We start from the raw sequence: 56147 nt of genomic DNA, 5'->3' as shown, positions 1-56147 counted from the left end.
CGTCTGGCGTGCCCGCTGGGAGTCCCCGGCCGGCGAGGTGCCCGCGCGTACGCGAGGCGAGTCCGACGCCGCCTACCTGGTGCGTCTCACGGCCTGGCGCCGGCGGCACGGCCTCCCCGACCGTTGCTTCGTGCGCGCCCCGTCGCGGCGCCGCGCCCCTGGCAACACCGAGAAGCCCTTCTACATCGACTTCCGCTCCTGGCCGCTGGTCCAGGTCTTCGAGTCGCTGCTGCGACGCGCGACCGGGACCGTCGCCTTCGAGGAGGCGCTTCCCGACCCCGCCACGACGGCCGGGAGCGAGGGGACGCGCCAGGTGGCGGAAGTCCTGCTGGAGATCTCCGATCCGAGGATGCGCCATGAGTGAGCGCCAGTGGCTCAGCGCCCACATCTACTACCACGACAATTTGGACGAGGTGATCGTCCGGATCGTCGCCCCCCTGGCTCGCGCGGGAGCCGAGCTGTTCTTCCTGCGCTACTGGGACGGCGGGCCGCACGTGAGGGTACGCGTGGCGACCGAGCCGCACACCACCGCCGGAGTGCGGCGCGAGCTGGAACGCCGGTGCGCCGATCTGTTCAGGGACCGGCCGGCCAGGTTCACGCCAGACCCCGCCGACTACGCCCGCGAGGCCGCCGAGATGGCCAGGCTGGAGCAGGTCACCGCCTACGCGGCGGAGCCGGCGGCCAACAACACGTTGGCGTTCGTCGGCTACGAGCCGGAGTACGTCAGGTACGGCCGCGCCTACATGGCCGCCGTGGAACGCCACTTCACCGAGTCGAGCCGGATCGTGTTGCCGCTGGTGGCCGGCGGGCTCAGCGGTACCCGGCGGATGACCGTCGCGCTGTCCATGATCCTCAGCACCTGGTGGCGTTGCCGGCCGGATCCGGCCCGGCTGGCCCGGGCGAAGAAGGTGGTCGGCGCCCTGGACGTGGACCCGGCCTTCGCCGAGGTCCACGAGCAGCGGCGCGAGGCGATCGCCGAGCTGACGCGGAGAGCAGCGGACGGGCGGTGGGACGAGGGGCCGCTCACCGCGTGGACCACCTCGGTCGACGCGCTGGCGGCGCACGTGGACGAACCACGAGCGCTCTTCCCCATCCTCAACTCGTGCGCCCACCTGGCCTGCAACCGCCTCGGAGTGGACGTGAGCACCGAAGCGCTCCTGCGTTACCTGGCCGCGCGAGCCGTCACCGATCTTGCCAGGGAGAAGGGGTGAGCATGCGCTGGCAGAGCTTCCACGTGTTCTACGGCGGCGACCAGGACCGCCTGGTCGCCGAAGGTGTCCGGCCGTTGTTCGCCGCACTCGCCGGGGAGCTCGGTCCAGGACACCGCGCCTATTTCGTCAGGCACTGGCGTCGCGGGCCCCACCTGCGGCTGAACCTGCTCACCCGGCCCGGCGGCACGGACCTGGCACGGCAGGCGGTGGACGAGCACATGAAAGCCTTCCTGGCCGCCGCGCCCTCCACGGCGCCCCGGCGGCCGGAGGCGGAGATGGCCCTGCACCGGAGGCTCGCGGAGCTGGAGGGCGAACCCGGCCCGCTGGCGCCGTGGGCACCGGACAACAGCGTCGAGGAGGCGCCGTACGCCGGGCCGCGGACCTACGGGGGCGCGTCGGTGGCGGCCGGCCTGCTGGCCGAGCACCTCGCGGCGACCACCCCGCTGGCCTTCGACATCGCCGGTCATGTCATGGCCGGTGGCCGCAGGCTGGCCGTGGCGTTCGACCTGATGATCACGACGGCCGGCCTGCTCGGCGGCGGGCTGAGCGCGGGGCTTGTGTCGTTCCGCTCGCACGCCGAGGCCTTCCTGGCGACCTGGCCCGAGGGGGACGGCCGGCGAGACCTGTGGGACGGGCACTTCGCCGCGCACGAAGCCGACCTGGTGGAGCGGACCCGGCGCCTCGCGACGCCCGGCGCCGCCCCCTTCACGCGGGCGTGGAGCCGGGCGCTGACCGCCTATGCCCGCCGTGCCCGGGCGGAGCTGCGCGCGGGACGGCTCCGGGTGGACGGCGACGACAGCGGGTGGGAAGGCCCGGAGCCCGGCAGCCCGTTCCACCGCGCCCTCGCGGCGGAACGAGGGTGGCCCGAGCTGCGCGACTCGGCGACGTTCGCGATGAACAGGCTGCTTCTCAACGCCACCTACAGCGAGCTCACGCGGCTGGGCGTGACCCCCGCGGAACGTTTCCTGCTCTGCCACCTGGCGGCCGGTGCGGGGGAGAGGGTCTGCGGCGTGACCGCCCTGGACGCCCTGCGCCAGTCGACCGGCGGCGAGCGGCGGGAGGACGCATGACCCACGATGCGAGCCCGATCGGCGCGGACGTGAGCGATCGGACCGAGGAGAGGGTACGGCTGCGGCACGGCGTGACCGGTACGGTCACCGACGACGGGTATGTCCTGGTGCGCTGGCCGCACGCCCAGGACCTCGGCGCGATCACCCCACGGCAGCGGGCGCTGCTGCTGCGGCTCGCCGACGAGGACGTCCCGGCCGGCCAGGACGACGACGAGCTGCTCGCCACGCTGCGCGAGGGCGGGTGGCTGCGCGTCACGGTGGAGCTCGACGGCCGCCCGCTGTACACGCTGACGCCCATGCCGCCGGTCCAGGCGGAGCCGCCGGTGCCGCCGGAGGCGGTGTTGTCGCGGTTCGCCGTGATCCGGCGGAGCAGGGAGGGCATGGAAGCGGAGTCGCCACGCGCCCGCTGCACCTCGTTGCTGCACGACATGTCGTGCCTGCCGGACGCGTTCGACCCCGAGCCCCGGTCCCGGGCGGGACGGCTGCTCAGGGCCGGGCTGTGGCGCGCCGGGCTGCTGGCCCTGCCGGGCACCGAAGGCGACACCTTGCCGCTCAGCCAGTGGTCGGCGCACGAGCTGTGGTTCCACGGCCGCAGCCGCCGTACGACGGGGCTCGGACGCACGCACGGGCGCACCGACTGGGCGGCGGGGCACTTCCCGGTCCCCCCTCCGGTCCGCGAGTCGAGCCCCGGGCCGGGGGTCGCCCTGCACCGGCCCGACACGACGGCGCTGAGGGCCGGAGACCCGCCGCTCGCCGCCGTGATCGGCCGCCGCCGCTCGATCAGGCAACACGACGACCAGCGGCCGCTCACCGCCGCCGAGCTCGGCGAGTTCCTGTTCAGGTGCGGGCGCAACCAGCCGACGACGGACGAGGAGCACGTGCGGCGGCCCTATCCGTCCGGCGGGATGGCGTACCCCCTGGAGATCTATCCGGTGATCAGGCTGGTGGCCGGGGTCGAGCCCGGCCTGTACCGCTACGACCCGCAGGCTCACCGGCTCGAACAGGCCGGCGCCATGACGAACCCCGTACGCCGGCTGCTGCGCGACGCCTCGGTGTCACTGCACGGGCGGGTCGCCGCCGACCCGCAGGTCGTGCTGGTGGTGGCGGCACGGTTCGGGCGGGTCATGTGGACCTACAGGGAGATGTCCTACTCGCTGATCCTCAAGGACGTCGGCGTGCTCTTCCAGACGATGTACCTGGTGGCCACCGCGATGGGGCTGGCGCCCTGCGCGCTCGGGGTGGGCGACGCGGGAGCCTTCGAGGCGGCCACCGGGCTCGATCCGATGGTCGAGGGCAGCGTGGGCGAGTTCGCGCTCGGCAGCCGCCTGCCGGAGCGGAGGGCCGTGTCGTGAAACTCTGGCTGCGGGACGACGTCTACTACGCCGTCACGGACGAAGGAGCCTGCTTCCTCACCTCCAGAGGGGAGGTGCGGTTCGAAGGGGCCGCGGTCGGGCGGTGGATCGAGCGGCTCGTGCCGCGCCTCGACGGGCGGAGCACCCTGACCGACCTCACCGCCACGCTCGATCCGGACCGCACGTCGTACGTCGAGCGCCTGGTGGGTGCGCTGCGGCAGAGCGGCATCGTCACGGAACCGCCGGACGACCCCGCGCCGACCGCGCTGAGCCGGGAGTACGCCCGCGAGATCGGCTTCCTGGCCGCGCACGGCGTCCACGACCGCCGGGCCTTCCTCGGCTACCGGGCTACGGCGACCCTGGTGACGGGGGCCGGCCGCCTGCTGGAGGAGCTGGCCGCGGCCGCACTGGCCTCCGGCCTGGAAAGCGTCACGGTCGCCGAGGAGCCGCCAGGGGAGGGCGAGGCGCCCCGCCGGGACATCGCGGTCCGCGACGCGGGCCAGAGGCTGCGGTGCTGGACCGGGGACCCTCTCGCCGAGCTGCCCCCGGAGACCGGACTGGTGCTTCAGGTGACGTCCGACGCCGCACGGGCGGCCCGCCTGTCGGAGGCCTGCCGCGAGGCGCGCGTACCGCTGGCGCAGCTCGTGCTGAGCCGCCGGGACGAGGCGTGGCTGGTCCCGCCGGACGCCGACTGGGCCGGTGCCTGGCCGCGGCTGCGCGCGGTCGGGGGCGAACGCCCGGACTCCCGCGCCGAGCCGCCCGCGCATGCGGGGCGCCTGCTGACGCTCAGACTCGCGCAGGCGGCGTTCCGCACGCTGACCGGCGCCGTTCCCCTCGCCTCGCGCGGCCTGCTGACCAGGGTCGCCACCGATTCCATGGAGAGCACGGAACACCGCTGCGCGCCCCATCCCCTCGCGCGTCCCGCGACCGCTCCGGACGCCGCGCGCCGCACGCCCGCGCCGCCGTCGGGGGAAAGGCTCAGCCGGGCGCGGGTGCTGGAGGCGGGCGCGGAGGCCGGAGACCGGCTGCTCGGCTGCTTCACGCCGGTCGAGACGGACTGGGCGCAGCTCCCGCTGCGCGTCCGCAGGGCCCTGGTCCCCGACCCGGCGGGCAGGGACGGCCCGCTGGTCGTGGACGGCTCCGGATTCCACGACGACCACGCGCGTGCCCGGATGACGCTGCGGGCGCTGGCCGCCTACGGCTCCCTGGTGTGCGACCCGCGGCGTCTCACCGCCGACGGCCTGATCCACGGGTACGAGCCGGACGAGCCGGAACGGGTCCGGCCGGTTCCGGCGGGCCAGGTGTTCCCCGGCCATCCGCTCGCGAAAGCCGGTGGCTTCCCCGACGTCCCCGACGTGACCGGCGGCTGGCCGCGTCCTGGCGTGGCGGCGGGCCAGGACTGGGCCGAGGCCGTGGGCGCGGCACTGGCCGCCCAGGCGGCCAGGCTCACGCTCGCCGCCCTGCCGCACACCGCCGCCCGCCATCCGCGCGTCGACCTCGACAGGGCGGCACTGGACGCGGAAGGCGAACGCACCCGCGCGTTCCTGCGGGTGCTCGGGGAGGACGTCGAGATCTACGACGTCACGGGGCCTCTCGGCGTGCCGGTGTACGTGCTGCGCCGCGCCGGGACCGCGCTGGCCGCCGCCGCACTCGATCCCGCCGCCGCGTTGGGCGACGGGCTGCGCAAGGTGCTCCAGGCCATCCAGTCCGAGGCGGACGGCCGGCCCGCGTACGCGCCGCCCGGCGTACCCGACCTGCCCGCATCCCGCCGCGCCTCGCCGGGCGACCCGGCCTCGCCCGTCCGTCCCGCGCTCGGCCCCGCGCAGGCCGCGGCCCGGTTGCGCGCGGCCGGGCGCGTCCCGGTCGCCGTGCCACTCGACCACGACAGGAAAGTCGCCGAACTCATGCCCTATCTCGTGCACGTGGTGTTGTGCGATGCCTGACGAAGTGCTGCTCACCGGCGACGGCCTGCTGAGCACGAGCATCGCGACCGCGCTGAAGGAACAGGGGATCGCCACGAGCCCCGCCACCCCGGGGGCCGCGGGTGAGCCGTACCTGCTGGTGGCCGCCGACGACGGATGGAACACCGCGCGCACCGCGGCGGCGCGCGCGACCGGCGCCCGCCTGGGCCTCCCCTGGCTCCGGGTGCGCGCCGAACTCGGCCGCATCGTGATCGGGCCGCTGGAGAGCGCCGGCCGGCCCGGATGCGTGAGTTGCGCGGAAGCCCGGCGACGGCGGGCGAACCCCCACCGGCGCGTCCAGCGCGAGGTGCTCCGCCGCAACCGCGCGCGGCTGAGCACCCGGCCGTCGCCCTCGCTCACCGCGCTCGGCGCCGAGGCGGCGGCGACCCTCGTGGCCGAGGACGCCATGCGGATCGGGACGGGCGGGCGACCGGCAACGGAGGGCGCTCTCCTGCTGCTCGACCTGGAGACGCTCGCCGTCAGCCGGCACCCCGTGCTCCCCGACCCGCTGTGCCGCGTGTGCGGCGGGGCGGACGAACCGGACCCGGTGTCCTTGTCGGCCAGGCCCGCGCACGGGCTCCACACCTTTCGTGCCCGCCCGATGGACGAGCGGCTGGAAGCCCTGGAGAAGCTCTACGTCGACCCCGTCACCGGACTCGTGCGTTCGCTGGACACCTTCGCGGGCGAGGGGCTGGTGCTCACCGAAGCCCCCGTCGGCCTGCGGGGCGGCGAGACGGAGAACGGTTACGGCCGGGCGGGCACGGTACGGCACAGCCGCCTCGTCGCCCTGCTCGAGGCGCTTGAGCGGTACGGAGGCGCGTCCCCCTCCCATCCGCGCACGGTCCACGCCGCCTACGCCGACGTCTCGGACAGGGCGCTCGACCCGCGCGCCCTCGGGCTCTACCCCCCGGAGCGGTACGCGCTCGACGGCTTCGGGTTCCGGCCGTTCACCGAGGACGAGCCCATCACCTGGGTGTGGGGGCATTCCCTGGCGCGCGGGCGGCCCATCCTGGTGCCGCGCTCGCACGCCTACTTCGCCGCGGCGCACACCGGAGGGAGGCACGAGCACGGCCTGGTCTACGAGGTGTCGAACGGCTGCGCGCTCGGCTCCTGCCTGGAGGAGGCGGTGTTGTTCGGGCTCATGGAGGTGGCCGAGCGCGACGCGTTCCTGCTCACCTGGTACGCCAGGCTTCCCGCGCCACGGCTCGTCACCCGCGGGGACGATGCCGAATCGGACCTGATCCGGGCGTCCATCGAGGCCGAGACGGGTTTCGAGGTGCACCTGTTCGACATCACCGTCGAGCAGCGCATCCCGTGCGTGTGGGCGATGGCCGTGAACCCGGACCCGGCCGGCCCGGCGCTGGCGTGCGCGGCCGGTTCCCACCCGGATCCGGTGCGTGCCGTGCGCAACGCGCTGACCGAGCTGGGACCCGGGACGCGGTCGCTGCTGGCCCGCTACCCCGGGCAGGAGGCGCGTGCGCGCACCATGGCCGCGGACCCGCGCCAGGTCCGCGAGATGGAGGATCACGCACTCGTGTACGGCGACCCCGGCACCGCCGGCCGCCTGTCGTTCCTGACGGACTCGCCAGGCAGGCGGACGCTGGCCGAGATGCCGCAGATCACCGAGTACGGCGGAACGGACCTGCGGGACGACGCCATGAACGCCGCACGCCGCTACCTCGACCGCGGCATGGACGTGATCGTGGTCGACCAGACCGCGGCCGAGCACCGGGCGGCCGGCCTCGTCTCCGTGAAGGTCATCGTGCCCGGCACGCTGCCGATGACCTTCGGCCACGACCATCGGCGCGTCGACGGCCTGCCCCGGCTGTACGAGGTGCCGCGCCTGCTCGGCCACCTCGACCGGCCGCTGCGCGCCGACGAGGTCAACCCGCATCCCCATCCGTTCCCATGACCGCGCCTGTGACGGGGCCCGAGCTCACGACCTGGGGGGCCGCCCGCCGGATCGGCGGCTGGTTCCGGCCGTACCGGCGCCATGTCATCGGGTCGTTGTCCCTGGTGCTGGTGTCCGTGCCGGTGAGCGTGGCGTCGCCGCTCCTCATCCAGGTCGTCATCGACGAGGCGCTGCCCAGCCGCGACGCAGCGGCGCTCGCCCTGCTGTGCGGCCTGCTCGTCGCCCTCGGCCTGCTCGGCAGCGTCCTCGCGGTCGGCGAGATCGCCTGGTCGAACTGGGTGGGGCAACGAGTGAGCGCACAGCTGCGCATGGACCTGTACGACCGTGTCACCTCGCGGCCACTCGGGTTCTACTCCGAACGGTCGGCCGCGGAGACGCAGGCCAGGCTGATCAGTGACGTCGACGGGGTCGACAAGCTGGTGACGGGTACGGCGCAGCAGGCGCTGGGCGCGATCACCTCACTCGCCGCCGCCGCCCTCGCGATGGCGATCCTGAGCTGGCCGCTCGCGCTGGTGTCCTTGGCCCTGGCGTGGCTGCTGAGCCTGCTCAACCGCCGCTTCACGCTGCGCCGCCGTGGGCTGGCCCGGCAACGGCAACGGCTGCTGACCACGCTGATGCGGTACGCGGCGGAGGACCTGTCGGCCGGCGGCGTCCTGCTGGGCCGCACGCTCGGCCGTACGGCGGCACAGCGGCAGCGCTTCGCGCAGGTGTGCCAGGACGTGCGTGACGTGACGATCCGCCAGCGCGTCACGGGGGCGCTCGCCTACATGGCCATCGGCGCGTCCTTCGCCTGCGTGCCACCGATGATCTTCTGGCTGGCCGGGACGGTGCTCGACGGGCTGTCCGTCGGCACGGTGGTGGTCATGGCGCTGTTGCAGATGCGGCTGTCGTCGCCGATCGAGACGCTGTTGCTGCTCAGCGGGTCCGTGCAGGCCGCGGTGGCCAAGTTCGAGCGCATCGCCGAATATCTGGACATCCCGGAGGCGCAGCCGATCGACCGCCCCGGACCGCCTCGTCGTGAGGCCGTGACCGGCGTGTCGGCGGTCCTCATCGGAGTCGGCCACGACTACGGCGGTGGCCGCCGACCGGTCCTCGATGACGTCAACCTCGTGGTGGCCGCCGGGACGGTCACCGTCCTGACCGGCCGCACCGGCTCCGGCAAGAGCACGCTCGGGCTCGTCCTCGCGGGCCTGCTGACCCCCGCACGAGGCGAGGTCCTCGTCGACGGCGCCGCCAGGCTGCGCGACGTCGCCACGCTCGTCCCCCAGCACACGACGATGTTCAGCGGGTCGATCCGGGAGAACCTGGCCTTCGCCCGGGACGGCGTGACCGAGGAGGAGATGCGCGCCGTCCTCGCGGCCGTCAGCCTCGACAGCCTGGTCGACGCGATGCCGGACGGTCTCGACACCCCCGTGGGGGAGGACGGCCACCAGCTGTCCGGCGGCGAACGCCAGCGCCTGGCGGTCGCCCGCGCCCTGCTGGTCCCGTGCGGCCTGCTGATCGTGGACGAGGTGACGAGCGCGCTCGATGGAGTGACCGCCGAGCACGTCTTCTCCGTCCTCCGCCGCCACTGCCGCGACAGGGCGCTGGTGGTCATCACCCACCGGTCCCCGTCGGCGGAGCCGGGCGACCGGCTGCTGGTCGTCGAGGACGGGCGGCTGCGTCCCGCGTTGTCGTACGAGTGGGCGCCCTGATCCGCGCCTGCCGACGACGTCGTGGTTCACCGGCTGACGGCCCTGGTGTACAGCCGCGTCGCCAGCGGCACGAACACGACCAGGAGCAGGACCGACCACAGCAGCGACACCGGCACCGCGTGCTGCAGCGGCCAGGCACCGGGCGCGGGGATGGCCGGGCTGGTGTTCCCGAACAGCTCGCGTGCGGCCTGGACGAGCGTGGAGACCGGGTTCCACTCGGCGATCGGCTTCAGCGGTCCGGGCAGCCGCGTGCTGTCGACGAAGGCGTTGGACAGGAAGACCAGCGGGAGCGACACGATGGTGGCGACGTTGTTGAAGACCTCGGGCGTGCGCAGGGCCAGCGCGACCGTGGCCGTCACCCAGGAGAAGGCGTACGCGAACAGTAGCAACATCAGGAACCCGAGGGCGGCCTCCAACGGCGAGCTGTTGATGCGCCACCCGGCGAGCAGCCCGACCAGCGTCATGGTGACGATGCTGGTCAGGTTCATGATGACGTCGCTGACGGTCTGGCCGGTGAGCACCGCCGAGGGCGACATCGGCAGTGTCCTGAACCGGTCGAAGATGCCCTTCTGCAGGTCCTGCGTCAGCGTGTAGCCGGTGATCTGCGCGCTCGTGGTGATCGTCATGACGAAGATCCCGGGGAGCATGTATTCCGCGTACGACATGCCGGGCAGGCTGATCATGCTGCCGAAGACGTAGGTGAACAGCAGCACGAACACGATCGGGAGGATGACCACGCCGCCCAGCAGGTCGGGAGCTCTGCGGATCTTCAGGGCGTTGCGCTTGGCGATCGTCATGCCGTCAGCGGCTGCCAGCCGCAAAGCGTTCATCGGAGGCTCTCCTCGGTCGTCTCGCCGGACTGGTGTCCCGTGAGGCTCAGGAACACGTCGTCCAGGGTCGGCCGGCGCAGGCCGGCATCGCGTACGGTGATCCGCTCGGCTGCCAGGCGGCCGAGCGCCCGGGTCAGTGCGGCCGCGCCGCCGGCCACCGGGATCGTCACCCGCAGGGCGGCGGCGTCGATCTGCATGTCCCCGAGGGCCAGCGGCGCCAGCGTTCTGGCGGCGGTCTCCAGGTTCGCCGCGTTCGTCACCGACAGCTGGATCCGGTCGCCGCCGACCTGGTCCTTCAGCTCGTCGGCGGTGCCGAGCGCGATCACGCGCCCGTGGTCGACCACGGCGATGCGGTCGGCGAGCCGGTCGGCCTCCTCCAGGTACTGGGTGGTGAGCAGCACCGTCGTGCCCGCGGCGACGAGCTCGGCGATGACGTCCCACAGGCCGATCCTGGCCCGGGGGTCGAGGCCGGTGGTGGGCTCGTCGAGGAACAGCACGGGCGGGTCGGCGACCAGCGCGCCGGCCAGGTCGAGGCGGCGTCGCATGCCGCCGGAGTAGCCCTGCACCGGGCGATCGGCGGCGTCGGCCAGGTCGAAGCGCTCCAGCAGCTCGCGGGCGCGCTGCCGGCTGCGCCTGGTGCCCAGATGGTAGAGGCGGCCGACCATCTCCAGGTTCTCGGCGCCGGTGAGGTGGTCGTCGACGGCGGCGTACTGGCCGGAGGCGCCGATGCGGGCGCGCAGCCGGCGCGCGTCGCGGACGACGTCGAGTCCGGCCACCGTGGCGTGCCCCGCGTCCGGCTTGAGCAGCGTGGTGAGGATGCGCACCGTGGTGGTCTTGCCGGCGCCGTTCGGGCCGAGCAGCCCGAACACCGTTCCCTCGGGAACGGCCAGGTCCATCCCGTCGAGGGCGGCCACGTCACCGTACTTCTTGACCAGTCCCTCGGCCACGATCGCGTCAGGCATGAGAATCTCCTCGGTCAGTCAGGAACGGTGGATGACGATGTCGCCGTGGGTGGTGTGGGCCCGCACCTCGACGACCTGGTCCGTCTCGGCGGGGGCGTCGCCGGGGTCGAGGGAGACGTCCACGGCGCCGTACGTGGAGCTCACGTCCAGCCAGGCGGCGGTGCCGTCGCGGATGCCGAGATCCAGGCCGCCGCCGGTGGTCTCCATGGTGATCGAGCCGGACACCACCTCGCCGATCTCCACGCCGGCGTACGCGGTCTTGACGGTGACGCCGGCCAGGGCGCGGTCCACGGTCATGTCGCCGTGGGCGCTGTTCAGCCGCAGGTCGCCGGTCACCTCGCGGAGGCGGACGTCGCCGTGGGAGGTCTTGACCGCGGCGGTGCCGTCGATCTCGCCGATGTGGATGCCACCGTGGGTCGTGGTGACCTCGGCGTGCCCGGTCGCGCGGGTGACCGAGATGTCGCCATAGGTGCTCTTCAGCCGTAGCCGGCCGGCCTGCTCGATCCGGATGTCTCCATGCGAGGTGCTGATCGTCACCTCGCCGAGCGATCCCCGGCACAGGACGGCCGACGCCGTCCTGGCATCCAGGCGGGAGCCGGCCGGCAGGTCGATCGTCACGTCGACCGAGCCAGGGCCGTGCAGCAGCGAACGTGCCCAGCTCGCGGGCGACTCGACGAGCCTGTCGAGCGACAGGCCCCAGCCGGAGGCCGGGCCGGCATGCTCCCTGCCGGTCCGCACGAGGAGCCTGCCGCCGGCGTAGTCGGCCTCGGTGTGCTCGGCGGCCAGCACGTCGGCGTCGTTGAGCCGGTCGCTCGGGCGGACGTCGACGACCGTGTCGGTGCGGTCGCTCGCGTTGATCCGGATGGTGGCGGCCGGCAGGTCGATGACGGCAGAGATGGGTTCGGGGGTGTCGAAGGTCGGCACGGCGGTCCCCTTGTCGTGGGTCGGCATGGTCATCAGCGCACCCAGCCGCTGTAGCGGTTGCCGCTCCGCTGCGCCGGGCGCCGGCCGGAGCGGCGATCGGCGTCACCGGGATCGAGTGCGGCGGAGACGGCCCGGACGAGCCAGGCGTTGACCGACAGCCCGTCCCGGGTGGCGGCCTCCTCGATGCGCGGCTTGAGGTGCTCGGGGACCCGGAGCGAGATCCGGGACGTGCCGCCGTCGTCGGCGTCGGGGGGCGGCAACGGGGCGGGCGGTCTGCCGGCCTGCCCGGTCCCGCCTTCCTCCGCGAACGAACGGGCGTCCGGCGGTGGCGTCACGACGAAAGCGGGGTCGCGCCCGCGCAGGCGCACTTCGACAGAGCCTGGTGCGAGGTCCTGGGTGATCTCGTCCGCGGCGGCTGACAGAGCCTCCAGCAGCGCGAGCCGGGCGGCCGACTCGAGCGTCGCGGCGAGACGTTCCGCCAGCGCACGCGCTTCCTCGCCGCCCGCCCCCGCGGCGATCGCGAGCTCGCGGCGGAGGTGATCGACATACGGCGCAAGGTCCATGACGTCATAGTGGCATCATTATGACGTCATGGCAACGCATGAGAGGGCTGTTCATGGCGTCATGAAGACGCGAGGCAGGCGTGTACGAGCGGGCGCGACCGGCGCCGAAGTCAGGTGAGCAGGGTCAGGTGAGCAGGGTCAGGTGAGCAGGGGGACAGGGCGGTCGACGACCATCTCGTAGACCAGGTCGGTGGTGATGGAGCCGACACGGGCGAGTTCGGAGGTGATCTGCTCGAGGTCGCCCATGCCGGTGGCGACGATCTCCATCACATAGCAGGACTCTCCCGTGACGCGCAGGCAGCGCACGATCTGCGGCCGGTCGGCCAGGACGGCCTTGACCTTGTCGTAGAGGGAACCGTGGACCTTCATCCGGACGATCGCGCGCAGGGTGTAGCCCAGGGCTTCGGGCTCGACACGGGCCCGGTAGCCCGCGATGACTCCCTGCTCCTCCAACGCGCGCAGCCGGATCCGCGTGGCGGAGACGCTGAGCTGGATGATCTCGGCGAGCCTGGCCAGGGTCGCGCGTCCGTCGGTCTGGATGGCGGCGATCAGGGCGCGGTCCACGTCATCCAGTGGCCTGACGTCTGGCGTGTTCGTCATAGGTGCAGGATTCCGCATATTCTGCGTCGATATCCCCAATGGTCGAACGATTGCGCGTGTGAACCGCGATTCGGGCTCCCTAGCGTTGTCCTCATGACGACTACGACACCGTTCTTCTTCATCGACGTCTTCGCCGAGCGACCGCTGGCCGGTAACCCGCTGGCGCTGGTTCCTGACGCGGACCACCTGACGGTGAACCAGATGCGCGACATCGCCCGCGAGTTCAACCAGTCCGAGACCACCTTCCTGCTGCGGCCCACCCGGCCGGGCGCCGCATGGCGGCTGCGGTCGTTCACCCCGATCGGCGCCGAGGTCGACGGCGCCGGCCACAACGCGCTCGGCGCCTGGCTGTGGCTCGCCGACCAGGGGCTGACCGGAGACGAGCCGTCGCGGACGCTGATGCAGGAAATAGGCGGGGACGTGCTGCCGGTGGAGGTGGTCCGCGGGCCCGGGCGCGACGTCCGCATCGTGATGGAGCAGTCGGCGCCCGTGTTCGGGCCCGTGGTGGAGGACGCAGGGCGCCTCCTCGCCGCGCTCGGACTGGAGCCTGCGGACCTGTCCGCCGATGGGCAGGCGCAGGTCGTCTCCACGGGAGTGGCTCACCTGCTCGTCCCGCTGGCCGACCGTCCCGCTGTCGACCGCACCGCCGCCGACAGCAGGCCCCTGGCCGCGATCCTGGCCGAGGCGGGCGCCGAAGGCTGCTACGTCTACACCACCGCAGCCGGGGAGCCCGAAGCGGACGCCTACAGCCGGTTCTTCAATCCCACCGTGGGCATCGTCGAGGACCCGGCCACCGGCACGGCCGCGGGTCCGCTCGCCGCCCTGCTCACTCGTCATCAACGGGCCGATGGCGGGCTGGTCGTCATCGAGCAGGGCCACCGGCTCGGGCGGCCCAGCCGGATCCAGCTCGAGGTCGACGGCGACCGGGTGCGGATCTCCGGGTCCGGGATCGTCACCGGCCGTGGAGAACTCCGGCTCGCGTGAACGGGGGGACCACGATGTCCGTCGATGACCTCACACCCACAGATCTGACGCATCTGCGCCGCTGCGTCGAGCTCGCCACCGAGGCTCTGGAGTGGGGCGACGACCCGTTCGGATCGGTTCTCGCCGACGCCGACGGAGCCGTCCTGGCCGAGCAACGCAACCGCGAGGCCACCACCGATGACCCGACCGCCCACCCGGAGATCGCCCTGTCCCGATGGGCGGCGGCGAACCTCACGCCACGGCGACGATCGACTGCCACGGTGTACACGTCGGGCGAACACTGCCCGATGTGCTCGGCGGCGCACGCCTGGGTCGGGCTGGGCCGGATCGTCTACGTCCACTCCGCCGCACAACTCGCCGAGTGGCGGGCGGCGCTCGGGCGCCCCGCCTCACCCGTGCGGAGCCTGCCGATCGCTGAGATCGCACCCGGCATCCCGGTCACAGGACCGGTGCCCCCTCTCGACGAGGAGATGCGGGACCTGCACACCCGCGCGGCCGGACGCTCCGGCTGAGCCGACGGCGCCCGCCGGCATCGACCTGCTGCTCTCCCGGTCGGTCACCACGTCCTCTCCTGGGTGAGAGCGTGGCCGGGGGCGTGTGTCACGAGTCGTCGAGGCTGGACAGCCCGTTGACGGCGATCTGGATGCCGCGTCGTCCGGCGGTCAGGACGTCCTGATTGGAGGCGCCTTGTTGCTGGGCGACCAGGCCGGCGGTGGCCAGCGCGCCCATGAAGCTCCCGACCGCCGCCCCGGCCGACACGGGATCCAGCCCGGGATAGACCTCGCACAGAGCCCTGGCCACCCGGGGCTGCACCTCCATCATGATCGTCAGCCCGCGTGCGCGCAGCGCGGGCTCGGTGAACATCAGCTGCGCCCGCAGCGGTGACAGCGCGAAGTCCAGCTCATCGTCCTCGCCCATGCTGCGCACCAGCGCGTCGAACATCCGGCCCAGCAGAGCTCCCAAGGGCTCGCCCGGTTGCCGCCCGGCGATCACGTCGAGCATGTCCTTTTCGCGATCCTCGACGTGCAGGAAGAGCACATCCTCCTTGCTCGCGAAGTACGCGAAGAAGGTGCGGGGTGCCACGTCGGCCGCCGCGGCGATCTCGGCGACGGTCGTCTGCTCGTAGCCCCGCTCGCTGAACAGCCGCACCGCGGCCTCCAGCAGCGCACGGCGGGTGCGGATCTTCTTGCGTTCGCGATGGCCTTCCACGGCGCCACCCTATCGCAGGCTCTGCGTTTATGCATATGTTGCAAATTCGCAGTCTGTGCGCTTTTCTGTGAGGTATGGAAACCCTCGACACGCTGCCCCTCGATCGGACGGACCCATTCGAGCCGCCCGCCGTACTGAAAGAGCTCCAGGGACCGCTGCACCCGATGACCTACGCCGACGGACGGCCCGGCTGGCTGGTCACCGGCTACACCGAGGCACGCGCGGTGCTCGACGACCCCCGCTTCAGCAACAGCACGCAGGGCGGGGGCGGCGCGCCGCCGATCAAGGAGCTGATGCCGCCCGAAGGGCTGACGGACTGGGTGATCCCGCCGGGCTTCTTCATCGCGATGGACGATCCCGGGCACTCCCGCTTCCGCAGGCTGCTGACCGGGCACTTCAGCATGCGCAAGATGCGGCGGTTGGAGCCCAGGATCCAGGAGATCATCGACGGCCGGCTCGAGGAGATGGCCCGCGGTGGAGCTCCCGCCGACCTGGTCCAGGCGTTCGCGCTGCCGATCCCGTCGCTGGTGATCTGCGAGCTGCTCGGCGTGCCGTACGGCGATCGCGCGCACTTCCAGGACACCACCGCGCGGGCGGTGAACCTCGACAACTCCGCCGAGCAGCGGGGCGCCTCGCACGCCGAGCTGATGGGCTACCTGTCCCAGCTGGTCGGGCGCAAGCGGGCGGAACCCGCCGAGGACCTGATCAGCGAGCTGGCCGCCGGCGGCGAACTCACCCACGACGAGCTCACCGGCGTGGCCACGCTGCTGCTGACCGCCGGGCATGAGACGACCGCGAACATGCTGAGCCTGGGCGCGTTCCTGCTGCTGTGCCGCCCGGAACAGGCGGAGCTGGTACGCACCGATCCCGGCGTCGCGGCGAGCGCTGTCGAGGAGCTGATGCGGTACCTCAGCATCACCCACATCGGCCCGATCCGGGTCGCCAGGGCCGACGTGCCGCTCGCCGGGCGGACGATCAAGGCAGGGGAGACCGTGACGATCTCCATCCCGGCCGTCAACCGGGACGAGACCCGGTTCCCCGACCCCGACCGCTTCGACGTCACCCGCCAGGCGGGAGCGCAGCTGGGCTTCAGCCACGGCATCCACCAGTGCCTGGGCCAGCAGCTGGCCCGGCTGGAGATGCGGCTGGCCTATCCGGCGCTGCTCCGCCGCTTCCCCGGGCTGCGGCTGGCCGTACCCGCTGCGGAGGTTCCGCTGCGGCCGCGGGCCACCATCTACGGCGTGGCCGCCCTCCCGGTCACCTGGTAGTGGCGCCTCCGGGCGCTGCACCGACGTCTTCACGATTCCCTCGTACGGAGCCGGCGCGCTGCTCATCCGCGAGGCCGCTGGAGCATCAGGCGATCAGGCGGACGCATGCGGCGCGAACTCGCCTCCATAGCGGCCGCAGTGGCCGTTGCAGGTGCCACGATCACCGCACGCCGACGGCGGCCGATCGCTGACCGCGCCGGTCGGAAACGCGGAGGAAACCCTGTCAGGACTACACATGGACCACGCGCTGAAGGCGATCAAGCCACCCATGCTTGCGCGTCTGGACAGGAGGAAATTTCCATCGTGAATCGTACGACAGCAGTCGGCCTGGCCGGTCTGGCATGCGCGATGCTGACGCTCGGCGTCACCGCACCCGCCGCCGCCACCGGCTCGGATCGCCCCCGGTTCGGTGACGTGCAGAAGGCGCTCACAGAACTGGCCGCCGGCTCCAAGGTCGTGGGCGCGATCGGCGCCGTCTACGTCGACGGCAGGCGGGTCGACCAGGGCACCGGCGGCACCCGCCTGCTGGACGACAAGGGCGGCAAGATCCCTCCCACCGCCCGCTACCGGATCGGCTCACAGACCAAGCTGATGACCGGCACCGTGATCCTCCAGCTGGTCAAGGAGAAGAAGTTCGCCCTGGACACCAAGCTGAGCGAGCTGCTGCCCGTCGTCGTCGAACAGGACCTGGTCAAGCTGGCCGACCAGATCACCTTGCAGCAGATGCTCCAGCACACCTCCGGCATCCCCAACCTGCCGGCCGCGGACGTCTTCGGCGACACCACCTACCGCACACCGCTGGAGATGGTGAAACAGACCAGCGACCTGGAACGGACAGGAGAGCCGGGCGCCCAGTTCAGCTACTCCAACACCAACTACTTCCTGCTCGGGCTGATCATCGAGAGGTACACCAAGCACACCGTGGCGGCGGAGTTCGAACGACGCCTGTTCGACGAGCTCGACATGGACAAGACCTACCTGCCTGTCAAACCGCCCGGCGGCATCAAGGGCCCGCACGGCCACGGCTACTACCCCGACAAGGACGGCAAGCTGCGCGACGTCGACCGCCAGAACATGAGCCACGGCTACGCTGCCGCCGGGGTCATCTCCACCTCCGACGACGTCAGCGCCTTCCACCGCGCCCTGGTCAAGAACCAGCTGCTGCCCAAGGAACTCACCCAGGTGCTGCTGGGCCGCCTGTTGCCCAAGGAGCAACCGGCCAAGACCGCGTCGAAGCCGGCCGCCAACGGCCGGATCTGCGACGGCAAGGGCGGCTACTTCGGCGTCACGGGCGGCGGCCCAGGAAACAAGTCCACCACCTACAACACCCCCGACGGCCGGGTGCAGTTCGCCCTGTCGGCCACCCTGGCCGCCTCCAACCTCGATCCCGAGCTGGATCCCCTCATGGAGAAGGCCGCCGAAGCGATCCTCTGCCCCTCGAACTAGCACCACGCGGTCCGGAAAGGACCCGGGTCCGCCGCATCTTGATCGCCGAGACCGGCGGTTCACCGCGCTGGCGGGCTTCGTCCCACGCCGGTCGCCGCCACGTCGCTCACCCCAGCCCAGCAGCGGCCGGGGCGGCGTTCGCGCCGTCCCGGCCACCCGGCCGGCTTCTGCCGGCGCTGTCCGCCGGGACAGCGCACCCCGATCTCCTCGCGGACGGCGTTTATCGTGGCCACCACCGCGACCGACTGCTCGTGGGTCATCAGCGGACTCTCGACCTCGCCCTCAGCGATCAGCCGCTCCGCTTCCGCGGCCTGGTACTGCATGCCTCTGCCGCTCACCGGCTGGTCGAACCGTTCCAGCTTCTGCCCCGTCACGTTCTTGACGGTCACCACCGCGGGGAAGTACCAGACCGAGTCGATCTCGATCCGGCCCTCGGTCCCGAGCACCACGGAGGTGTTGGGCCTCTGGTCTCCATGGAGGAGTACGACGTCGAGAGGGCATCGTTGCGGTGACGCAGGGCCGTCGCCACGCACACGTCGACGCCGGTGTCGCTCAGGGTGCCGCGCCCGGTGACCTCCACGGGATCCCCGAGGATGTCGTGGGCGAAGGACACCGGGTAGACGCCGACGTCCAGCAGGCAGCCGCCGGCCAGGTCGGGGTTGTTGAGCCGGTGCGCGGGGTCTGACGGGAGCCGCTGCGTGCGGTCCGCGTGCAGCGAACGGACGTCGCCCAGCATCGGCTCGACGCCGGGCAGGAGCCGCTCCCTGGCGTACCCGACCGGGCGCACGGCCTTCGACTGGTGACCCCACGATCCCGACGGCCTCCAGCGCCCTGCCGGAGATGACGGGACGGTCGAGCCACCAGGAGGGCTTCCCGCCGTGGGTGCGCACGAGGGCGCCGGCCGAGAGCGGGACGGGTTCGATGCGGTAGGCCAGGTCCGGATCCAGGATCGGCAGCCTGATCCGGCCCTGCTGCGCGGCCGCTGACGTGTCGAGCGGGGCGTATGCCGTGCTGGAGGAAGTGATTGCGAGGGCGAAAGAGCCTGGCACGTAGAGTATTCATCACGTCACTCAAAGCGTCCATAGGCTTTTCCGCTGTTGTCCGGGCGTCGCCGCCGCCCTCGGAAGGTCAGGCCGGTGCCGCCACGCCGGGCCGAATCAGCCGGTACGCGGCCAGGAGCGATGCCCACACCATGATGAGCGCGATGGCGAGGGCGAAGGCGACATTGGCCACCCGGGAGCCCTGCGTCGCGAAGATCGAGATCCAGGCCGCCAGGAAGAGCGCGCCGGTCACCATGCTGAAGGCGGCCCAGCCGCGGCGGTCGGTCGCCGCGAATTGTCGGCCGAACGCGAAACACGCGGCGATCAGCGCGAGAAAGGCGACCGCGGAGACGAGGAAGTGAACCATCCCTTGCGTGCTCATGCTCGTGGGCGCGCCGAGGGGCGTCCCCGGCGGGAAGCCGTCGGCAGGGTCGGCGGAGAAGAAGGCGGCGGCGACCATCCCGGCGCCGAAGACGCCGACCAGCCGCGGCCCCCAGGTGCCGGCCCGGCCTGCCGAACCGCGTGCCCGGTGCAGGCCGGCCGCTCCCGCCATGAACAGCAGGCCGCTGACCGCGAAGTTGGCGATCTGAATCCATCCCTGGTCACCGTTGCTCAGCATGCTGGCCGGGTACCGGCTTATGTCGAACCCGTCCCTGGTGAGCATCTGCAGCAGGACCACGACGATGTAGAGGGGGCCTGCGGCGATGCCGCACAGCAGCAGCGTCCGCGCCGCCCCGCCGGACGCCGTAGTGGTGAGGTTCTCGGTCATCGGGTCTACTCCTCATGAGTGTCGGCGAGTCGCCGTCCGGCGGACTCGGTACCTGGTGGCCGCCGCGCCGGCCGCGTTCGGTGATCTGGACGCGGCCGAAGCCCCAGGCCGTCGGTGCGGTGCGAGCGTCCTGCTCCGGCGGCGACCGGCTGGGCGGCGTTGATCTGGCCGACAACGTCGATCATTCGTTCGTTCCCTCCTCCTCGTCCTTCGGGCACGGTCGTCGCTCCGCGGACGGCCTCTCGTCAAGCGGGTGGTGGCGCTCGCGCTGGGCCCGCGCGAGTTCGGTGCCCAGCGCGTCAAGGCGCCGACTCCAGAACCGGTGACAACGCTCCAGCCGGATGCGGGCCTCCTGAGTGGTGCGGGGACGACGCCGTGCAGGCGCCGGAGGTGCCGGCCACGCCGCCGAGCACATCGACCGCGTGCACGGGCCGATAATCTCAGCTGCTACTTATATAAGTCAATGCTGATAGATACCGCGGACTGGGCGGCTGGCGTGTGGGGCTGATGTTGTCCGGGCGGGGATCGGTGATCCACCGGGTGGCCGGCGCGGTGGCCGGGCAGGTAACGTGTCCGCACCTTGATCTGGGCTTTCCTGAACCGCCACTGGCCCTAGCGAAGGACGCTGCGGGGCAGCAGCGTCGTATGGCAGACCTTCCCTTTCACGACCGGACCGACTTCGACGACGCGGAGCGCGGCTTCATCTCCCAGCTGACCCCCGCCGTGATCAGGGCGGCAGAAGGAAAGGTCGTCTGGGACAACGATGCGTACGCCTTCCTGGGCGGCGAGTGCCCGGCCGGCGCGAACCCGAGCCTGTGGCGGCAGGCCCAGCTGTGCGCCAAGCAGGGGCTCTTCGAGGTGACCGACGGCATCTACCAGGTGCGCGGACTGGACCTGTCCAACATGACGATCGTGGAGGGCGAGCGCGGCGTCATCGTCATCGACCCGCTCATCTCCACCGAGTGCGCCGCCGCCGCGCTCAGGCTGTACCGCGACCACCGGGGCGACCGCCCGGTCACCGGCCTGATCTACACCCACTCCCACGCCGACCACTTCGGGGGCGCCCGCGGCGTCACCAACGGGAACGGCATCCCCATCATGGCGCCGGCGCACTTCATGGAGCACGCCGTCGCGGAGAACGTCTACGTCGGCACCGCGATGAACCGCCGGGCCGTGTACATGTACGGGGAGTTCCTCCCGCGCTCGCCCGAAGGCCAGCTCGGCTGCGGCCTCGGCATGGGCGCCTCATCGGGCACCGTCTCCCTCATCCCGCCCACCGTCGACATCATCCGCACCGGACAGGAGGAGACGGTCGACGGCGTACGCATCGTCTTCCAGCTCACCCCCGGCACCGAGGCTCCGGCGGAGACGAACTTCCTGTTCCCCGAGCACCGTGCCCTGTGCATGGCCGAGAACGCCACCCACAACCTGCACAACGTCCTGACCCTGCGCGGCGCGCTGGTCCGCGACGCCCGCATCTGGTCCCGCTACCTGACCGAGGCCATCGCGCTGTTCGCCGACCACGCGGACGTGGCCTTCGCCTCCCACCACTGGCCCACCTGGGGGAGGGAGCGCATCGTCACCTTCCTGTCCCAGCAGCGCGACCTGTACGCCTACCTGCACGACCAGACCCTGCGCATGCTGAACCGCGGCATGACCGGCAACGAGATCGCCGAGACCATGCAGCTGCCGCCCGCTCTGGAGCAGTCATGGCACACGCGCGGCTACTACGGCTCGGTCAGCCACAACGTCAAGGCGATCTACCAGCGCTACCTGGGGTGGTTCGACGGCAACCCCGCCCACCTGTGGGAGCACCCGCCCGTCGACCAGGCCCGCCGCTACGTCGAATGCCTCGGCGGCGCCTCCGCCGTCGTCGGGCTGGCCGGCCGCTACATCCGCGACGGCGACCTGCGCTTCGCGGCGACGCTTCTCAACCACGCGGTGTTCGCCGAGGAGGGCAACGCGGAGGCGCGCCGGCTGCTGGCCGAGGTGTACACCCGGCTGGGCCAAGGCGCCGAGAACGCCACATGGCGCAACTTCTACCTCACCGGCGCCGGCGAGCTGACCGGCCGGCCGCCGAAGTCCGCGACCGACACCGCCTCGCCGGACATGCTCGGCGCGCTCACCGCGGAGCAGATCTTTGACTCGCTGTCCATCCGCGTCAACGGCCCCGATGCTTGGAATGAGCGCTTCGCCATCGACTGGCACCTCACCGATCTCGACGAGTGCCACCGCACATCGATGTCCAACGGCGTCCTGATCCACGAGACGTCGCCATCCGGCGGGGGCGCCGACCTCGCCATCCGGCTGACCAAGGAGCGCTTGATGGGCCTGCTCGCCGGAGACGGCGGCGCCGACGGCATTGACCACGACGGCATTGACCACGACGGGGACATGACCGTCCTGCACCGGCTGACCGCCGTCCTGGAGGAGCCCACGCGGGACTTCGCCATCGTCACGCCCTGACCTTGCGAGGGCGTTCAGGACCCCGCCGGCCCGCGCAGCTTCGCGGCCGACGCGCGAAATCCCGGCCCGCGCAGCTTCGCGGCCGACGCGCGAAATCAGGGGCCGGCTCAGCGGCGGCGGGTGGCGTGCGCCGCCTCGGCGATGGTCTCGGCGACGCCGTCGACGTCGTGCTGGTCGAGCGGCGCGCAGGCGACGCGGAGGAAGTCACCGGGCAGCCGCGTCGCCATGAACGCCGATCCGGGCGCGACCGCCACGCCGTTGAGCGCGAGCGACACCAGCGCCTGCTGCTCGTTGCGCACGCCGACCCAGAGGTTGGTGCCGTCCCTGCCGTGGGCGGTCACGCCGTGTGCGGTGAGCGCCCGCTGCAGCGCCGATCTCCGCGCGGCGTACTCGTTCCGTGCCGCGGCGATCTGCTCCTGGGATTTCTGACCGGTGAGCAGCCGCAGCAGGACGTTCTGCAGGAGCCTGCTGGTCCAGCCGGAGCCGAGCATCCGGCGACGCAGCAGCGACATGATGGGTCCCTCGGCGCCGCCGACGGCGGCCATCCGCAGGTCGGGGCCGTGCGACTTGGAGAAGCCGCGGATGTGCACGGTCCGCTCGGGAAGGTGGTGGCCCAGGCTCACCGGCTCGGCCACGGCGATCCCTGCCGAGTGGTCGTCCTCGATGATCAGTGCCGTGGAGTCGCGCAGCACCGCCGCCAGCTCCGCGGCGCGCGGCTCGTCCATGCTGTGACCGGTGGGGTTCTGCCCGCGCGGCTGGAGGATGACGGCGTCCGCGTCGGCCTCGCGCAGCGCGGCGCCGAGGTCGCCGGGCTCGATGCCGCGGTCGTCGACGGGCAGCGCGACGACCTCGGCTCCGAACAGCTCGAGGAGGTCGAGGATCGGGGGGAAGGTCGGGTTCTCGACCACGACCCTGGTGCCGGGCCGGACGAGCCCGGACAGCAGCCGGTCCACCGCGTCCATGGCCCCGTCGACCAGCGCGAGCACCGCGGGCGGGAACGGCCAGTCCGCCCGTAACACCTCCTCCAGGCCGGGCAGCAGCGGCGGGTCGAAGTAGCTGCTCGTGCGCTGATCCCTGCTCAGCTGCTCCAGCACGGACTCCACGCGTGGCAGGAGCGCGGGATCCGGCCAGCTCTCCGACAGGTCGAGCAGGCCGGCGAAGCCCTCGGCCCGCAGCCGGCTGTATCTGGTCGGGCCGGTCAAATTCGCCGGGGTGCGCACCACCGTGCCACGCCGGCCGTCGGTGCGGACGAGGCCCGCTCTGAGCAGCCGCTGCCACGCCTGCGAAACGGTCGCCGGGCTCACGCCGAGCGCCTCGGCGAGCTGCCTGACGGTCGGCAGCCGCTCGCCCGCCGGCAGCTCTCCGCTGGTGATCAGGCGGCCGACCGTCTTGGCGATGCCGGCCGCCGTGCGGTCGCTCACCGACGCAGAAATGTCCACAGCTGTTTGTACTATAACAAACTTTCTATTGTCTACCGGCATTACTGCACGTAATCTCATGCCACCCACCAGCGAAAGGGCGTATCAGTGACCGCGCGACAGGTGACCGACGACGACCGCCGCTACGTCTTCCACTCGTGGTCGGCACAGGACCACATCTCCCCCCTGCCAGTGGCGGGCGCGGAGGGGTCGACCTTCTGGGACTACGGGGGCAACCGCTACCTCGACTTCTCCTCCCAGTTGGTGAACTCCAACCTCGGACACGGCCATCCCCGGCTGATCTCCGCGATCGGCGACCAGGCGGCCAGGCTCGCCTACGCCGCGCCCTCGTTCGCCGTCGACGTGCGGAGCGAGGCGGCCCGGATGATCGTCGAGCGGGCACCCGAGGGCATGGCGAAGGTCTTCTTCACCAACGGCGGAGCCGAGGCCAACGAGAACGCGGTCAGGATGGCCAAGCTGTTCACCGGCCGGCACAAGGTGCTCAGCACCTACCGCTCCTACCACGGCGCGACCACCGGGGCGATCTCGCTGACCGGCGAACCACGGCGCTGGCCGAGCGAGCCGGGCCTGCCCGGCGCCGTGCACTTCTTCGGCCCCTACCCCTACCGCTCCGCGTTCTCCGCAACGAGCGCGGAGGAGGAGAGCGAGCGGGCGCTGCGTCACCTCGACGAGGTGGTGACGCTCGAAGGACCGCACACCGTGGCCGCGGTCGTCCTGGAGACCGTGGTCGGCACCAACGGCGTCCTGGTCCCGCCGCCCGGCTACCTGCGCGGCGTGCGCGAGCTGTGCACCCGGCACGGGATCCAGCTGATCTGCGACGAGGTCATGGTCGGATTCGGCCGCGTCGGGCACTGGTTCGCCTGCCAGGCATGGGACGTCAGGCCCGACCTGATCACCTTCGCCAAGGGCGTCAACTCCGGCTACGTCCCGCTCGGCGGTGTGATCATCTCGGCCGAGGTGGCCGGGTTCTTCGGCGACCGCGCCTACCCCGGCGGGCTCACCTACAGCGGTCACCCGCTGGCCTGCGCGGTGGCGGTCGAGCACATGAAGGTCCTGGAGGAGGAGCGGATCCTGCCCCGGGTGCGCGCACTCGGCGAGCGGCTGGAAACCCGGCTGGCCGAGATCGCGCAGCGGCACCCCAGCGTGGGTGAGGTGCGCGGGATGGGCCTGATGTGGGCGATCGAACTCGTCCGCGACAGGGAGACGCGCGAGCCGCTGGTGCCGTACAACGCCGCCGGGCAGGCCAACGAGCCGATGGCGCGGGTCGCCGCTGCCTGCCGCGAGGGCGGCGTGTGGCCGTTCACTCACTTCAACCGGTTGCACGTCGCGCCGCCGCTGATCATCGAGGACGACGAGCTGGACCGCGGGCTCGCCGTCTACGACGCGGCGCTCAAGATCGCCGACGAGTACGTCACCGGCTGAGGAGGAGCATGTGTCCGAGCGACCGATGCTGATCGACGGCGAGTGGGTCACGGCAGGCGACGGCCGGTGGATCGAGGTGGAGAGCCCCGGTGACCGCACCACGGTCGCCCGCGTGCCACGCGGCGACGCCGCCGACGTCGGGCGCGCGGTCGACGCGGCCGCCCGCGCCCTCCCCGCCTGGCGGGCGCGCCCGCCGCGCGAACGGGCCGATCTCTTCCGCCGCGTGGCCGACAGCCTCGAACCGGAGGTGGAGAAGCTCGCCCGGCTGGTCTCGCTGGAGAACGGCAACGCGCTGCGCACCCAGTCACGCGGCGAGGCCCGGTTCGTCGTCGACTGCTTCCGCTATTTCGGCGGTCTGGCCGGCGAGGCCAAGGGGGAGACGATCCCGCTCAGCGACGCCGTACTCGACTACACCAGGCGCGAGCCGCTCGGCGTGGTCGGCGCGATCGTCCCGTGGAACGCCCCGCTGATGCTCTCCGCCCTGAAGATCGCCCCCGCGCTGGTCACCGGCAACACGCTGGTGCTCAAGGTCGCCGAGGACGCCCCGCTCGCGGTGCTGGAAGTGGCCAGGATCTGCCAGGAGTTCCTGCCGGCCGGCGTGCTCAACGTCGTGACCGGCTACGGCGAGGAGGCGGGCGCGGCGCTGACCGCGCATCCCGGCGTCGCCAAGCTCAGCTTCACCGGCTCGACCTCCGTGGGCAGGCAGGTGATGCGCGCCGGAGCCGACCGCGTCGCCCCGGTCTCGCTCGAGCTCGGCGGCAAGAGCCCGCAACTGGTCTTCCCCGACGCCGACGAGGACTGGGTGGTCGACGGCGTGATCGCGGGCATGCGCTTCTTCCGCCAGGGCCAGTCCTGCACGGCGGGCTCCCGGCTGTTCGTCCACGAGACGGTCTTCGACTCGTTCGTCGGCAAGCTCACCACCCGGCTGGGCTCGCTCACGGTGGGCGACCCGCTCGACGAGTCCACCGACATCGGCGCGATCGTCAACGCCGGACAGTTCGACAAGGTCTGCGGCTACATCCGTGACGGCATGGATCAGCGGGGGGCGCGGATCGCCCTGGGCGGCCTGCCCCCGGAGCACGGCCCGCTGTCCAAGGGCTACTTCGTGGAGCCCACGGTCTTCACCGGCGTCGCCAACGACTGGCGGATCGCGCAGGAGGAGATCTTCGGACCGGTCGTGTGCGCGATCCCGTGGCGCGAGGAGTCCGAGGTGATCGCGATGGCCAACGACACGCCGTACGGGCTGGCCGCGTTCGTCTGGACGCACGACGTGAGCAGGGCGCTGCGCGCCGCGCACGCGCTGGAGGCCGGGTGGGTGCAGGTCAACCAGGGGGGCGGGCAGGTCCTCGGGCAGTCCTACGGGGGTTTCAAACAGAGCGGAATCGGTCGCGAGTTCTCCCTCGAGGGGATGCTCGACAGTTACACCCAGCGCAAACACATATCCGTGAGCTTGCAGAGGTGACCACATGTCCTCCACCTCCAACCCGCCTGCCGTGCCTCCGGTGCGGGTGGCGTTCGCCAGTTTCGTCGGCACCACCATCGAGTGGTACGACTACATCCTCTTCGGCACGGCCTCGGTGCTCGTGCTCAACGGGCAGTTCTTCCCCACGCTGAGCCCGGCGGCCGGCACGCTCGCCTCGCTGGCCACGTTCTCGATCGCGTTCGTCGCCCGGCCGCTCGGCAGCGTGCTGTTCGGCCACTTCGGCGACCGGATGAGCCGCAAGAAGATGCTCATCTGGTCGCTGCTGGGCATGGGGATCGCCACGGTCCTGGTCGGCCTGCTGCCGAACTACGACACGATCGGGATCGCCGCGCCGCTCATCCTGGTCATCCTGCGCATCGTGCAGGGTGTGGCCGTCGGCGGCGAGTGGGGAGGCGCCGCGCTGATGGCGCTCGAACACGCGCCGCGACGCAAGCGGGCCTTCTTCGCGAGCTGGCCGCAGGCCGGGGTGCCCGCCGGGCTGCTGCTCGCGAACGGCGCGTTCTTCCTCGTGCAGAGCATGCCGGAGGAGCAGTTCCAGTCCTGGGGCTGGCGGCTGCCGTTCCTCGCGTCCGCAGCGATGATCGCGGTCGGCTTCTACGTCAGGAGCAAGGTCAGCGAGTCGCCGGAGTTCACCGAGATGCGGGAGGCGGAGGCTCGGCGCAAGCGGCAGCGCCGGGTGCCGCTGCTCGAGGTGCTGCGCGAGCACAAGCGGGCGGTGCTGATCGGCACCCTGTCCGTCGGCGTCGGCAACACCGTCTTCTACCTGTCCACCGTCTTCATGCTCGCGCACGGGCCGCAGGACCTCGGCTTCGACCGTGGCCAGATCCTCCTGATGCTCATGCTGGCCGCGGCGCTGGACATCGTCTCGCTGCCGCTGGTCGCGATGCTGGGCGACCGGATCGGGCGCAAGCGGCTGATGCAACTCGGCGCGGTGATCGGGATCGTCATCGGGGTGCCGATGTTCGCGCTGTTCGCCACGGGCACCGCCTGGGGCATCCTGCTGGCCACGGTGCTCGCCCTGCCGATCGGCCACGCCTTCTCCAGCGCGGTGCTGACGAGCTTCATCCCCGGGCTGTTCCAGACCCGGGTGCGTTACACGGGCGCCGGACTGTCCTACCAGCTGAGCGGCATCGTCGCATCGGCGCCCGCGCCGTTCCTCGCGACCTGGCTCTTCGAGTCGACGGGAAACAGCCTCGCCGTCGGCGCATACCTGTCGGTGGTGGCGGTGATCACCCTGGTGGCGGTCTCCGCCGCGCCGGCGAAGCCACTCGACGGGGAGAACATCGAGAACCGTGAAGTCACAGACGAAGGGAGCCGTCACGATGAGCAGGGTCGTCCGGGCAGCGCTGTACCAGACGCGGTGGACAGGTGATCGGGAGAGCATGATCCGGGAGCACGAGGACGCCGCGCGCCGCGCCGCCGAGCGGGGTGCCAAGGTGATCTGCTTCCAGGAACTGTTCTACGGCCCGTTCTTCTGCCAGGTGACGGACCAACGGTTCTACGACTGGGCGGAGGCCGTGCCCGGCGGGCCGACGGTGGAGCGTTTCCGCGCGCTGGCGGCGGAGCTCGGCCTGGTCATGGTGCTCCCGGTGTACGAGGAGGAGCAGCCGGGGGTGCTCTACAACACCGCCGCGGTGATCGACGCCGACGGTTCCTTCGCCGGGAAATACCGCAAGAGCCACATCCCGAACCTGCCGGGCTTCTGGGAGAAGTTCTACTTCCGGCCGGGGAATCTCGGTTACCCGGTGTTCGACACCGCGGCCGGCCGCATCGGCGTCTACATCTGCTACGACCGGCACTTCCCCGAGGGCTGGCGGGCGCTCGGGCTGGGCGGCGCGGAGATCGTGTTCAACCCGTCGGCGACGCATCGCGGGCTGTCGCGATACCTCTGGCAGCTGGAGCAGCCGGCCGCGGCCGTGGCCAACGCCTACTTCGTGGGCGCGATCAACCGGGTCGGCGTCGAGGAGTACGGCGACAACGACTTCTACGGCACCTCCTACTTCGTCGGCCCGGAGGGCAAGGTCATCGGCGACACGGCGAGCGACACCGACCCCGACCTCGTCGTCCAGGACCTCGACCTGGACGAGATCAGGCGGATCAGGGATCGCTGGGCCTTCTACCGCGACCGCAGGCCCGAGTCCTACGGCGCCGTGGTGGCGCCGTGAAGCTGTTCACGGCGCGGCGGATCCTGGCCCTGGACGGCACCGAGCCCGAGGCGTTCGCAGTCGAGGACGGCGTCGTGGTCGCGACGGGGACGCGGGCCGGCCTGACCCGGCGGCATCCGCACGCGGAACGGGTCGACCTCGACGGCGCGCTGGTGGTGCCCGGGTTCAACGACGCGCACTGCCACGTCTCGCAGGCCGCGCTCGCCAGGGTCCGCGTCGACCTGGCCGGCGCGGCCGGCGCCGCCGAGGTCGCCGCCGCCCTGCGGGCCAGGGCCGCCCGGACGCCGCCCGGCGAGTGGGTCGTCGGGCAGCCGCTGGACGATCGCCTCATCCCCGGCGTCGACCGCGACTTCCTCGACGCCGTCTCGCCCGATCACCCCGTCGTGCTGATCCACTACTCCTTCCACCGGGCGGTGGTGAACAGCAGGGCGCTCGAACTGCTGGGCTACCGCACCGCCGCGGACGCGCCGGACGGCGGGCAACTCATGACCGACGCCGCCGGCCGGCTCGACGGCCGGCTGATCGAGCGCGCCTGGCTCGACCCGTGGCTGCCAGGACCGCGGCGCGACACCATCGCGCCCGCCGGCGAACTCGCCGCGCAGGTGGCCGCGCTGGCGGAGGTGAACGACGGGCTGCACAGGGCCGGGATCACCTCCTACTGCGACGCGATCGTCACCCCGGTGGAGCAGCGGATGTACACCGCGGCACGCGACCGTGGCGCGCTCACGCCGCGGGTGAGCATGCTGCTGTGGCACACCTACTTCGACCCGGCGACCTGGCCCGGCCAGGAAGCCGACCAGCGGCTGCAGCTGAGCGGCGTGAAGCTGATGTACGACGGCGCGCTGACCGGCGGCACCTGCCTGTGCCGCCACCCCTACCCGAGCGGCACGGGCACGGACAACGGCCTGCAGATCCTCACCGACGAGGAGTTCGCCGGCCGGGTGCGCGCCGTCGCGTCCGCGGGAGCGCGGATCGCGGTGCACGCCAACGGCGACCTGGCGATCAGCAAGCTGCTCGACGTCTTCGCATCGCTGCCCGCCACCGGGGCCGGCCATCGCGTCGAGCACTGCAGCATCGTGGACGACGAGATCATCGCCAGGCTGGTCACGCTCGGCGTCACGCCGGTGCCGTTCTCCGCCTTCGCCCATCTGTACGGCGAGGCGCTCACCGGCTTCTACGGCCAGGAGCGGGCCGGCCGGATCTGCGCGCACCGGTCGATGCTGGACGCCGGGCTGGAGGTCGCCGGCTCGTCCGACTACCCCATCGTGCCCGTCGACCCGCTCCTCGGCGTGCAGAGCATGGTCACCCGCAGGTCGGCCGCGGGCCTGGACTTCGGCCCCGCCCAGCGGCTCGGCGTGATCGAGGCGCTCGGCGTCTACACGCACGGCTCGGCGCACGCCACCGGCGACGGGCGCCGGAGGGGCCGGCTCTCTCCCGGCCAGGTGGCCGACTTCGTCGTCCTCGACGCCGACCTGACCGCCGTCGAGCCCGACGAGATCGCGGCCACCCGGGTGCGCTCGACCTGGGTGGGCGGCGAGCGGGTGTGGGCCTCCGGATGACCACGGCCGCGGGCGCGCCGACGTTCGAGCGCGTCCGCCGCCGGGTCCGGCCGGCGCTCCTCGGATCTGGGCGCGGCCAACCACGAGCCGCAGGCGCGGTCAACACCGCCGCAACCGAACGTCCCCCCGGCGGTGAGACAGCGGCGCGCTGATCGACATCGCCATGAACCTCGTCCGGGCCTGGCCGCCGTGACCCCGTGCTGTCTGCTGGGCCGGTCGATCTGAAGAATGCCGCGATCAGAGAATCTCTCGACCGTCATACGACTTTCTCCGGACAGAACTGCGGGAACGACGTCGATGGTTCAAGCCGCGAAGGACAGAAGGAGTGGACGGGCATGCGCGAAAAGGTCTCGGGCATGCCTCTCGGCACCCTCGGAGGTGTCAGCCAGGTCGACCCCCGGTCCGGCTACCGGACGGACGATCACGACCAGGGTGCTTACGTCGGCGCTGGACCCGCTGCTGACGGCACCCGCGGCACCACCTGCGCACCCGGCCCGCTGAACATCGGCCGCAAGGTCAGCCCGTCGAGGCAGCTGTGGGATCTCGCCCGGCGGCTGATCGTGGGACATCCCGCGCCCGGCCGGCGCAAACCCTGAGCAGGACGGTTCCCGGGGCCGGACACAGCGAGATCTCCGCGCGGGTGGGCCGCCGGACAGCCGATAGGGCTGACGAAGGGACGCTCGGTGACCAATCGCGAACCGGATGCCGACGACGCCCCGGCAGCCCGCCCCCGGCGGCAGGCGAGCCTGTCGGCGGACCGCGCCGTCGCCACCACGGGCGCGCTCCTGTCAACGAAGCGGGCGCCCAAGGTCCAGCTCCGGCACGGTGAGGGCGCCAAGAGCCACCTGACCAGCCTCCAAGGGCTGGTGGCGCTCTCCCTCGACGCTCTGAGTTCCGTCGCCTACGGTCCGGAGGCGATCGCCCTCGTCCTCGTCGCCGCGGGAAGCGCCGCGGTCGGCCACACGCTGCCGATCACGCTGGCCATCGCCGCGCTGCTCGTCCTGCTGGTGACCTCCTACTGCCAGGTGATCGCCGCCTTCCCCGACGGCGGCGGCTCCTACGCGGTGGCCAAGCGTAGTTTCGGCCCGATGGTGAGCCTGCTGGCCGCCGCCGCGCTGGTCGTGGACTACGTGCTCACCGTCGCGGTGAGCCTGGCGGCCGGCGCCGCGAGCCTCGCCTCCGCCTTCCCCGTCCTCCGTCCGCATCTCCTGGGGACCTGCCTGGTGGGGCTGGCCGTGCTCACCGCGCTGAACCTGTACGGCATAGCCGACAGCGCCCGCTGGCTCATGGCGCCGACCCTGCTGTTCATCGCGAGCATCTTCGGCATGGTCGTCATAGGACTGGCGCGCTCCCACCCGGCGGCGATCGTCGGCACCCCCGAGCCCCTGCCCGCGCACGAGGCGCTCAGCGTGCTGCTGATCCTGAAGGCGTTCTCCTCGGGCTGCTCGGCGCTGACCGGCGTGGAGGCCATCGCCAACGGGGTGCCGATGTTCCGCCGGCCGCGGGTGCGCCGGGCCCAGCGGACGGAGCTGATGCTCGGCCTGCTGCTCGGGACGATGCTGATCGGGACGGCGCTGCTCATCCGGCGCGACGACGTCGTGCCGCGTTCGGGCGTCACCATCCTGGCCCAGCTCACCGCGGGCGCCTACGGCACGGGCTGGCTCTACCTCGCGGTCAACATCATCGTCACCCTCGCGCTCGGGCTGGCCGCCAACACCAGCTTCGGCGGCCTGCCGGTGCTGATGGCTCTGCTGGCCAAGGACCACCGGCTCCCGCACCTGTTCACTCTGCGCTCCGAGCGGCCTGTCCACCGCTACGGCGTCGTCGCGGTGGCCGTCCTCGCCGCGCTGCTCCTGATCACGCTGGACGCACAGACCCACCGGCTGATCCCGCTGTTCGCGATCGGAGTGTTCACCGGGTTCACCATCAGCCAGACGGGGCTCGTCCGCTACTGGACGCGGGAACGCCCGCCAGGGTGGGCGCGCAAGGCGCTGCTGAACGGCGCCGGCGCTGTCGCGACGACGGTGGCCACGCTGGTGCTGCTCGTCACGAAGTTCACTGAAGGCGCCTGGGCGGTGCTCGTGGCCGTCCCGCTGCTGATCCTGCTCTTCAGGAGCGTCGAGCGCTACTACGGCCGGATCACGGCCGCGCTCGGGCTCGGCCGGCCGCCGGCGGCGCCGCACCGCCCCGAGCCGGGCAAGCGGCTGGTGATCGTCCCGCTCAGCCCGGCGTCGGCGATCAGCGCCCTGTCCGGACGGACGCTCAGCGCGGCACTGGCCCTCGGCGGGGAGATCGTCGCCGTCGTCGTCTCCGACACCCCCGACGAGCTCGGCGACCTGCGCGCGAAGTGGGAGCGATGGAACCCGCAGGCCCGGCTGAAGATCCTGGACAGTCCCCGTCACGCGGTGGTCCGCCCCGTCGTCGAGTACGTGCGCCGCCAGGAGGCGAGCGGCCGGTGGATCGCGGTGGTGATCCCGCGCATCGAGCCGCCCCATCCCCGCTACCGGCTCCTGCACACGCAGCGTGATCTGCTCCTGGCGGCGTCCCTGCGCGACCACACGAGCGCGATGGTGTGCTTCGTGCCGTTCCGCGTCCGGAGCTGAGCGTCACCCGCCGAAACGGCCGCCGGCGTGGGGACGGCGCGGGAGGGGCTCGCGGCCGGGTGGCTGGCGCACCTCCCGCTCCGGCGCCGGCCGCGGCGGATTGGGCCGGGTGACCTCCTCCTGGCCCAGGTCGAACTGCTCCCCGTGGTGGCTCAGCGCGATCGGCGGCCCTTCCAGGAGCCGGTAGGCCGTCGCCTCCTTCGTGGAGCTGACGCTCACCAGGCTGCCGCGGTAACGCAGCCGGAAGGCGAGCCGGGTGATGCCGGAGGGCAGAGAGGGCGCGAAGCACATCCGTCCCCCGCCCGCGCGCATCCCGCCGAATCCCGCCACCAGGGCGATCCACGCGCCGGCCAGCGACGCCATGTGCACACCGTCCACGGTGTTCTTCTCCAGGTCAGCGAGGTCCATCAGCGCCGCCTCGCCGAGGTAGCGATAGGCGAGCTCGAGATGTCCCACCTCGGCGGCGATAACCGCCTGGGTGCAGGCGGACAGGGACGAGTCGCGCACCGTCAAAGCCTCGTAATAGGCGAAGTTCGCGACCTTCTGGTCAGGCGTGAAGGCATCTCCGCGCAGATGCATCGCGAGCACCACGTCCGCCTGCTTGACCACCTGCCGCCGGTAGAGATCGAAGTAGGGGAAGTGCAGCAGCAGCGGATAACGATCGGGACCGGTGGCGGCGAAGTCCCAGAGCGCGTGCTGCGTGAAGTCCTCGCTCTGCGGATGCACCCCCAACTGCTCGTGCCAGGGGACGGTCATCGCCTCCGCCGCCTCGCGCCAGCGGCGGATCTCCTCCGCCGTGACCTCGAGCCGCTCCGCACGGGCCGGATGGCGGTCCGCCGCCTCGGCGGCCTCGCGCAGGTTCCGCTGGGCCAGCAGGTTCGTGTAGACGTTGTTGTCGACGACGGCGGTGTACTCGTCCGGTCCGGTCACGCCGTCGATGCGAAACCGCCCGGAGACGTCATGGTGGCCCAGGGAGCACCACAGCCGGGCCGTCTCGACGAGCACGTGCAGGCCGGCGTCGCCGTCGAACGTGACGTCCTGGCAGGCGTCGACGTACTGGGCGACCGCGTGCGCGATGTCGGCGTTGACGTGGAAGGCCGCGGTTCCCGCGGGCCAGTAGCCGGAGCATTCCTCGCCGTGGATGGTCCGCCAGGGGAAGGTGGCGCCGCGCAGCCCCAGTTGCTTGGCGCGCGCCCGCGCCAGGGGAATGGTGGACCGCCGCCACGACAGCGCGTCGGCGACGGCTCTCGGATAGGTGTAGGTGAGCACGGGTAGCACGAAGATCTCGGTGTCCCAGAAGGCGTGCCCGTCGTAGCCGGACCCGGTCAGGCCCTTGGCCGGTATGGCGCGCTCCTCCAGACGCGCGGCGGACTGCAGCAGGTGGAACAGCCCGAAACGCACGGCCTGCTGCACCTCGGCGTCGCCCTCCACCTCCACGTCCGCACCGGCCCAGAACCCCTCCAGGAAGCGCCGCTGGCCCGCGCACAGGCCGTCCCAGCCGACCAGGCGGGTGGCCGCCAGCGCCGCGGCCACCTGATCGTGCAGGGCGGGCCGTGACCGCCTGGCCGACCACCCGTAGGAGAAGAACTTGACCAGCCGCAGCGTCCGGCCAGGTGACAGGCGCGTGGCCACGGTCACCCTGCTGACGTCGTCGCTGCCCTGCGCCTCGGTCAGCGTGCCGTCCGGCCCGTCGATCTCGTGCCACATGCCCGCGGCGACCCGCAGCCCGCTGACCCGGGCGCGGTGCACCATGATCGCCAGGCCGTCCCTGTCGACGACGCTCTCCTCCGGGACCAAGGGGGACCGCAGCGGCGCGGCGGCCCGCGGGTCACCGCCCGCGGACGTCTGGGTCTCGTTGGCGACCAGCTCCGACTGGACGACGAGGTGGGTCGGCTGGTCCACGGCCTCGACCTCGTAGCGGATCGCGGCGATCGCGCGATGGGTGAACGACACCAGCCGCGTGGACCTGATCCGCACCGAGGTCCCGGTCGGCGAGCTCCAGTGCGCCGTGCGCGTGAGGGTGCCGGCGCGCAGGTCCAGCACCCGCTCGTGCTGGTGCAACGTCCCGTACCGCAGATCGAAGGGCTCGTCGCCGACCAGCAGCCGGATCAGCTTGCCGTTGGTGACGTTCACCACTGTCTGCCCCGACTCCGGGTAACCGTAGCCCGCCTCCGCGTACGGCAGCGGCCTCAGCTCGTAGAACCCGTTGAGGTAGGTGCCCGGCTCCCCGTGCGGCTCGCCCTCGTCCAGGTTGCCGCGCAAACCGATGTGCCCGTTGGACAGCGCGAACACCGACTCGCTCTGCGCCAGCACGTCCAGGTCCAGCCGGCGCTCCCGGAGCGTCCATGGCCCGACCTCGAACGCGGGGTGCCGGATCATCTGGCGCCCTGCCCCAGCAGCTCGGCCAGGTCGGTGACCACGACGTCCGCGCCGTGCTGACGCAGCGCCTCGGCCTGCCCCACCCGGTCGACGCCGACGACGAAGCCGAACCCTCCCGCGCGGCCGGCCGCCACTCCCGCCAGTGCGTCCTCGAACACCGCCGCCTCCGCCGGCTTCAGCGCCAGAGCCTCGGCAGCCGCGAGATACATGTCCGGGGCCGGCTTTCCCGCCAGCCGCCGCTCCCGGGCCACGACGCCGTCTATCCGGGCGTCGAACTGCGAGACGAGCCCCGCGGCGGTCAGGACGTGAACGGCGTTGGCGCTCGACGACACCACGGCCCTGCGCAGTCCCCCGTCCCGGACCGCGGCGAGGTAGCGGGAGGAGCCGGGGAAGACATGCACGCCGTCCCGGTCGATGATCGCCTGGACGAGCCGGTTCTTCCGGTTGCTCAGCCCGTTCACGGTCATCGCGTCGGGCGGGTCGTCCGGCGTCCCCTCCGGCAGGCTGATGCCGCGCGCCCGCAGGAAACTCCGCGCCCCGTCCACGCGCTTCTTGCCGTCGACGTAGCGGTCATAGTCGGCGGTCGCGTCGAAGGGCACGAAGGCGGTCCCCGAGATGCGGGCCCATTCCCGCAGGAACTCGTCGAACATCGTCTTCCACGCCGCGGCGTGCACGGTGGCGGTGCGCGTCAGCACGCCGTCCATGTCGAACAGGCACCCGCGAATCCCCTCAGGCAACCCCAGCATTCGTCCCCCTGCGGGAGGCACTACCCGCATGACCTGCGAATACCCGTCGGGCGTCGGACCGGGCGGCGGGAAGGACACCGCCCCCGCGGCGAGTGAGCCGCACCCGAGCGGCGTGCGCGTCCCTCGAGCGGTGGTGACCCTTTACTCGAGCGGCAGGGCGTGCCGTCCGGCAACCTGGCGGATCTCCTCCAGCGGGTACGGCGTCTTCCTGCTCTCGCTCTGCAGGGCGTGGTAGAAGTCGTTCAGCACGGTGGCCAGCGGGCTGTGCCGCGACAGCAGGGCCGCGACCCCGCCGGGCACGCCGGCGGGCCGCTCTCCCGCCGCCCATTCCCGCACCAGCTCGCGACGCCGCGGCCAGTCGGCGCCGTGGAAGGCGCCGGCCAGCCAGTTCACCAAGTACGTCAGCGTGTAGGTGCGGTCGAAGGTGAGGCGCCGGCGACAGAAGGCCCGTTCCTCCTCTGACAGGTCGAACCGGGTGGAGGTGGCCAGCCCGAAGTCGGTCAGGTAGAAGCGGCGCCCGTCGGTGAGGATGTTCCCGAAGTGCGCGTCGAAGTGCAGGAGCCCGCCCGCGTTCATGAAGGTCACTGCTTCACGCAGCCCCTGGTCCGCCAGGGCGCAGGCCCGGTCGGCGTCGCCCGCGCGCACCTGCTCGTCCAGCCACTGGTGCAGGTTGTGGGGAAAGTACTGCAGGAAGAGCGTCAGGCTCGCCGGAGCCCCTGCCAGCGCCTCCAGGCGGCGGCGCACGCCGGGCGCGCCCTCCCAGAAGGTGACCGCCCGATCGATGTCGGCCAGCTCCGCGTACAGCGGGGCGGGCTCGGCGTCGGGCAGCACCCGCCAGTGGTACAGCAGCGGGAAGCCGGGGAACCGGCCGGTCAGCACCCACCCGGTGGTCATCGAGTGCGCGGCCAGCTCGCGCCAGGCGCCGAATCCGGGCGAGCCGATGCCGTACTGGCAGAAGGGCGGCAGCCCGAACAGGTCGGCCGTCGAGTGCGGGTGGCGCAGCTCGGGCTCGGTGACGGGCACACGCTTGACGAAGACCGGGGCGCCGCCGACCTCGAGCCGCGCGGACGCCCCGCCGATGCCGGTGCCGAGGGGCACGGCCTCGCGCTCCAGCAGCTCGGCCAGCTCCCGGTCGTCGTAGCGGGCCAGGGCCGCGGAAACGGCGCGGTGCGTGGTCACTCGCGTCTCCGTCACCGTGATCACTCTACTGGCCGATGACGGCCGCCCTCGCCTGGCGGCCGCCCCGCCGCACCGCTCGGCGAGCTGGCTGACCTCTCGGCGGTCCCGAGCCGCGCCGTCCCGGCGACCGGTGCCGGCAGGTCGCGCACCCGGCGGCCCTTCCAGCGATACTTGTGCCGCCGCCTCGGCGAGCCCCGCGGCAGTGCGGGAGGATGCGGGGCATGTATGTCCATGAGGCCGGTGACGCGCACGCTTCTCCCATCCTGTTACTGCACGGCGGCGGCGTCGCGGGATGGATGTGGCGCCCGACGCTGGAGCGGCTCGGAACGAACGCCCGAGTGATCATTCCCGATCTTCCCGGCCACGGCCGCAGCGCGGCCGAAGCGTATCGATCGCACGAGATGACCGCCCAGGCCCTGGCGGTCGTCCTGGAGGAACGCGCGCCGCACGGCGCGATGGTCGCGGGGTTCTCGTTGGGTGCGCAGCTCACGATCCTGCTCGCCGCGACCCGGCCCGATCTCGTGACGAGTGCCGTCGTCGTGAGCGCGCAGGCGAAGCCTCTTCGCTTCCCCCAGGCGACTCTCGGGCTCCTCGCCGCGACCGCACCGCTCGCACGACGACGGTGGTTCGCGAAGCTCCAGGCGAAGCACCTGTTCATCCCGGACGAGCTCCTGACCGACTACCTTCGCGACAGCGCTCGCACAAGCCGTGAGACTCTGCTCGCCGGCGTCGGCGAGAACATCCGCTTCACCCTCCCCGCCGGCTGGGCCGGCTTCACGAACCCGGCGCTGGTGATGGTGGGCGAGCACGAGCGGAAGCTGATGCACGCCTCCGCACGCGACATCCACGATTCCCTCCCGGGCAGCGAGATGACCTCCGTGCCGGGATGCGGCCATGGCATACCCCTGCAGCGCCCCGACCTGTTCGCCCGGATCCTGGCCGACAGAAGGTGAAGGTCCTGCCCGGCATGGGTGGAGCGAGGAGTTCGGCGGCGGCGCGCAGGTCACCCCGGTAGCCGAGAGCGTGTGACGGGGTCGTGGTGGACCGGCGGCGGGCCTTCGAGGGAATTTCCGGGTGCGCTTCCCCCGTCAGCGTCACAGCTCATCGGGGGTGCCGGTGCGCCGGTCGTGGTAGTCCAGCAGCCTGGACAGCAGCCGGGTCAACCGCTGCCGCTCCTCGAGCGACAGCGGAGCCAGCAGCTCGTCCTGGGTTTCGGCCAGTTGCTTCTCCAGCCGCCGCAGCTGCCGCCTGCCCCCGGTGGTCAGCGAGATGATGTTGCGCCGCCGGTCGGAGGGGTCCGGAGCGCGCTCGACCAGCTCGCGCTCGGCGAGTTCGTTGATCGCCGCGACCATGTCGCTGAGGTGGATGCCGCTACGGCGGCCGAGCGCGGCCTGGCTGGCCGGGCCGAACTCCTCCAGCGTCGCCAGCAGGCGGTAGTGGTAGCCGCGCGCCTGCACCGCCGAGAATCCGTCGCCCACCAGGCGCTGAGCGTGGCCGGCGGTCTGTGTGAGCAGCCAGCTGGGCAGGCTCTCCCACCTGCCAGGCGTCTTCTCGGACGGGTTCTCCACGTGGCAAGTCTAGCGAATCGTTAGAGTCCCGAACGATCGTGGTATCGTTCGGGTAGTAAACGTTTGTATCATGAACGTTTATCCAACGAATGATTCTCTGGAGTTGAGAGCATGATCAAGCCGTTCCGCATCGACATCCCCCAGGCCGACCTCGACGACCTGACCGACCGGCTCTCCCGCACCCGCTGGCCCAACGAGGTCGCCGACGCCGGGTCGGACTACGGCTTCCCGCTGGCGCGGCTCAAGGAACTGGCCGAATACTGGAGGGCCGGCTACGACTGGCGCGAGCACGAGGCCGAGCTCAACGAGCTTCCGCATTTCACCACCGAGATCGAGGGCCAGAACATCCACTTCGTCCACGTCCGGTCGTCGAAACCGGACGCGCTCGCGCTGATCCTCACCCACGGCTGGCCCGGTTCCTTCCTGGAGTTCCTCGACGTGATCGAGCCGCTGTCGCGCGACTTCCACCTGGTGATTCCGTCCATCCCGGGTTTCGGCTTCTCCGGGCCGACCCATGAGCGCGGCTGGGACATCGTCCGGGTCGCGCGGGCCTGGGCCGAGCTGATGCGCCGTCTCGGGTACGAGCGCTACGGCGCGCAGGGCGGCGACTTCGGTGCTGGCATCTCGTTGGCGCTCGGCGCGGAGGCTCCCGAGCAGGTGGCCGGGGTACACGTCAACTACCTGCCGACCCGGCCGGTCCCGGACGCCGATCTCGAGCTGTCCGAAACTGATGAGGCCCGGCTGGACAAGGTCAGGCAGCTGATGGCGAACCGTCCGCCGTACCAGGCCCTGCAGGCCCTCACCCCGCAGACCATCGGCTATGCGCTGACCGACTCGCCGGTCGGCCAGCTGGTCTGGATCGCCGAGCGCTTCGCACAGTGGACGGATCCTCGCTCGCCGATCAGTGACGAGCGGATGCTCACCGACATCTCGCTGTACTGGCTGACCGCCACCGCGGCCTCGTCGGCGCGACTGTCGCGCGAGACCCCGCGGCGGATCGAGCCGTGCCCGGTGCCGGTCGGCGTGGCGGTGTTCCCGCACGACATCACCCAGTCCGTACGACCGCTGGCCGAGCGGCTGTACGACATCAGGCACTGGTCGGAGTTCGAGCGCGGCGGCCACTTCGCCGCGATGGAGGTACCGGACCTGCTCGCCGAGGACATCCGCGACTTCTTCCTCGACCACGTCAGGTGACCCGGACGCCAGCCGGTCCAACCACTCAAGGAGGCCATCATGACCAGCACCGAAACCCTGATCCGCGCACTCGCCGACCGCGCCGAACTCACCGACCTGGTCGCCCGTCACAGCTTGTGGATCGACGAGCGCCGCTACGGCGAGACCGACCGGCTCTTCACCGGGGATGTCGTCGTCGAGTCCCCGCGCGGGAAGGCCCGCGGCATCGAGGAGCTCGTCGAACTCGTGCGCAGGGGCCACGACACGTACGTCCGCACTCTGCACAGCAAGTCCAACCTCGTGATCGAGGTCGACGGCGAGACCGCCACGGTGCGGGCCCACGACATCGCCGTGTTCGTCATCGACGACAAGACCGAGGCCCTGGCGGCCGGGTTCCACCGCTACCGGGCGCGCCGCACCGAGGACGGCTGGCGCTTCGACCGCCTCGTGGTCACCCCCGTCGCACTGACCGAAGCCCTCGACCGGGCCCTCTAGAAGACACCGCAGGCCGCGGGCTCCCGGACACCCAGGAGTTCCGCGGCCATCGCGACGTCCGCGCCGGCGCCGCGCAGCGTTCCGTCCGTGTTCCGTCCGTGTTCCGTCCGTGTTGCGTCCGTTCAGCCGATCCGGGCAGCCAGCAGCGAGACCAGCCGATCGACGGTGACGGTTTCCAGCGGAACCACCACGGCACCGTGACCGTCGCCCAGCGCTTCGCCATTCTCGGGCACGGCCACGACCAGGCAGCCCGCGGCGAGCGCCGAAGCGATGCCCGGCCGGGAATCCTCCAGCGCCACACACTCGCGCGGATCGACGCCCAGCCGTCCGGCCGCCGTCAAGGGAGCGTGCCGCCGAGCTTCTCGGCGAGATCGGCGAGACTGACGTCCCAGAGGGGTTCACTGTCGAACAGCGTGCCGTCCATGTCGAACAGCGCCGCCGCCGGCGGGCCCGCGCCCCGTGCGGCCGTGTCCGTCGTCACCGGAGGGCCTCGGCGAGCCAGCGCTGCGCCGTACGGGGATCGTCGCTCGTCGTCCCGTCCACGCCGAGCTCGAGCCAGTGCCGCAGATCGTCCTCGTCGCGGGTGGGCCAGCCGTGCACCGGGAAGCCGTCGTCGTGCAGCTGCCGGACGACGACGGCGGTCAGCCCTTCCGCGCCGCTGTGGATCCGGCAGGACCCGGTGTCCTCCATCAGCTTGCGGTAACCGCCCGGGTGGGCCTCGGCGGTGGTCCACTTGGACACGATGATGCCCCGCGGGATCTCCGGCAGCTTCTCGGCCACGGTGGCCATCGCCTCGACCGAGAAGCCGGTCAGGATCGTGCGTTCGGCGTAGCCGGGATGGCGGGGGAGGAAGTCGGCCAGACCGTCGATGGCGGCCAGATCCTTGATCTCCAGCTGGACGAACCGCGTCGTCGCCTGGTACATCTGCTCCAGCGTGGGCACCCGCTCACCCCCGCCCACGTCGACCGAGCTGATCTCCGACCAGGTCAGCTCCGCGACGGGGCCCAGATCCCGGCCGGCCGGATCGGCCGCGACCCGGTCCAGGGTGGCGTCGTGCAGCATGAAGAGCTGCCCGTCCGAACTGATCCGTACGTCGGTCTCCAGCTCGTCGACGCCGACCTCTTCCGCCACGCGGTAGGACGCGATGGTGTTCTCGGGTGCTTCGGCCATGGCGCCGCGGTGTCCGACGATGGCAAATGCCACGATCTTCCTTTCTCGCTGTGATCTGTCTTGCCAGTGGGATCTCGTGCCGGCGGCCGGCGGAGCGGCGGCACGAAAGGTTCAGGGGGTCAGGACGCCACCAGCCGCCGATACTTCGGCAGCACCCGCTGGACGGCCGGGGCGAGGTTCCGGTTCGCCTCGCGCAGCGCCTCGCCCGGGTCGGCGTTGGAGGCGTACACCTTCTGCAGCACGATCAGCATGTCGGAGATCGTCTCGTTCACGTACCGGCGCATCACGTCCGCCTGGCGGGCGCGGCTCAGCTGATCCTGGGCGACCTGGTACGCGGGCGTCGCGGCGTTGCGCTCCTTGATCTCCGGTGAGTTGAGCGAGCTGGTGGTCACCGGGAGATAGCCGGTGTTGAGACTCCACTCGGGCGCGCCCTTCTCGGCCAGGTACTTGACCAGCTCCCAGGTCGCCTGCTTGCGCGCCTTGGTCGCGTTGCGCATGATCGCCAGCCCGCTGCCTCCGGTCGGCACGCCGGGCGCGTCCTGCTCGGGCAGGAAGGCCGCGCCGAACTCGAACGTGGCCGCTTTGAGCAGCGAGGTCAGCGCGCCGGTGGAGTTGCAGATGGTCGCCGTCACGCCGGCCGCGAAGTCGCCGTTGATGTCGTCGGCCAGGTAGGCCATCTGGTCGTCGTGGATGAACGCCCGGTCGAACTCCAGGGCGGCGACGGTCTGCTCGGAGTCCAGCCTCGACGCCATGCCCTCGGAGTAGCTGCCGTCGAAGGCCCAGCTCGACCCCTGGAAGTACCAGTCGTCCTTGCCGGTGTAGCCGCGCATCTTGATCGGGGAACCGTGGTACTTGAAGCCTTTGAGCTCGCGTCCCCACTCCCGCAGCTCGGTGAACGTCCTCGGCCCGCGGTCGGGCAGCCCGGCGCCGGCGAAGATCTCCTTGTTGTAGTAGAAGAGGGGCGTCGAGCGAGCCCAGGGCAGCCAGTAGACCTGGTCCCGGACGGTGCCCTCGGCCAGGAACCTCGGATGGAACGCGTCCGCGCCGAAGCCGGCGTCGAAGTAGCCGCTCAGCGGTTCCAGCGTCTCGGCGAGGAAGTAGCGGTTCCAGTTCACGTCGCTGAGCGTGACGATGTCGGGAACCTGCCCGACGGCGAAGCTGGCGGCCAGCTTCGAGTCGAGCGCGGGGTATCCGGGAAACAGCTGGATCTCGCAGAAGATGTCCTGCTGTGAGGCGTTGAACCCGTCGATGATCGACTGCAGGACCGCGGCGTTGTGCGAGGTGAACGCACTCCACAGCACGACCCGCCGGCGGCGGGCGAACCGTTCCGGCACCTGCCCGCTCACCTGGGCGTAATCGCCTTCCATGCGGCCGACGCAGCCGGTCAGCGCCAGACTGGCCACGGCCGCGGTGGCACCGGTCAGGAGCCGGCGCCGGCTGAAACTCGTCCCGGTCACGCTGGGTCCTCTCTGATCGAACCGGATCGCACGCACATGGTGATCACCGGCGAACCGCGCTGCCGGCCAGACCGGCGACGATGTAGCGCTGTGCCAGCAGGAAGACGATCACCACCGGCAGGACGACGAACAGGGTTCCGGCCATCAGCGCCCCCCAGTCGTTGATGCCGTCGTTCTCCTTGAGGTAGAGCAGCCCGATCGGCAGCGTCCGCATGTTGACCGAGTTGGTCACGATCAGCGGCCAGACGAAGCCGTTCCACTCGTCGATCAGGGCGATCAGCCCGACCGTGATGATCGCCGGCCGGGACATCGGCACGATGATCGAGAAGATCGTGCGCAGGTGGCCGGCGCCGTCCAGCTGCGCCGCCTCCAGCACCTCGTACGGGAGCGACCGGAAGAACTGGTGCAGCAGGAAGGTGCCGAACGCCGACGCCACACCCGGCAGGATCAGGCCGGCATAGGTGTTCAGCAGGTTCATCTGGCCGACGGTGATGTAGTTCACCAGGAGGGTCACGTGCCCCGGAACCATCAGCGCGCCGAGCATGAACATGAACAGGTAGCGCTTTCCCGGGAACGGCAGGAAGGCGAAGGCGTAGGCGGTGGAGATGGCCAGCACCACCTTGAGCGCCGTCCCGATCGCCGCGACCACGACCGAGTTGACCAGGAACTGGTCGAACGGGGCCAGCGTCCAGGCGTTGACGAAGTTCTCGAGGGTCAGCGATCGCGGGATCAGCCGCAGCGGCCAGCTGTTGATGTCGGCGTTGGTCTTGAACGCCGTGCTGACGAAGAGGTAGAGCGGGATCAGGAAGACCAGGGCCGTGATCACCAGGGAGAGCACGCCCCACCAGCGTGTACGGCGAGAGCCGGACTTTCGCGGGGCGGGCCCGGTCGCCGCAGCGGCCGGCATGACCGTCATCAGTAGTGAACCCTCCGCTCGACGAATCGGAACTGCAACACGGTGATCGCCATCAGCACCACGAACATGATCATGGAAGCCGCGCTGGAGACACCGACGTTGCTGCGGTTGAACGCCTCGTCGTAGATGAACCAGCTCAACGTGGTGGTGGAACGGGCGGGTCCGCCGCCGGTCATCATGGCGATCACGTCGAAGGCCTGGAAGGCCGAGATCGTCTGGGTGATCACCAGGAAGAAGGTGGTGGGGGAGAGCAGCGGGAAGATCATGCGCCGGAACTGCGTCCACCGGCCGGCGCCGTCGATCCGGGCCGCTTCCAGCACCTCAGCCGGGATCTGCTGGATGCCCACCAGGTAGACGATCGCGACGAAGCCGAGCCCCTTCCAGATGGACACGATGATCAACGCCCACAGCGCCCAGTCGTCGTCGGTCGTCCAGGCGGGCGAGCTCGTCCCGAACGCCTCGAACACCAGCCGGCTGAGGCCGTGATTCGGATCGAAGATGAACAGCCAGATGGTCGCGATCGCCGCCCCGGACAGCACGTGCGGGGCGAACGCGAGCGTCTGCACCGCGGTGCTGCCCCGGAGGCGCTGCGCGAACAGCATCGCCAGCGCCAGGCCGAGCACCAGGGTCACGACCACGAGGACGATCACCCACACCAGCGTGCGCAACAGGACCTCGGGGAAGGACCAGCTGCTGAACAGGGCCTGGTAGTTGAGCAGGCCGGCCCACTCGGCCCGCGGCGAGATGAAGTCCCAGGTGGTGAGGCTCAGATAGACGTTCTCGACGATCGGCCAGTAGGAGAACACGGCGATCAACGCCAGGTTGGGCAGTGCGAAGGCGACGAACAGCAGGTACCCGCGCCGGCGGCGGCGGGCCGCGGCGCGCCGCCCCGCGGACGTCGTTCCCCCGGCATCGGCCGGTTGGCGGGGGCTGTCGGAGAGTGCTGATCTCGAATCGAGATCGCTTGCTCCACTGCTCACGGGCTACCACCCATCCGCATCGAGGTCGAACAGGTCGAGACTTTACTGGCGGTCTCGTGCTCAAATCTGTTCATATGGCGGCAAATCTGTGACCATTGCGCGAACGTTTCCACCACATGTGCAAGGGTGTCAGCAAGGATGTCGAGCTCGTTTCACGGCCGTGCCTTCGATCGTCAGCAGCGGATCCTCAGCTATGTCCGGAGCGAAGGCCGCGCGGTCGTCTCCGACATCGCCGACCTGTTCGCGATCTCGCCCGCGACGCTGCGCCGGGACCTGCGGGCGCTTGAGGCGCAGCGGCTGATCGCCCGGTCCTACGGCGTCTTCTACCCCACCGACATCGGCCGTTACGAGACGCCGGTGGAGCACCGGCGCAAGGCCAAGACCGAGGAACGGCTGGTGATCGCCGAAGCGGCGGTCGCCATGATGGCCGACGTCGGCACGGTGTTCCTCGACGAGGGAGCGCTGCCGGAGGATCTGGTCGGGCCGATGCGCCGGCTGCAGCGGATGACCGTCGTGACCCGATCCGTGACCATCGCCGCCGAACTCTGCAGCCAGACCGACCACGACGTCATCATCGTCGGCGGCCGGCTACGAACGACGACCATGGGCACCGTCGATCGATGGGCGACGGCGATGCTCGCAGAGCTGAATGTCGACCTGGCGTTCATGGGCACCAACGGGCTGTCGATCGACCGTGGGCTGACCACTCCTGACCCGGCCGTGGCGCAGGCCAAGACGGCGGCGATCCAGGCGGCCCGCCAGACCGTGCTGGTGTGCGAGCACACCCGGTTCGGCGTGGCCAGCTTCGCCAAGTTCGCCGACATCGGGCAGCTGGCCTGGGTCATCACCGGCAAGCAGCTGTCCCGAGCCACCGCGCAGCGCTACGGCGCATCCGGCCCCAGGGTGCTGCGCGTCTAGATTCCGAAGTGTGCGATCAACGGCGTGCCGTAGCCGGACAGGCGGGAAGGTCTCCCGCTAGAGCATGCGGGACGTGTACGCGCGGAGCGTGTCGGCCAGGCGTTTGCGGTGCCGGGTGACCTCGTCGGCGGTGACGCCGTTGGCGGTGGCCCAGGCGAAGTCGTCAGTGACCAGGCGCAGGGCGGCGTTCATGGTCGCGGCGGCGAGCCGGACCTCCGGCGTGTCCGGCGCCAGCCCGAGACGGCCGGAGAGGACGTCGGCCAGGGTCGGTTCCGCGCGCTCCTGGAGCACGAGCCATGCGGCGCGCAGGGCGGGCTCGCTGCGGCTCATGCGAACCACCGCGAGCAGGTCGTCGATGTCGGCGCGGGAGTCCTCCGGCACGAAGGTGTAGTTCGCGCGCAGATGGTCGGGCAGATCGCGGTCGGCCGGCCAGGTCCGTAACACCTCGCGGAAGGCGTCAAGCGACTTGGTCAGCAGGGGCTCGACACAGCTTTCCTTGGTGCGGAACAGCCGCCACAGGGTGCGCTCGGAGACGCCGGCCGCCCTGGCGATCTGTGCTCCGGAGGTGCCCGCGACCCCGTGTTCCCGGAAGAGCAGGACCGCCGCCCGGGAGATCTTCAGACCCTGCCGGCGCCGGGCCTCGTCGCTGAGTGGCGGGCGCCCCCCGAGGTTGGCCGTGCCGCCGCGCCCAGAAGTCACTGCTACCGCCCTCGATGCCTGATGAGTGTGCTGGGAGACTACCCCATCGAGGTTATTGGCAGTTAGTGCCATAAACGTGTTAGGGTCCGTAACGGCTTCCGTCGGCTTAGGAGAGAACCATGACCGTGACCTCTGAACGACCGCACCTGCCGTTCCCCCGCCCGAACGTCCTCGATCTTTCCCCGCTGTACGAGGTGCTACGCCGGGAGGCGCCCATCACCCCGGTCACCACCCCGGCCGGCGATCCCGCCTGGCTGGTGACGCGATACAGCGAGGTCCGGCAACTGCTGAGCGACAAGCGCCTGGGCAGGTCACACCCGGAGCCGGACAAGGCCGCGCGCATCAGCACCGCGGCCATACAGGACGGGCCCACAGGCTCCTACGAGACGGAGGAAGCCGACCACACGCGGATGCGGCGGTTGCTGACGCCGGCGTTCTCGGCCAAGCGGATGCGGATGCTCTCCGGACACGTTCAGCACCTGGTTGACGGCTACGTCGACGACCTCGTCCGGGCGCACGACGCGGCACCGGACGGGGTGGTCGACCTGCATGCCGGCGTGGCGCTCCCGCTGCCGGTGGCGGTGATCTGCCGCCTGCTCGGCGTGCCGGAGAACGACGGGGAACGGTTCCGCTCGTTGTCCGAGCGGATGGCAGGGGTGACAGACCAGCAAGATGCGCAGGCGGCACGCAGGGAGTTCTCCGGCTACATGACCGGCCTGGCGGAAGCCAAGCGGGCGCAGCCGGGGGAAGACGTGATCTCCGACCTGGTCGTGGCGCAGAGCGAGGATGCGGGGTTCACCTACGCGGACATGGTCAGGCTGTGTGTCGGGCTGCTGTTCGCCGGCCATGAAACCACGGTCAACCGCATCGGCCTCGGGACGTTGTTCCTGCTGACCCGTCCCGACGCGTGGAAGAGCCTGGTCGCCGATCCTGCCGGGCGCACCGACGCCTGCGTCGAAGAGATCATGCGGCTGGGAGCTCCAGGCGATCTCGGACTGCTCCGCTACGCTCGCACCGACGTGGAGGCCGCCGGGGTCACCATCCGCCGTGGAGACGCGGTGATCTTGTCGATCAACGCCGCGAACCGCGATCCCGAGGTCTACGCCGAGGCCGAGCGGTTCGCCCCCGGCCGTGAGCAGGGACACCTGGGTTTCGGGCACGGCGCGCATTTCTGCATCGGTGCCAGCCTGGCACGCATCGAACTGCGGATCGTGTTCGCGACCCTGGCCCGACGGCTCCCGGAGTTGCGCCTGGCAGCGGAACTCGACGACCTCGAAGTGCGCCCGACGCTGACGGGAGGCGTGACCTCCTTGCCCGTGACCTGGTGACACCTGCCGGGCGCCGCGGTGTCGTCAGCCGGACCGCACGGATCTGCCCGATGACGTCCTGCCGCCGTCCTCGAGGCCACCGGTCAGGTCAGCCCGGCCCCTGGTCAGCCCGGCCGCCGGTCAGCTGGCCGGCGCGGCGCCGCAGGTCGGCGGCGAACTCCTCGGCCTTGCTCAGCTGTGCGCGCAAGGCTTCACAGCGCTCGCGGGTGGCCTGCTCGAAGTGGCCGAGCCGGGCCAGCATCTGCTCGCGCTCGGCCGCCTCCGGGGCCGTCGCGCCGCTGGCGTCGAGCCGGTCGGTGATGGACAGCAGCTCGCCCATCTCCTCCAGGGTGAAGCCGAGCGGTTTCATCCGGCGGATCACCATCAGCCGGGCGACGTCGGCCTCGGTGTAGAGGCGGAAGCCGCCCTGGCTGCGCGCCGAGGGCCGCACGAGCCCCACCTCGTCGTAGTGCCGGATGGTCCGCAGTGACAGCCCGGTTCGCGCCGCCACCTGCCCGATGTGCATGTGATCTCGGCCACCGTCCGGCGAAGCCGGGACTTCGCCTCCGGTGGCGGAAAGCGCCGGTCCGTCCATCTTCTGCACGACCTCACTGCTCAGCTGGTAGGGCGGTACGGGTAGCCACGCCCGCTCTCCGCCGAATCTCTACCCTAACGTTAGGGTAGAGTCGTCCATGGGCGAGCCAAGCCGGATGTCTCGGCGCAGACCGGGCAGCCCTTCACTCTGGCACATCGCCGGCCCGACGACCTGCATCGGCGCCATCCGAGCGCCCCTTCCTCACACGGTAAGGAACATCGACGCGCGCATGTCCTTGATCGCCACCGCCTGCTTCCCGCCGTGACCCGCCTGCGATAGCACCGCCCGCATCCCCCGGCCTGCCGCCCGCCTCTGATTCGGGGCACGCACCGCGAGTTGCCCGAATCGACGGCGGGCGGCCCTCTGCCCGGCCGCTCCCTCACCCGCTGCCACCGTGCCTGGTGGCGTGTCGCCCGCCGGCCCGTGCGGGGCCGATCCATGTTGAAGGACGTCTGTTGCCCAGTTCCCCTGTGCCCGCCCGCCCGTCTGCTTCCCCGGCCGGGCGCCTGCGGCCCGGCCGCCCGGCCTGGCTGACACCCTCGGTGGCCCGTACCGAGATCCTGTCCGGCCTGGTCGTCGCGCTCGCCCTCATCCCCGAGGCGATCTCGTTCTCCATCATCGCCGGGGTGGACCCCAGCGTCGGCCTGTTCGCCTCCTTCACCATGGCGGTCGTCATCGCCGTCGCCGGCGGCCGCCCCGCCATGATCTCGGCCGCCACCGGCGCGATCGCGCTGGTCGTCGCGCCGCTGGCGCGCGAATACGGCCTCGGCCACCTGATCGCCACCGTCATCCTCGGCGGCCTCGTCCAGGTCGCGCTCGGCGCGCTCGGCGTGGCCAGGCTGATGCGGTTCGTGCCGCGCAGCGTCATGGTCGGCTTCGTCAACGCCCTGGCCATCCTGATCTTCATGGCGCAGGTGCCCGAACTGGTCGACGTGCCGTGGACGGTGTATCCGCTGGTGGCCGCCGGGCTGGCGCTGATGGTGTTCTTCCCCCGGCTGACCAGGGCGGTCCCGGCTCCGCTGGTGTCCATCGCCGCGCTGACCGCCATCACCGTCGGTGCCGCGCTGGCCGTGCCGACCGTGGGCGACCGCGGTGCGCTGCCGTCCGCGCTGCCCGTGCCCGGCCTGCCCGACGTGCCCTTCACCCTGGACACCCTGACCCTCCTCGCCCCGTACGCGCTGGCCTTCGCCCTGGTCGGGCTGATGGAGTCGCTGATGACCGCCAAACTGGTCGACGACATCACCGACACCCGCTCCTCCAAGACCCGCGAGTCCATCGGCCAGGGCATCGCCAACATCGTCACCGGCTTCTTCGGCGGCATGGGAGGCTGCGCCATGATCGGCCAGACCATGATCAACGTGAAGAACGGCGCCCGCACCCGGCTGTCCACCTTCACCGCCGGCGTCATGCTCATGGTGCTGTGCATCGTCTTCGGCCCCTGGGTGTCGCAGATCCCGATGGCCGCCCTGGTCGCCGTCATGATCCTGGTCTCGTTCGGCACGTTCGACTGGCACTCCGTCGCCCCCGCCACGCTCAGGCGGCTGCCCGCCGGCGAGATCACCGTCATGGTGATCACGGTCGCCGTCGTGGTCGCCACGCACAACCTGGCCATCGGCGTGGTCGTCGGCTCCCTGACAGGCCTGATCATCTTCGCCCGCCGCGTCGCGCACCTGGCCCAGGTCTCCGCCGTCATCGACCCGGACGGCGGCCAGGTTGTCTACGCCGTCACCGGTGAGCTGTTCTTCGCCTCCAGCAACGACCTGGTCTCCCAGTTCGACTACGCGGAAGACCCCGACGACGTGGTCATCGACCTGACCGACGCCCACATCTGGGATGCCTCCTCCGTGGCCGCCCTGGACGCCGTCGAGTCCAAGTACGCCGCCCGCGGCAAGACCGTGCGGATCATCGGGCTGAACCAGGCCAGCGCCAAGATGCACGCCACCTTGTCCGGCGAACTGTCCGGCAGCCACTGACGCCCACGCCGCTCCCGCACCGGCCCGTCCTGCCACGGAGCCGCCGTCGTGCCCTACAACTGGGCGGTGATCTCGCCGGCCAGCCGCCGGGCGGTGCGGCCGGCGCCGATGAGGGTGGCCGAGGCGGGACCGGTCCAGTCGCCGTAGCCGAGCAGGTGCAGGCGCGGTTCGGCCAGGGCTCGGGTGCCGTCGGTGCCGATCAGGCCGCTGGGGCCGCGCAGCCGCAGCGGGGCCAGGTGGGCGAGGGCGGGCCGAAAGCCCGTGCACCACAGGATCGCGTCGAAGGCCGCGGTGCTGCCGTCGGCCCACGCCACCCCGGTGGTGGTGATGCCCGAGAACATCGGCTCGGCCTTGAGCGCACCGCGGTCGCGGGCTTCCCGAACAGGCGCGACGGCGACGATGTCGCCCAGGTCTGCGATGCCGCCGGCGCCTACGGGGTGCTGCCCGGCCAAGGTGGCCCGGTGGCGGCGGGTGGCCAGGTCGAACAGGGCGCGGCCGTCGACCTCGTCGGGCAGCAGCCGGGGCGGGCGCAGCGTCGCCCAGGTGGTCCGGGCGACCTGGGAGAGCTCGGCGAGGATCTGCGCGGCGGAGTTGCCGCCGCCGACGACCAGTACCCTGCGGCCGTGGAAAGGCTCGGGGCCGCGGTAGCCGGCCGTGTGCACCTGCTCTCCGCGGAAGTCGCGCATGCCGGGGTAGTGCGGCACGAAGGGGCGCCACCAGGTGCCCGTGGCGCTGACGACGATGCGGGCGTGCCAGGTGCCGGCAGAGCTCTCGACGGCGAGCCGCGCGCCGGCGCGTCGCACGGTCCGCACCGTGGCGGGGCGGATGATCGGCAGCCGGTAGCGCTGCTCGTAGTCGGTGAGGTAGGCGACGACATGGGCGGCGTCCGGATAGCCTCCGCCGGCCGGGATCGGCATCATGCGGCCGGGCAGAGAGCTGTACTGCGCGGGCGAGAAAAGCCGCAGTGACGGCCAGGCGTGCTGCCAGGCGCCGCCGGGGACCTGCTGGGCGTCCAGGATGACGAAGTCGGCGCCTGCTCGCCGCAGGTGGTAGCCGGCAGCCAGCCCCGCCTGCCCGGCCCCTATGATCACGACATCGGCCGGCCGCGGTGCCGCAGTCATACGGTGAGGGGTTCCACGTCCACCGAACCGCAGGCCGAAGCCGTCGCGGCGAGCGGGGCGAACAGCGCTCCAAGCTTGTTCACCACCTCAGGGATGATGCGGTAGTAGACCCAGGTGCCGCGGCGTTCGCCGTCGATCAGCCCGGCGGTGCGCAGGACCTTGAGGTGGTGGGAGATCGTGGGGGCGGTCAGGTCGAAGGCGTCGGTCAGGTCGCAGACGCATGCCTCGCCGCCGGCGTGCGAGCCGATCATCGACAGCAGGCGCAGCCGCACCGGATCGGCGACCGCCTTGAGCAGCGCGGCCAGCTCGGCGGCGTCGTTCTCGGAGAGCGGCTCGCGGGCGATGGGCGCGCAGCACTGGATGGTTACGGGGGCGGCCATGACGCTACTCCTTAATTCGATGCCGGTCTAAATCATAGGCGGTGGTAGGCGAGCAGCGCGAACGCCGCCATCGCGCACGCCGCGGACACCGCGCCCATCACCCACCCGTACCCGGCGGCCTGGGCGAGCGCGACCGCGCCGAGGGGAGCCAGGGCCTTGTCCGAGACGGAGAAGACGGCGATCCGGCCGGCCAGGGAGGCGTAGGCGGCGGTGCCGTAGCGTTCGACCAGCAGGTGCGGCAGGGTGACGGAGGCGATGCCGAAGCCGAGCCCGAACAGCAGCACCGCACCGATCGCGCCCGTCACGGTGTGCCCGATCAGCGGCAGGAGCACCGCGGCGACCCCCTGCAGGGCGAAGATCACGGCGGCGATGAGGGCGGCGGGCAGGCGGGTCCGCAGGCCGGTGATGATCACCCGGCCGGTCACCGACAGCACGCCCAGCAGCCCGGCCAGGGTGGCGGCCAGGACGGGCGAGTGCCCGAGGTGGATGAGATAGGTGATGAGCAGCACGGCCATGACGGCGACTGCGCCGCCGCTGGCGGTGAAGGCGATCACCAGCAGCCAGAACGGCCTGCCACGGGTCGCCTCTCCGACGATCCCCGCCCGCTCCTCGGCCGCGGCGGACGCCTCCGCCCTGCCGGTCACGGTGCGACGGCGCACGACGAACGCGTGCAGCGGGATCGCCGCCACGCCGTAGATCAGGGCGAGGAGGACCAGCGCGGTACGCCAGCCATGGCGGTCGACGAGCAGGCCGGTGAGCGGCAGGAAGATCGAGGAGGCGAACCCGGCGACGACGGTCAGCGCCAGCAGCCCGTTCGCCCGGCCGCGCTCGTCGCCGGCGAAGATCGAGACGATGACGGCGAAGGCGGCCTCGTACAACACCATGGAGCAGGCGACGCCGATGGCGGCGAACACCGCGTACAGCTGCGGCAGGCTCTCGACCCTGGACCAGGCCAGCACCGCTCCGGTGCCCAGCAACGACCCGGCGGTCATCAGGGCGCGCCCGCCCCGGGCGTCCAGCCACCGGCCGACCAGCGGCGCGCACAGGGCCGCGATCAGGACGGACAGGGTGAGGGCGGCGGCGACCTGGGCGCTGGTGGCGCGCAGGTCGCGGGCCATCGGGGCGAGGAAGACGGAGAAGGCGTAGTAGAGCACGCCGTAGCCGATGGTCTGGGTGACGGCCAGCGCGGCCACCACCGACCTGCCGCGCGACGGAGCGCCGCCCCCGACGGCGGGGACGGCGCTGCCGGCTGTGGCGCTCACGCGCGCTCGCTGGAGCAGGACATGGACCCCCGCCCGCCGGCGGTCGCCGCCCACGCGCCGTTGCCGGTGGGGTGTCCGTCGGACATGCTCAGCGTTCCCTTCAGCCGCAGCAGCCGCCGCCGGACTCCGCCGGGGCGGTGGCGCCCACCGTGGCGAGCGGGAGCGGGGCGGACAGCAGCCCGCCGCTGATGCCGGTGGCCAGGCCGACGCGCTGCTCCTGGGCTTCGGCGAGGTTGGAGGAGCACACGCCGGTCTCCGGCAGGTCGAGCTGGACGTCGCGGGCGGCCTCCCAGTCGCCGGCCAGGGCGGCGACCACGGAGCGGACCTGCTCGTACCCGGTGGCCATGAGGAACGTGGGGGCGCGGCCGTAGCTCTTGACGCCGACCGCGTAGTAGCCGGGCTCCGGGTGCGCGAGCGCGTCCGCGCCGTGCGGCGGGACGGTGCCGCAGGAGTGCTGGTTGGGGTCGATCAGCGGTGCCAACTGCCGGGTGGAGCCGAGGACCGGGTCGAGGTCGAGACGCAGTTCGGAGGCGATGGAGTGGTCGGGGCGGTAGCCGGTCGCGCTGATGATGCGGTCCGCCGTCACGCTCTGCTCGTGCCCGGACGGGTCGCGGCTGACCACCTCGACGCCTTCCGCCGTGGCGTTCACGCGATGGGTGAAGAAACCGGTCAGCAGGGTGATGCGGCCGGATTCGACGTGAGCACGAAGCCGCGTGCCCAGTGCCCCGCGGGCCGGGAGCGCGTCGGCGTCGCCGCCGCCATACGTGCGGCTCGCGCTGCCGCCGCGGATCGCCCAGGTGATCCGCGTGTCCGGCAGCTCGGCCAGGGCCAGCAGGGTGGTGGCGGCCGAGTGCCCAGCCCCGACCACCAGCGTGTGCCTGCCCTCGTAGCGGTCACGGTCCGCGCCGAGCACGTCGGGCAGGGCGTGGTCGACGAACACCGCACCCTCGCCATGCGCGGGCAGGCCGCTCGCCCCGAGCACGTTCGGACTGGTGTAGGTGCCGGACGCGTCGACGATCGCCCGCGCCCGCAGCTCTTCGCCGCTCTCTATGCGGATCAGGAACGGCACCTCCTCGCGACCTGCCGTGCGCACGCGGTCGTAACCGAGGCGGCTGATCGCGGTGACCTTCACGCCGAGGCGCACCCTGTCGCCGAACAGCTCGGCCAAGGGGGCGAGGTAGTCATCGATGAGCTCGGCGCCGGTGGGGAGCCACTCGCCGTCCGGAGCGGTCCAGCCGCCGTCCTCCAGCAGGCGGCGGGCGGCGGCGTCGATGTTGTACTTCCACGGGCTGAACACGCGCACGTGTCCCCACTGCGCGACCGAGGCGGCGACCTGGTCGCCCGCCTCCAGGATCAGGAAGTCGATGCCGCGCTCGGCCAGATGGGCGGCGGCGGCCAGGCCGACCGGACCGGCGCCGATCACGACGACCGGCAGCGCGCCGGTCTGCTGAGGGGTGGTGAACTGCTCGATCTCGATGGTGGTGGTGCCACAGCAACTGTTGCTCATGACTGCTCTCCATGCAGGGGGCGGGTTAACGGTACGACAGGCTGTAGGTAAGGGCGCGCTCGCCGGCGGCACCGGCGCGGCGGGTGGTGTCGCACGCCTGAGCGGCCCTGGCGTCGAAGATGACGTCCGAGGTGGGCGAGGCGCTCCGGCGCGGGAGGGTGAACAGAGCGCGCATCGCCACCTCCTGAATAGAAGTTCATCTAACCAGTGGCCATCATGCTCCGCTGATTAGAGGATTGTCAAATTAGCCGAGCGTCGAAGCAGATGGTCAGAGGCCGGCCTGCGCGGGGGCGTCCCGCACGTGAGCGGCCAGCGGGCCGACGACGTAGGCTGCGTCCCGGCTGACGCCGCGCAGCGTGTTGGAGGCGAACGAGCGCTGGAACTCCAGCCCCAGATAGACCAGCCCGGGCAGCACTGTGGAGACGCCGCCCTGGTGCACGGGCAGGCCTTCGGGGGTGAGGGCGCCGAGCGGGCGCAGGTAGTCCAGGCTCGGCAGATAGCCGGTGGCCAGCAGGACGACGTCCACCGGTTCGCGCTCGCCGCCCTGCCAGACGACGGCGTCGCCGTCGAAGCCCGTGAACATCTCCCGCCGCTCCAGCCGGCCGGACTCGAGCGCGGCGCGGTAGTCGCCGGTGTCCATCACCAGCGTCTGCCGCACGCTGTGGATCAGCCATTCGGGCGGCAGGTCGTCGAATCCGCTGCTGGTCAGCCAGTGGTGCACGTCGTGGCCGTCGCGCCGCTGGGGCAGGAAGGCCAGCGGCCGGCGCGAGGCGATGCTCACCCGCGCGACCTCGCCCAGCTCGTAGGCCACCTGGACGGCGGAGTTGCCGCCGCCCACCACCACGACGCGCAGCCCGGCCAGGTCTCTCGGGTCGCGGTAGTCGGCCACGTGCAGCACCTGGCCGGTGAAGCCGTCCTGGCCCGGCCAGGCGGGACGAACGGGCCGGGAGAAGGAGCCGCTGGCGGCCACCACGCCGCCGGCCCTCACCTCCTGGCCGTCGGCGGTGCGCACGACGAACGCCCGGCCGTCTCGCTCCACCGCCTGCACCCGCGTGCCGGTGCGGATCTCCACGTCCAGGCCGGCGGCATATCTCTGCAGGTGGTCGGCGACCTCGTCGCGGCGGGGGTAGCGGTCGGGATCGCCGGGGAAGTCCAGGCCGGGCATGGCGCTGAAGCGGGCGGGCGAGAACAGGGTGAGGCTGTTGTAGTAGCCGGGCCAGGAGCCGGCCGGCCGGTCGCCGGCCTCCAGGACGAGCGGGGTGAGGCCGGCGTCGCGGACGGCGTGGGGGGGGGGGGGGGGGGGGGGGGGGGCGAAGCGGGCGGGGGGGGGGGGGGGGGGGGTGTGTGTTGGCCGGGGGAGGTGCTTCCTTTTTTCTTTTTCTTCCCACAC

General features: G+C 71.5%; 53 protein-coding genes (2 of these 53 cut by a window edge). 25 read left to right on the top strand and 28 right to left on the bottom strand.

Going from position 1 to position 56147, the window contains the following annotated elements; all coding sequences use genetic code 11:
• The 7 genes in view from ACZ6SA_RS15790 to ACZ6SA_RS15760 are tightly spaced (at most 2 nt apart) and all read left to right on the top strand, a layout consistent with a single transcriptional unit that may run on beyond the window.
• Positions 1 to 364 carry the final stretch of a lantibiotic dehydratase gene (locus tag ACZ6SA_RS15790; protein ID WP_465828503.1) on the top strand. It extends 2069 nt beyond the left edge of the window, so 364 of the gene's 2433 nt are visible here — the last part of the coding sequence; its start codon lies off the left edge, out of view; its stop codon occupies positions 362 to 364.
• Positions 357 to 1211 (top strand): thiopeptide-type bacteriocin biosynthesis protein, encoded by an 855-nt coding sequence (locus ACZ6SA_RS15785; protein ID WP_347642372.1) that lies wholly within the window; start codon positions 357 to 359, stop codon positions 1209 to 1211. The genes ACZ6SA_RS15790 and ACZ6SA_RS15785 overlap by 8 nt, the downstream gene beginning before the upstream one ends.
• 2 nt (positions 1212 to 1213) lie before the next feature.
• Positions 1214 to 2281, top strand: a complete 1068-nt coding sequence (locus ACZ6SA_RS15780; RefSeq protein ID WP_347643124.1) for a thiopeptide maturation pyridine synthase — start codon at positions 1214 to 1216, stop codon at positions 2279 to 2281.
• A complete protein-coding gene (locus tag ACZ6SA_RS15775) occupies positions 2278 to 3633 on the top strand; it encodes a SagB family peptide dehydrogenase (protein ID WP_465828501.1) in 1356 nt (451 codons plus the stop codon). The genes ACZ6SA_RS15780 and ACZ6SA_RS15775 overlap by 4 nt, the downstream gene beginning before the upstream one ends.
• Positions 3630 to 5576, top strand: coding sequence for a hypothetical protein (locus ACZ6SA_RS15770; protein ID WP_465828499.1), 1947 nt, complete (start codon positions 3630 to 3632; stop codon positions 5574 to 5576). The genes ACZ6SA_RS15775 and ACZ6SA_RS15770 overlap by 4 nt, the downstream gene beginning before the upstream one ends.
• Positions 5569 to 7506, top strand: coding sequence for a TOMM precursor leader peptide-binding protein (locus tag ACZ6SA_RS15765; protein WP_465828497.1), 1938 nt, complete (start codon positions 5569 to 5571; stop codon positions 7504 to 7506). Before ACZ6SA_RS15770 ends, ACZ6SA_RS15765 begins: the two co-directional genes overlap by 8 nt.
• Positions 7503 to 9200, top strand: coding sequence for an ABC transporter ATP-binding protein (locus ACZ6SA_RS15760; RefSeq protein ID WP_465828495.1), 1698 nt, complete (start codon positions 7503 to 7505; stop codon positions 9198 to 9200). The genes ACZ6SA_RS15765 and ACZ6SA_RS15760 overlap by 4 nt, the downstream gene beginning before the upstream one ends.
• 26 nt (positions 9201 to 9226) lie before the next feature.
• Here the strand turns inward: ACZ6SA_RS15760 and ACZ6SA_RS15755 are convergent, their stop codons facing one another.
• From ACZ6SA_RS15755 to ACZ6SA_RS15735, 5 genes are all read right to left on the bottom strand, one after another.
• Complete coding sequence (locus ACZ6SA_RS15755; protein WP_465828493.1) at positions 9227 to 10030, bottom strand: ABC transporter permease; 804 nt, start codon at positions 10028 to 10030, stop codon at positions 9227 to 9229.
• Complete coding sequence (locus ACZ6SA_RS15750) at positions 10027 to 10992, bottom strand: ATP-binding cassette domain-containing protein (protein WP_465828492.1); 966 nt, start codon at positions 10990 to 10992, stop codon at positions 10027 to 10029. The genes ACZ6SA_RS15755 and ACZ6SA_RS15750 overlap by 4 nt, the downstream gene beginning before the upstream one ends.
• Before the next feature lie 18 nt (positions 10993 to 11010).
• Positions 11011 to 11949: a DUF4097 family beta strand repeat-containing protein gene (locus tag ACZ6SA_RS15745; protein ID WP_465828490.1), complete on the bottom strand. Its 939-nt coding sequence runs from the start codon at positions 11947 to 11949 to the stop codon at positions 11011 to 11013.
• Positions 11949 to 12479, bottom strand: coding sequence for a hypothetical protein (locus ACZ6SA_RS15740; protein ID WP_465828488.1), 531 nt, complete (start codon positions 12477 to 12479; stop codon positions 11949 to 11951). The genes ACZ6SA_RS15745 and ACZ6SA_RS15740 overlap by 1 nt, the downstream gene beginning before the upstream one ends.
• A gap of 138 nt (positions 12480 to 12617) precedes the next feature.
• Positions 12618 to 13079, bottom strand: coding sequence for an Lrp/AsnC family transcriptional regulator (locus ACZ6SA_RS15735; protein ID WP_347642381.1), 462 nt, complete (start codon positions 13077 to 13079; stop codon positions 12618 to 12620).
• Positions 13080 to 13172: 93 nt separating this feature from the next.
• Between ACZ6SA_RS15735 and ACZ6SA_RS15730 the strand changes: the two genes are divergently transcribed.
• Both ACZ6SA_RS15730 and ACZ6SA_RS15725 read left to right on the top strand, forming a co-directional pair.
• Positions 13173 to 14063, top strand: a complete 891-nt coding sequence (locus ACZ6SA_RS15730) for a PhzF family phenazine biosynthesis protein (RefSeq protein WP_347642382.1) — start codon at positions 13173 to 13175, stop codon at positions 14061 to 14063.
• Between the two features lie 14 nt (positions 14064 to 14077).
• The gene (locus ACZ6SA_RS15725; protein WP_347642383.1) at positions 14078 to 14575 is read left to right on the top strand and encodes a nucleoside deaminase; all 498 of its coding nucleotides are present in this window, start codon (positions 14078 to 14080) and stop codon (positions 14573 to 14575) included.
• Between the two features lie 88 nt (positions 14576 to 14663).
• Here the strand turns inward: ACZ6SA_RS15725 and ACZ6SA_RS15720 are convergent, their stop codons facing one another.
• Positions 14664 to 15272: a TetR/AcrR family transcriptional regulator gene (locus tag ACZ6SA_RS15720; RefSeq protein ID WP_347642384.1), complete on the bottom strand. Its 609-nt coding sequence runs from the start codon at positions 15270 to 15272 to the stop codon at positions 14664 to 14666.
• A 74-nt stretch (positions 15273 to 15346) separates the two neighbouring features.
• Here ACZ6SA_RS15720 and ACZ6SA_RS15715 point away from each other — a divergent pair, with 74 nt between their 5' ends.
• Together ACZ6SA_RS15715 and ACZ6SA_RS15710 are read left to right on the top strand one after the other, a co-directional pair.
• Positions 15347 to 16540, top strand: a complete 1194-nt coding sequence (locus ACZ6SA_RS15715) for a cytochrome P450 (RefSeq protein WP_347642385.1) — start codon at positions 15347 to 15349, stop codon at positions 16538 to 16540.
• 303 nt (positions 16541 to 16843) lie between these two features.
• A complete protein-coding gene (locus tag ACZ6SA_RS15710; RefSeq protein ID WP_465828485.1) occupies positions 16844 to 17986 on the top strand; it encodes a serine hydrolase domain-containing protein in 1143 nt (380 codons plus the stop codon).
• A gap of 59 nt (positions 17987 to 18045) precedes the next feature.
• Here ACZ6SA_RS15710 and ACZ6SA_RS15705 read toward each other — a convergent pair whose 3' ends face one another.
• From ACZ6SA_RS15705 to ACZ6SA_RS15695, 3 genes are all read right to left on the bottom strand, one after another.
• Positions 18046 to 18432, bottom strand: a complete 387-nt coding sequence (locus tag ACZ6SA_RS15705) for a hypothetical protein (protein WP_465828484.1) — start codon at positions 18430 to 18432, stop codon at positions 18046 to 18048.
• Entirely contained in the window at positions 18372 to 18773 is a 402-nt protein-coding gene (locus ACZ6SA_RS15700; protein WP_347642388.1) for a Gfo/Idh/MocA family protein, read from the bottom strand. The genes ACZ6SA_RS15705 and ACZ6SA_RS15700 overlap by 61 nt, the downstream gene beginning before the upstream one ends.
• Positions 18774 to 19114: 341 nt before the next feature.
• On the bottom strand, positions 19115 to 19795 hold the full coding sequence (locus ACZ6SA_RS15695; RefSeq protein ID WP_347642389.1) for a DUF998 domain-containing protein: 681 nt from the start codon (positions 19793 to 19795) through the stop codon (positions 19115 to 19117).
• Between the two features lie 645 nt (positions 19796 to 20440).
• Here ACZ6SA_RS15695 and ACZ6SA_RS15690 point away from each other — a divergent pair.
• Positions 20441 to 22261, top strand: coding sequence for an alkyl/aryl-sulfatase (locus ACZ6SA_RS15690; protein ID WP_465828481.1), 1821 nt, complete (start codon positions 20441 to 20443; stop codon positions 22259 to 22261).
• 107 nt (positions 22262 to 22368) lie between these two features.
• Here ACZ6SA_RS15690 and ACZ6SA_RS15685 read toward each other — a convergent pair whose 3' ends face one another.
• The gene (locus ACZ6SA_RS15685) at positions 22369 to 23700 is read right to left on the bottom strand and encodes an aminotransferase class I/II-fold pyridoxal phosphate-dependent enzyme (RefSeq protein ID WP_465828479.1); all 1332 of its coding nucleotides are present in this window, start codon (positions 23698 to 23700) and stop codon (positions 22369 to 22371) included.
• Between the two features lie 87 nt (positions 23701 to 23787).
• Between ACZ6SA_RS15685 and ACZ6SA_RS15680 the strand changes: the two genes are divergently transcribed.
• From ACZ6SA_RS15680 to ACZ6SA_RS15650, 7 genes are all read left to right on the top strand, one after another.
• Positions 23788 to 25122 (top strand): aminotransferase class III-fold pyridoxal phosphate-dependent enzyme, encoded by a 1335-nt coding sequence (locus ACZ6SA_RS15680; RefSeq protein ID WP_465828477.1) that lies wholly within the window; start codon positions 23788 to 23790, stop codon positions 25120 to 25122.
• 10 nt (positions 25123 to 25132) lie between these two features.
• The gene (locus tag ACZ6SA_RS15675; RefSeq protein ID WP_465828475.1) at positions 25133 to 26584 is read left to right on the top strand and encodes an aldehyde dehydrogenase family protein; all 1452 of its coding nucleotides are present in this window, start codon (positions 25133 to 25135) and stop codon (positions 26582 to 26584) included.
• A gap of 4 nt (positions 26585 to 26588) precedes the next feature.
• Positions 26589 to 27977 (top strand): MFS transporter, encoded by a 1389-nt coding sequence (locus ACZ6SA_RS15670; RefSeq protein WP_465828473.1) that lies wholly within the window; start codon positions 26589 to 26591, stop codon positions 27975 to 27977.
• On the top strand, positions 27928 to 28770 hold the full coding sequence (locus tag ACZ6SA_RS15665) for a nitrilase-related carbon-nitrogen hydrolase (protein ID WP_465828471.1): 843 nt from the start codon (positions 27928 to 27930) through the stop codon (positions 28768 to 28770). The genes ACZ6SA_RS15670 and ACZ6SA_RS15665 overlap by 50 nt, the downstream gene beginning before the upstream one ends.
• A complete protein-coding gene (locus tag ACZ6SA_RS15660) occupies positions 28767 to 30329 on the top strand; it encodes an amidohydrolase (RefSeq protein ID WP_465828469.1) in 1563 nt (520 codons plus the stop codon). The genes ACZ6SA_RS15665 and ACZ6SA_RS15660 overlap by 4 nt, the downstream gene beginning before the upstream one ends.
• Positions 30330 to 30664: 335 nt before the next feature.
• A complete protein-coding gene (locus ACZ6SA_RS15655) occupies positions 30665 to 30925 on the top strand; it encodes a hypothetical protein (RefSeq protein WP_465828467.1) in 261 nt (86 codons plus the stop codon).
• A gap of 87 nt (positions 30926 to 31012) precedes the next feature.
• Positions 31013 to 32932, top strand: a complete 1920-nt coding sequence (locus ACZ6SA_RS15650; RefSeq protein ID WP_347642398.1) for an APC family permease — start codon at positions 31013 to 31015, stop codon at positions 32930 to 32932.
• Positions 32933 to 32935: 3 nt separating this feature from the next.
• On the opposite strand, the gene ACZ6SA_RS15645 is transcribed toward ACZ6SA_RS15650, so the two are convergent.
• The 3 genes from ACZ6SA_RS15645 to ACZ6SA_RS15635 all read right to left on the bottom strand — a co-directional run bounded on the left by ACZ6SA_RS15645 (position 32936) and on the right by ACZ6SA_RS15635 (position 37251).
• Positions 32936 to 35311 carry a glycoside hydrolase family 65 protein gene (locus ACZ6SA_RS15645; RefSeq protein WP_465828464.1) on the bottom strand — a complete coding sequence of 792 codons (2376 nt, stop codon included), beginning with the start codon at positions 35309 to 35311 and terminating at the stop codon, positions 32936 to 32938.
• Entirely contained in the window at positions 35308 to 36057 is a 750-nt protein-coding gene (locus tag ACZ6SA_RS15640) for a beta-phosphoglucomutase family hydrolase (RefSeq protein WP_347642400.1), read from the bottom strand. Before ACZ6SA_RS15640 ends, ACZ6SA_RS15645 begins: the two co-directional genes overlap by 4 nt.
• 141 nt (positions 36058 to 36198) lie before the next feature.
• Positions 36199 to 37251, bottom strand: coding sequence for a protein kinase family protein (locus ACZ6SA_RS15635; protein WP_465828462.1), 1053 nt, complete (start codon positions 37249 to 37251; stop codon positions 36199 to 36201).
• Between the two features lie 206 nt (positions 37252 to 37457).
• On the opposite strand from ACZ6SA_RS15635, the gene ACZ6SA_RS15630 reads away from it, so the two are divergent.
• Positions 37458 to 38189, top strand: a complete 732-nt coding sequence (locus tag ACZ6SA_RS15630; protein WP_347642402.1) for an alpha/beta fold hydrolase — start codon at positions 37458 to 37460, stop codon at positions 38187 to 38189.
• Positions 38190 to 38330: 141 nt separating this feature from the next.
• Here the strand turns inward: ACZ6SA_RS15630 and ACZ6SA_RS15625 are convergent, their stop codons facing one another.
• Entirely contained in the window at positions 38331 to 38804 is a 474-nt protein-coding gene (locus tag ACZ6SA_RS15625) for a MarR family winged helix-turn-helix transcriptional regulator (RefSeq protein ID WP_347642403.1), read from the bottom strand.
• 111 nt (positions 38805 to 38915) lie between these two features.
• Between ACZ6SA_RS15625 and ACZ6SA_RS15620 the strand changes: the two genes are divergently transcribed.
• Together ACZ6SA_RS15620 and ACZ6SA_RS15615 are read left to right on the top strand one after the other, a co-directional pair.
• The gene (locus ACZ6SA_RS15620; RefSeq protein WP_347642404.1) at positions 38916 to 39998 is read left to right on the top strand and encodes an epoxide hydrolase family protein; all 1083 of its coding nucleotides are present in this window, start codon (positions 38916 to 38918) and stop codon (positions 39996 to 39998) included.
• A gap of 39 nt (positions 39999 to 40037) precedes the next feature.
• On the top strand, positions 40038 to 40472 hold the full coding sequence (locus ACZ6SA_RS15615; protein WP_347642405.1) for a nuclear transport factor 2 family protein: 435 nt from the start codon (positions 40038 to 40040) through the stop codon (positions 40470 to 40472).
• A gap of 122 nt (positions 40473 to 40594) precedes the next feature.
• Here the strand turns inward: ACZ6SA_RS15615 and ACZ6SA_RS15610 are convergent, their stop codons facing one another.
• The 6 genes from ACZ6SA_RS15610 to ACZ6SA_RS15585 form a co-directional block, all read right to left on the bottom strand.
• Positions 40595 to 40813, bottom strand: a complete 219-nt coding sequence (locus ACZ6SA_RS15610; RefSeq protein WP_465828459.1) for a hypothetical protein — start codon at positions 40811 to 40813, stop codon at positions 40595 to 40597.
• Complete coding sequence (locus ACZ6SA_RS15605) at positions 40810 to 40953, bottom strand: hypothetical protein (RefSeq protein WP_347642407.1); 144 nt, start codon at positions 40951 to 40953, stop codon at positions 40810 to 40812. The genes ACZ6SA_RS15610 and ACZ6SA_RS15605 overlap by 4 nt, the downstream gene beginning before the upstream one ends.
• A complete protein-coding gene (locus tag ACZ6SA_RS15600) occupies positions 40950 to 41675 on the bottom strand; it encodes a glycerophosphodiester phosphodiesterase (RefSeq protein WP_465828457.1) in 726 nt (241 codons plus the stop codon). Before ACZ6SA_RS15600 ends, ACZ6SA_RS15605 begins: the two co-directional genes overlap by 4 nt.
• An 86-nt stretch (positions 41676 to 41761) precedes the next feature.
• Positions 41762 to 43099: an ABC transporter substrate-binding protein gene (locus ACZ6SA_RS15595; protein WP_465828455.1), complete on the bottom strand. Its 1338-nt coding sequence runs from the start codon at positions 43097 to 43099 to the stop codon at positions 41762 to 41764.
• Between the two features lie 43 nt (positions 43100 to 43142).
• On the bottom strand, positions 43143 to 44015 hold the full coding sequence (locus ACZ6SA_RS15590) for a carbohydrate ABC transporter permease (protein ID WP_465828454.1): 873 nt from the start codon (positions 44013 to 44015) through the stop codon (positions 43143 to 43145).
• Entirely contained in the window at positions 44015 to 44995 is a 981-nt protein-coding gene (locus ACZ6SA_RS15585; RefSeq protein WP_465828453.1) for a carbohydrate ABC transporter permease, read from the bottom strand. The genes ACZ6SA_RS15590 and ACZ6SA_RS15585 overlap by 1 nt, the downstream gene beginning before the upstream one ends.
• Before the next feature lie 138 nt (positions 44996 to 45133).
• Between ACZ6SA_RS15585 and ACZ6SA_RS15580 the strand changes: the two genes are divergently transcribed.
• On the top strand, positions 45134 to 45913 hold the full coding sequence (locus tag ACZ6SA_RS15580; RefSeq protein WP_347642412.1) for a DeoR/GlpR family DNA-binding transcription regulator: 780 nt from the start codon (positions 45134 to 45136) through the stop codon (positions 45911 to 45913).
• A 57-nt stretch (positions 45914 to 45970) separates the two neighbouring features.
• Here the strand turns inward: ACZ6SA_RS15580 and ACZ6SA_RS15575 are convergent, their stop codons facing one another.
• Positions 45971 to 46612, bottom strand: coding sequence for a TetR/AcrR family transcriptional regulator (locus ACZ6SA_RS15575; RefSeq protein ID WP_465828451.1), 642 nt, complete (start codon positions 46610 to 46612; stop codon positions 45971 to 45973).
• A gap of 119 nt (positions 46613 to 46731) precedes the next feature.
• Between ACZ6SA_RS15575 and ACZ6SA_RS15570 the strand changes: the two genes are divergently transcribed.
• Positions 46732 to 47940 carry a cytochrome P450 gene (locus tag ACZ6SA_RS15570; protein WP_465828449.1) on the top strand — a complete coding sequence of 403 codons (1209 nt, stop codon included), beginning with the start codon at positions 46732 to 46734 and terminating at the stop codon, positions 47938 to 47940.
• 88 nt (positions 47941 to 48028) lie between these two features.
• Here ACZ6SA_RS15570 and ACZ6SA_RS15565 read toward each other — a convergent pair whose 3' ends face one another.
• Positions 48029 to 48445, bottom strand: coding sequence for a MerR family transcriptional regulator (locus ACZ6SA_RS15565; protein WP_465828447.1), 417 nt, complete (start codon positions 48443 to 48445; stop codon positions 48029 to 48031).
• A 575-nt stretch (positions 48446 to 49020) separates the two neighbouring features.
• Here ACZ6SA_RS15565 and ACZ6SA_RS15560 point away from each other — a divergent pair.
• Complete coding sequence (locus ACZ6SA_RS15560) at positions 49021 to 50487, top strand: SulP family inorganic anion transporter (protein WP_465828629.1); 1467 nt, start codon at positions 49021 to 49023, stop codon at positions 50485 to 50487.
• Positions 50488 to 50540: 53 nt separating this feature from the next.
• On the opposite strand, the gene ACZ6SA_RS15555 is transcribed toward ACZ6SA_RS15560, so the two are convergent.
• From ACZ6SA_RS15555 to ACZ6SA_RS15530, 6 genes are all read right to left on the bottom strand, one after another.
• On the bottom strand, positions 50541 to 51608 hold the full coding sequence (locus ACZ6SA_RS15555) for an ArsO family NAD(P)H-dependent flavin-containing monooxygenase (RefSeq protein ID WP_347642416.1): 1068 nt from the start codon (positions 51606 to 51608) through the stop codon (positions 50541 to 50543).
• On the bottom strand, positions 51605 to 51988 hold the full coding sequence (locus ACZ6SA_RS15550; RefSeq protein ID WP_347642417.1) for a metalloregulator ArsR/SmtB family transcription factor: 384 nt from the start codon (positions 51986 to 51988) through the stop codon (positions 51605 to 51607). The genes ACZ6SA_RS15555 and ACZ6SA_RS15550 overlap by 4 nt, the downstream gene beginning before the upstream one ends.
• A gap of 32 nt (positions 51989 to 52020) precedes the next feature.
• Positions 52021 to 53250 carry an MFS transporter gene (locus ACZ6SA_RS15545; protein WP_347642418.1) on the bottom strand — a complete coding sequence of 410 codons (1230 nt, stop codon included), beginning with the start codon at positions 53248 to 53250 and terminating at the stop codon, positions 52021 to 52023.
• Between the two features lie 100 nt (positions 53251 to 53350).
• Positions 53351 to 54757 (bottom strand): FAD-dependent oxidoreductase, encoded by a 1407-nt coding sequence (locus ACZ6SA_RS15540; protein ID WP_465828445.1) that lies wholly within the window; start codon positions 54755 to 54757, stop codon positions 53351 to 53353.
• Positions 54758 to 54782: 25 nt separating this feature from the next.
• Positions 54783 to 54932 carry a hypothetical protein gene (locus ACZ6SA_RS15535; protein WP_347642420.1) on the bottom strand — a complete coding sequence of 50 codons (150 nt, stop codon included), beginning with the start codon at positions 54930 to 54932 and terminating at the stop codon, positions 54783 to 54785.
• 93 nt (positions 54933 to 55025) lie between these two features.
• On the bottom strand, positions 55026 to 56147 hold the 3' portion of the coding sequence (locus ACZ6SA_RS15530; protein WP_465828444.1) for a flavin-containing monooxygenase. It continues 123 nt past the right edge of the window; the window shows 1122 of its 1245 coding nt (coding positions 124-1245); its start codon lies beyond the right edge, outside the window — the gene reads right to left on this strand; its stop codon occupies positions 55026 to 55028.

Source organism: Nonomuraea sp. NPDC049378 (genome assembly GCF_055586745.1).
This window is presented reverse-complemented; position numbering and strand designations above follow the sequence as displayed.

Excerpts from the sequence above, each read along its gene's own strand:
- ACZ6SA_RS15780 (WP_347643124.1), top strand. The coding sequence starts at position 1,214 with ATGCGCTGGCAGAGCTTCCACGTGTTCTACGGCGGCGACCAGGACCGC.
- ACZ6SA_RS15715 (WP_347642385.1), top strand. The coding sequence starts at position 15,347 with ATGGAAACCCTCGACACGCTGCCCCTCGATCGGACGGACCCATTCGAG.
- ACZ6SA_RS15690 (WP_465828481.1), top strand. The coding sequence starts at position 20,441 with ATGGCAGACCTTCCCTTTCACGACCGGACCGACTTCGACGACGCGGAG.
- ACZ6SA_RS15580 (WP_347642412.1), top strand. The coding sequence starts at position 45,134 with ATGTCGAGCTCGTTTCACGGCCGTGCCTTCGATCGTCAGCAGCGGATC.
- ACZ6SA_RS15735 (WP_347642381.1), bottom strand. The coding sequence starts at position 13,079 with ATGACGAACACGCCAGACGTCAGGCCACTGGATGACGTGGACCGCGCC.
- ACZ6SA_RS15670 (WP_465828473.1), top strand. The coding sequence starts at position 26,589 with ATGTCCTCCACCTCCAACCCGCCTGCCGTGCCTCCGGTGCGGGTGGCG.
- ACZ6SA_RS15535 (WP_347642420.1), bottom strand. The coding sequence starts at position 54,932 with ATGCGCGCTCTGTTCACCCTCCCGCGCCGGAGCGCCTCGCCCACCTCG.
- ACZ6SA_RS15755 (WP_465828493.1), bottom strand. The coding sequence starts at position 10,030 with ATGAACGCTTTGCGGCTGGCAGCCGCTGACGGCATGACGATCGCCAAG.
- ACZ6SA_RS15570 (WP_465828449.1), top strand. The coding sequence starts at position 46,732 with ATGACCGTGACCTCTGAACGACCGCACCTGCCGTTCCCCCGCCCGAAC.
- ACZ6SA_RS15620 (WP_347642404.1), top strand. The coding sequence starts at position 38,916 with ATGATCAAGCCGTTCCGCATCGACATCCCCCAGGCCGACCTCGACGAC.
- ACZ6SA_RS15565 (WP_465828447.1), bottom strand. The coding sequence starts at position 48,445 with ATGCACATCGGGCAGGTGGCGGCGCGAACCGGGCTGTCACTGCGGACC.
- ACZ6SA_RS15750 (WP_465828492.1), bottom strand. The coding sequence starts at position 10,992 with ATGCCTGACGCGATCGTGGCCGAGGGACTGGTCAAGAAGTACGGTGAC.
- ACZ6SA_RS15615 (WP_347642405.1), top strand. The coding sequence starts at position 40,038 with ATGACCAGCACCGAAACCCTGATCCGCGCACTCGCCGACCGCGCCGAA.
- ACZ6SA_RS15745 (WP_465828490.1), bottom strand. The coding sequence starts at position 11,949 with ATGACCATGCCGACCCACGACAAGGGGACCGCCGTGCCGACCTTCGAC.
- ACZ6SA_RS15550 (WP_347642417.1), bottom strand. The coding sequence starts at position 51,988 with ATGGCCGCCCCCGTAACCATCCAGTGCTGCGCGCCCATCGCCCGCGAG.
- ACZ6SA_RS15740 (WP_465828488.1), bottom strand. The coding sequence starts at position 12,479 with ATGGACCTTGCGCCGTATGTCGATCACCTCCGCCGCGAGCTCGCGATC.
- ACZ6SA_RS15665 (WP_465828471.1), top strand. The coding sequence starts at position 27,928 with ATGAGCAGGGTCGTCCGGGCAGCGCTGTACCAGACGCGGTGGACAGGT.
- ACZ6SA_RS15640 (WP_347642400.1), bottom strand. The coding sequence starts at position 36,057 with ATGCTGGGGTTGCCTGAGGGGATTCGCGGGTGCCTGTTCGACATGGAC.
- ACZ6SA_RS15630 (WP_347642402.1), top strand. The coding sequence starts at position 37,458 with ATGTATGTCCATGAGGCCGGTGACGCGCACGCTTCTCCCATCCTGTTA.
- ACZ6SA_RS15695 (WP_347642389.1), bottom strand. The coding sequence starts at position 19,795 with ATGACCGAGAACCTCACCACTACGGCGTCCGGCGGGGCGGCGCGGACG.
- ACZ6SA_RS15725 (WP_347642383.1), top strand. The coding sequence starts at position 14,078 with ATGTCCGTCGATGACCTCACACCCACAGATCTGACGCATCTGCGCCGC.
- ACZ6SA_RS15785 (WP_347642372.1), top strand. The coding sequence starts at position 357 with ATGAGTGAGCGCCAGTGGCTCAGCGCCCACATCTACTACCACGACAAT.
- ACZ6SA_RS15775 (WP_465828501.1), top strand. The coding sequence starts at position 2,278 with ATGACCCACGATGCGAGCCCGATCGGCGCGGACGTGAGCGATCGGACC.
- ACZ6SA_RS15645 (WP_465828464.1), bottom strand. The coding sequence starts at position 35,311 with ATGATCCGGCACCCCGCGTTCGAGGTCGGGCCATGGACGCTCCGGGAG.
- ACZ6SA_RS15540 (WP_465828445.1), bottom strand. The coding sequence starts at position 54,757 with ATGAGCAACAGTTGCTGTGGCACCACCACCATCGAGATCGAGCAGTTC.
- ACZ6SA_RS15730 (WP_347642382.1), top strand. The coding sequence starts at position 13,173 with ATGACGACTACGACACCGTTCTTCTTCATCGACGTCTTCGCCGAGCGA.
- ACZ6SA_RS15590 (WP_465828454.1), bottom strand. The coding sequence starts at position 44,015 with ATGACGGTCATGCCGGCCGCTGCGGCGACCGGGCCCGCCCCGCGAAAG.
- ACZ6SA_RS15555 (WP_347642416.1), bottom strand. The coding sequence starts at position 51,608 with ATGACTGCGGCACCGCGGCCGGCCGATGTCGTGATCATAGGGGCCGGG.
- ACZ6SA_RS15760 (WP_465828495.1), top strand. The coding sequence starts at position 7,503 with ATGACCGCGCCTGTGACGGGGCCCGAGCTCACGACCTGGGGGGCCGCC.
- ACZ6SA_RS15655 (WP_465828467.1), top strand. The coding sequence starts at position 30,665 with ATGCGCGAAAAGGTCTCGGGCATGCCTCTCGGCACCCTCGGAGGTGTC.
- ACZ6SA_RS15765 (WP_465828497.1), top strand. The coding sequence starts at position 5,569 with ATGCCTGACGAAGTGCTGCTCACCGGCGACGGCCTGCTGAGCACGAGC.